The following is a 55,669-nucleotide window of genomic DNA, read 5'->3' on the forward strand; positions in this document are numbered from 1 at the left end:
TCCCGCCGCACGCCGTGGCGGCCCGCAAGGCGGTCGACGAGGCGGGCCTCGCGGTCGCGGTCGGCCCCTTCGGCACCGGCGCCGAGGGCGAGGCGGACCAGGTCCTGGCCGCCGTGTCCAAGCTGCTCCGGGAGAGCCTGGACGCCGGCGCGACCCGGATCTCGGTCCAGGTCAGCGTCCTCGCCGACACCGAGGCCGAGGCCGGGTCCGGGACCGGGCCCGACAACGGGGCCGGGACCGGGGGCGCGAGCACGGTCGGGGAGGGCGGTACGCCGTGACCGAGCAGACCGAGCACCCGCTCGCCGCGGCGATCAAGCCGCTGCTGGACGCGGTCGGCGCGACGCCCGTCCCGCTGGACGAGGCGAAGGCCGAGGACGTCGTCCTGGACTGGGAGGGCGAACGGGCGCTGGCCGTCCGGCTGCCGCACCTCAACAGCGCGCTGGACCGGCTGCTGGCCGAGATGACCCGACAGTTCGACGGCCGCCCGCTGACCGAGCTGGACCGCTGGGAGAAGCAGCGCGTGGTGGCGCTGCTGGAGGAGCGCGGCGCCTTCACCGTCCGCCACGGCGTCGAGACGGTCGCCACGGCTCTCGGCGTCAGCCGTTTCACCGTGTACAACTACCTCAACCGCCAGGACGGCGCGAAGCCGAACTGACCCCTCCCGCAGGGGGCGCGCCCCGCCGGCCCGGCCAGTCTGACCCGGGCCCCGGCGGGGCGCACTTGTCTCATCACACACGAAACACCCCGCGACCAGGGCCGTCGCGAAACGTAATCACCAACCGTTCAACAAAGTGTTGACGGCCCGATCCCACCGATCTAGCTTGTGCGGGTGGCACCACTCTCCAGGAGGTCCACCCGTGACCAACCACCCCCACGCCCTTGACGCCCTGGCGGCGACCGACTCCGCCGAGCTGAGGGAGATCCTGCTGGACGTCTGCACCAGCCCCGGCTGGGCCGACGCCGTCGCGGCGGCCCGACCGTGGAAGGACCGCCGGGCCCTGCTCGAAGCCAACGCCGAGGCGATGGCCGGGCTCTCCCTCTCCGACCTGCACGAAGCGATGGCCGGCCACGCCCGGATCGGCGCGCCCAAGCCGGGCGACGCCACCTCCGAACGCGAGCAGGCCGGCGTCGACGGCGCCGACGAGGCCCTGCTCGACGAACTGCGCCGGGCCAACGCCGCCTACGAGGCCAAGTTCGGCCATGTGTTCCTGATCTGCGCGACCGGCCGCACCGCGGCCACCATGCTCGACGCCCTGCGCGAGCGCCGGCCCAACGACCCCGCCACCGAGGCGGAGATCGTCCGGGGCGAACTGCGGAAGATCAACGACATCCGCATCAACCGGCTGCTCGACGACAACTGACGGTCGGTCCGGCCCGTCCGGCACCGCCTCGGGTATCACTGACGCAGCGCACCGCTCCCCCGCACCACCTCTGCCATCAGTAAGGTCACCCACCCATGACTGGCATCTCCACCCACGTGCTCGACACCAGCCTCGGCCGCCCGGCCGAGGGCGTCCCGGTCGAGCTCGCACTGCACACCGAGGGTGGCTGGAAGGTGCTCGGCACCTCCGCCACGGACTCCGACGGCCGGGCCAAGGACCTGCCGGCCGCGGAGGCGGGCTCGGTCGTCCGGCTGCTCTTCGACACCGCCGCGTACTACGCCCGGACGTCCGAGGAACCGCCGTTCTTCCCCGAGGTCGCGATCGTCTTCACGGTCGCGCCCGCGCAGCACCACTACCACGTGCCGTTGCTGCTGAACCCGTTCGGATACTCGGTCTACCGCGGAAGCTAGACCGATCGATTGATATGGGAGCCATGTCATGGCCCACGTGCTCGGTCAGAACCAGTACGGCAAGGCGGAGAACCGGATCGTCCGCGTCTACCGCGACTCGACCCGCCACGAGATCAAGGACCTGAACGTCTCGGTCGCCCTCTCCGGTGAGTTCGAGGACGTCCACCTCACCGGGTCGAACGCCAACTGCCTGCCCACCGACACCACCAAGAACACCGTCTTCGCCTTCGCCAAGGAGTACGGGATCGACTCGGCCGAGGCGTTCGGCATCCTCCTGGCCCGGCACTTCGTCGACGACACCGAGCGCGGCGTCGTGCACCGGGCCCGGATCCGGATCGAGGAGTACTCCTGGGACCGGATCCGCACCCCCGACAGCAGCGCCCGCTTCATCGGCTCCGAGGAGGTCGGGCACTCCTTCGTCCGCACCGGCCAGGAGGTCCGCACCAGCGAGATCGTCTACGACGGGGACTCCGTCCAGGTGATCTCCGGACTGAAGGACCTGGTCGTGCTGAACTCCACCAACTCGGAGTTCTGGGGCTACATCAAGGACCAGTACACCACTCTCCAGGAGGCGTACGACCGGATCCTCGCGACCCAGGTCACCGCCCGCTGGAAGTACGGCTTCACCGGCCGTGACGACGAGGCCCAGCCGAACTGGAACCGCAGCTACACCCACATCAAGCGGCACCTGCTGGAAGCCTTCGCCGAGACCTACTCCTACTCGCTGCAGCAGACCCTGCACGCGATGGGCACCCGCGTCCTCAACAACCGCGCCGAGGTCGACGAGGTCCGGCTCGAACTCCCCAACAAGCACCACTTCCTGGTCGACCTGGAGCCGTTCGGGCTCAAGAACGAGAACGAGGTCTACTACGCCGCCGACCGGATGTACGGCCTCATCGAGGGCACCGTGCACCGCGAGGGCGTGGTCCCGGTGATCCCGGTCGTCTGACCCGCCGGCGCACCCCCGGGCGCTCCGCCCGGCACATCGCACCCCGCACGCGCCGGGAGCACCCGCGCCACCCCGCACCACCTGCTTCTCCACCCCCACCCATCGGAGACCGTGCCCACCCTCACGGCGCCCGGCCCGGGGAGCTGGAGAACCCGCCCCGAGGGACTTCTGCACCGCCGTCCCGGCCCTCGGGACACCTCCAGCGTCACGGGCGCGCCGAGAGCCGAGGCACAAGAGGGGCTCGACATGGCACCCAGCAACACCGGCAGCACCGACGGCGGTTCCACCCCCACCAGAACGTCCGGTCCGGACGGCGCCCCGGCACGCCTCGCCGACACGCCGTCCGGACCGGAGGTCCACCCCGTGGACCAGCTGCTGCCCCCGGTGAGGCTCCTCACCAGCGGGCTCCAGCACGTCGCCGCGATGTACGCGGGAGTCGTCGCTCCCCCGCTCATCGTCGGCGCCGGCGTGGGCCTGAGCCCCGCCGAACTCGCCCTCCTGATATCGGCCAGCCTCTTCACCGCCGGACTGGCCACCCTGCTCCAGACCATCGGCGTCTGGCGGATCGGCGCCCGGCTGCCGTTCGTGAACGGCGTCTCGTTCGCCGGCGTCGCCCCCATGATCGCCATCGCGAAGGAGCACGGGCCGAAGGACGCCCTCCCGGTGATCTTCGGCGCGGTGATCGTCGCGGGCGTCCTGTGCCTGCTCGCGGCACCGTACTTCTGCAAGCTGATCAGGTTCTTCCCCCCGGTCGTCCAGGGCACCGTGATCACCCTCATCGGGGTGTCCCTGCTGCCGGTGGCCGTCAACTGGGCCCGCGGCGGTTCGCCGGACGCCCCCGGTTACGGCTCCACCAAGGCCATCGGGCTGGCCGCGCTCACCCTCGGCGCGGTGGTCCTCGGCAACCGGCTGCTGCGCGGCTTCTGGCAGCAGCTCGCCCTGCTCGTCGGCCTCGCCGTCGGCACCCTGCTCGCCTTCCCGCTCGGGCTGGCCGACTTCGGCGCCGTCCACGAGGCCCGGATCTTCGCCCTGCCCTCGCCCTTCCACTTCGGCGCGCCGGTCTTCGACGCCGCCGCGATCGCCTCGCTCTGCATCGTCATGGTGGTCTCCATGACCGAGTCCACCGCCGACATGCTCGCCCTGGGACGGATCGTCGACCGCGAGGCCGACGAGAAGACCCTCGCCGCCGGACTGCGGGCCGACGGGCTCGCCACCGCCGTCAGCCCGGTCTTCAACGGCTTCGCCGCCAGCGCCTTCGCCCAGAACATCGGGCTGGTCGCGCTGACCGGGATCCGCAGCCGGTTCGTGGTCGCCACCGGCGGCGGACTGCTCGTCCTGCTCGGGCTCTTCCCGGTGCTCGGCGCGGTCGTCTCGCTCGTCCCGCAACCCGTCCTGGGCGGCGCCGGGATCGTGCTCTTCGGCACAGTCGCCGCCAGCGGCATCCGCACCCTCGCGGACGCCGGCCTGGACTCGGGCGCCAACACCGTCCTGGTGTCGGTCTCGCTCGGCGTCGGGATCATCCCGATCGCCGCGCCGACCTTCTACGACGCCTTCCCGGAGGCCGCCCGCACCCTGCTCCACTCCGGCATCTCGGCCGGCTGCGTCGCGGCCGTCCTGCTCAACCTGCTGTTCCACCACCTCGGCGCCGCCCGCCGAACCGCCACCGAGGGGTCGTCCGACCCGTCGGTGCCGACGGCGACCCCGTCACCGTCCTGACCCACCGGGCGGGCATGCGCCCCGTGCCCGCCCGGCCCTCCCCCTTGGAGTCACCATGGCAGTCCAGCCCCCGCCCGCCGATCAGCGGATCGTCATCGAGAACGCCGCGATCGCCACCGTCGACGCCCACGACACCGAGTACGCCCGCGGCCACGTGGTCGTCCTCGGCAACCGGATCGAGTCGGTCGGCAACGGCCCCGCCCCGGGCTGGCTGGACAACGTGGTACGCCGGATCAACGCCGAGGGCCACCTCGTCACCCCCGGCCTGGTCAACACCCACCACCACTTCTACCAGTGGATCACCCGCGGCCTCGCCCAGGACAACATCCTCTTCGACTGGCTGGTCGCCCTCTACCCGACCTGGGCCCGGATCGACGACCGGCTCGTGCACGCCGCCGCCCAGGGCTCCGCCGCCGCACTCCTCAAGTCCGGCTGCACCACCGCCGCCGACCACCACTACGTGTTCCCCAAGGACGGCGGCGACATCCTCGGCGCCGAGATCGAGGCCGTCCAGGAGCTGGGCCTGCGGTTCACCGCCCTGCGCGGCTCGATGGACCGCAGCCAGAAGGACGGCGGCCTGCCGCCGGACCACGCCGTCGAGGACCTGGACGCGATCCTCGCCGCCTCCGAGGAGGCCGTCGACCGCTACCACGACGCCTCCGCCGACTCCATGCTGCGGGTCGCGCTCGCGCCCTGCTCGCCGTTCTCGGTCTCCACCCGGCTGCTGCGCGAGTCCGCCGAACTCGCCCGCCGCAAGGGCGTCCGGCTGCACACCCACGGCTCCGAGACGGCCGAGGAGGAGGCGTTCTGCAAGGAGCTGTTCGGGATGGGCCCGACCGACTACTTCGAGTCGGTCGGCTGGCTCGGCGAGGACGTCTGGATGGCGCACTGCGTCCACATGAACGACTCCGACATCGCCAAGTTCGCCGAGACCGGGACCGGCGTCGCCCACTGCCCCTCCTCCAACGCCCGCCTGGCCGCCGGGATCGCGCGGGTCCCCGACATGCTGGCGGCCGGCGTCCCGGTCGGCCTCGGCGTCGACGGCACCGCCTCCAACGAATCCGGCGAACTCGGCACCGAACTGCGCAACGCCCTGCTGATCAACCGGCTGCACGGCACCCCGACCGCGCTCACCGCCCGGCAGGCGCTGCGCCTGGGCACCATGGGCGGCGCCCGGGTGCTCGGCCGGCAGAACGAGATCGGCTCGATCGAGGCCGGCAAGCTCGCCGACCTCGCGCTGTGGAAGGTCGACGGCATCATGCACTCCTCGATCGCCGACCCGGTCGCCGCGCTCGCCCTCGGCGCGCTGCCGCCGCTGGCCGTGCTCTTCGTCAACGGCAACGCCGTCGTCGAGAAGGGGCAGCTGACCACGGTGAACGAGGACCGGATCGCGCTCGCCTGCGCCCGGGCCGCCAAGGAGCTCGCCGCTCGACCGGTCTGACCGGTCCGACCGGTCATCACTTACCGCCTCACCGCTCCACCCGGACTCCGGGCCGCACCAGGGACGGTGCGTCACCCGGACTCCGCCGCCCGGACGGCCCCGGACCCTCCCGGTCCGCCCGCCCGGACGGCGGACCGCGGCCCCGGACCCACGGCGAGGGTCCGGGGCCGCGGCGTGCCCGCCGCACCGGTGCCGGCTCCCACCCCCGTGGGGCGCCCGCACCGGTTCCCGGCGGTCCCGACCGGGCTCAGCCGACGCGGACGGCCGCGCCCGGGGCGGCACCCGGGACCGCCGTTCCCCGCACCACCGCCGACAGGGCCGGCCCGGCGAGCGCGAACACCCCCGCCAGCACCACCCAGCCGACCGCCCCGTGGTCCACCGCCGTCAGCGTGACCACCAGCGGACCGATCACGTGCGCCGCCGCCTGCCCGCTCATGAAGACCCCCTGGTACTCCCCGTGCGCCCGCGGATCCGCCAGGTCCAGGCTGAGCGTCCAACCGCCCGCCGAGGTCAGCAGTTCGCCCAGGGTGTGCACCAGTGCCCCCGCCAGCAGCGCGCCGGCCGCCGCCCACGCCGGGCCGTACTGCGCCGCCGCGTACACCAGGCACCCGCCCGCCAGCAGCAGCGCCCCCCGCGCGCACGCCCGCGCCGCCGACGCCACATCGGTCACGCCCCGGCTCGCCCGTACCTGGAACAGCACCACCAGCAGGCAGTTGACCACGTTGACGGCCGCGACCACGGCCGCCGGAGCCCCGGTGCCGAGTACGATCCACAGCGGCAACCCCACGGTCAGCACCGCGAGTTGGAGCTCCAGAACCGCGTGCAGCGCCGTGACCAGCAGGTACCGGCGGTCGCGCAGCGCCGTCCGGGGCCGCCGGGCGTCACCGGCGGCGGCCGAGGCGTTCGCCGTGGTCGCGGTCGGCGCGGTGGCCGCCACCGGCAGGCCCGCCAGCAGCACGGTCACCCCCAGGAAGCTCACCGCGTCCAGCACCAGCATGGTCACGTACCCGGTGTGGCTGTCGGCCTGCAGCGCGACCGCCGCGCCGCCGGAGCCGACCACCAGGCCCGCGTTCATCACCGACCGCAGCAGCGCCCGCGCCCGCACCTGCCCCTCGGCGGGCAGCGCCCGGGCGATCAGCGCGCTGCGCACCGCCGCCGCCCCGCGCGACAGCGCCGTCGCGGCGCAGGCCAGCACCACGAAGGCGGCGAAGGAGTGCACGAAGGCGTAGCCGAGCACGGCCGCCGCCTCCAGCGGCCCGACCACCAGCAGCAGCCGCTTGGTCCCGACCCGGTCCGCCAACCGCCCCATCGGCACCCCGGCGAACACCCCGCAGACACCGGCGACGGTGAGGCCGAGCGCCACCGAGGCGGGTGTCAGTCCGATGGAGCGGGTGAAGAACAGCACGTTGACCGTGACGAACAGCCCGTCCCCGACGGAGTTCACCAGCCCCATCAGGACGAGTCGGCGCAGCAGCGGGTCGGTGGGCAGGAGTCGTCGACCGGAGGCGCGCGGGCGCGCCCCCGTACGGGGGGAGGAGGTCATGGCCCAAGCACAGCGGGGTTCCCGGACGGGCGGAATTCTTTTACCGTTACGGTCAATGTTCGAGTTCCGCCTCGGGGTCCAGGACCTCGCCGCCACCTGGTTCGCCTACTCCCCGTTGCAGGAGGCGGTGCTCGGCCTGCGCGCCCGCCGCTGGCCGTCGTACTACCCGGAGCAGCAGCCGTGGATCGCCGGCTGGCAGGACCGCTGGGAGACCCTGGACACCGCGCTGCTGGACGCGCTGATCACGCCGAACGCCTTCGTGCCGGACTTCCTGACCCCCCGTCCGCCGGTACCCCGGCCCGACTTCCGGGACGAGTTGGCGGAGCTGGCCCGGACACCGCCGGAGGAGGTCAGGACGGATGTGCTGGCCGCCTACTCGGGCGACGGGAGTCCGCTGCCGCCGCTGCTCGCCGCGCTGGTCGACCACCCGGCGGCGCTGCGGGACCGGGTGGCGGAGGCGCTGTCGGCGTACTGGACGCGCTGTCTGGCGCCCGCGTGGTGGCCGCGGGCGCGGGAGGTCCTGGAGGCGGACCTCTCCTACCGGGGCCGGATGCTCTCGGAGCGTGGTTCGGCGGGGCTGTTCGCGGACCTCGACGGCCGGATCTCGTGGCGGGCCGGGGTGCTGCGGCTGAACGACAGCAATCCGGCGGTGCAGGCGCTGGGCACCTCGGTGGACGTGGCCGGGCGGGGCCTGGTGCTGATCCCGACGCTGGCCGGGCGGGGCGCGCAGACCGACATCACCCAGGACGGCCCGCCCCTGATCGCCTATCCGGCCCGCGGGCGGGCGACCATGGCGGAGGGCCTGACCGGTGCGGCCGGGCCGGGGCGGGCGCCGGCCGCGCTGGTCGGACTGGTCGGGGCGGCGCGGGCGCGGCTGCTGGTCCTGCTGGCCTCGCCCGCCAGTACCACCGAACTCGCCCACCGGCTGGGGGTGACGCCCGGCGCGGTCAGCCGCCATCTGGGGGCGCTGACCGCGGCCGGTCTGCTGGACCGCACCCGGCACGGCCGCCGGGTGCTCTACCGGCGCAGCGCCCTCGGTGACGCGCTGACCTGCCGCGACGGGTGACGGGCGGGGCGCCGCGCGCCGACGGGGCCCGCGCGGCGCCGTGCCGCGTGTCGCGTGCCGCCCTGCCGCGTGTTACCGCGCCGCGTGCCGCCCTGCCGCGTGTCGCCGTACGGAACGGCGCACCCGGCGGGCCGACTGCGCCGACCTGGCGGGGAGGGTCGGCGCGGCCCGGCCGGTAGCGTGGGCCTCAGCCGAGCAGGGGCAGCGCGGGCAGGGTCAGGAAGTCCACGAACTCCTCGGCCAGCGCGACCTGTTCGAAGAGCTGGGCGGCCTCGCGCCAGCGCCCGGCGGCGTAGGCGTCGTCGCCGAGTTCGGCCCGCAGCGCGGTCAGCTCCTCGGCGACCAGGCGGCGGACCAGGTCGGCGGTGGCCTTCTCCCCGGTGTCGGCGAGGACGACGTCGTTGCGGATCCACTGCCAGATCTGCGAGCGGGAGATCTCGGCGGTGGCGGCGTCCTCCATCATGTGGAAGATGGCGACCGCGCCGAGGCCGCGCAGCCACGCCTCGATGTAGCGGACGCCGACCTGGACGGCGTTGTGCAGCCCGTGCCGGGTGCAGCTGCCGCCGGCGCCGGCGATGTCGAGCAGCTGCTCGGCGGTGACCGGCTCGGCCGGGCCGGGGTTGTCCTTCTGGTGCGGGCGTCCGCCGAGGACGGCGTCGAAGGAGGCGCGGGCGACCGGGACCAGGTCCGGGTGCGCGACCCAGGAGCCGTCGAAGCCGCCGCCGGCCTCGCGGTCCTTGTCGGCCTTGACCTTCTCCAGCGCGGCCGCGTTGACCTCGGGGTCCTTGCGGCTGGGGATGAACGCGGCCATGCCGCCGATCGCGTGCGCGCCGCGCCGGTGGCAGGTCCGCACCAGCAGCCGGGTGTACGCGGCCATGAACGGCGAGGCCATGGTGACGGTGTTGCGGTCCGGCAGGATGTAGTGCTCGCCGGCGTCGCGGAAGTTCTTGACGATGGAGAACAGGTAGTCCCAGCGGCCCGCGTTGAGACCGGCGGCGTGGTCCCGCAGCTCGTAGAGGATCTCGTCCATCTCGAAGGCGGCGGTGATGGTCTCGATCAGCACGGTGGCGCGGACCGTGCCGTGCGGGATGCCGAGTTCGGCCTGCGCGTGGGTGAACACGTCGTTCCAGAGCCGGGCTTCCAGGTGGCTCTCGGTCTTCGGCAGGTAGAAGTACGGCCCGGAGTTCGGGTCGTCCGCGCCGCGGGCGAGCAGCCGGGCGGCGTTGTGGAAGAAGTAGAGGCCGAAGTCGAGGAAGGCGCCGGCCACGGGCTCGCCGTCGACCAGCAGGTGGTTCTCGTCGAGGTGCCAGCCGCGGGGGCGGACCACGACGGTGGCGAGTTCGGCGGCCGGCCGGAGCGTGTAGCTCTTGCCGGCGGAGGTGCTGAAGTCGATCCGGCCCTCGAAGGCGTCGATCAGGTTGATCTGACCGCTGACCACGTTGTCCCAGGTCGGGGAGGTGGCGTCCTCGAAGTCGGCGAGCCAGACCTTCGCGCCGGAGTTGAGCGCGTTGACCACCATCTTGCGGTCGGTGGGGCCGGTGATCTCGACCCGGCGGTCCTGGAGCGCCTTCGGCGCCTCGGCGACCCGCCAGTCGGCGGCGCGGACGTCGGCCGTCGCGGGGAGGAAGTCCAGGGCGCCGGTGCGGGCGATCCCGGCGCGGCGCTCCCGGCGGCGGGCGAGCAACTCGCGGCGCCGGCCCTCGAAGGCGCGGTGCAGGCCGACGACGAAGGCGACCGCCTCCGGGGTGAGCACCTCCTCGGCCCGGTGGACGCGCGGACCCGCGACCGTGACGACCGGAGCGGTGGGGGAAGCTCCGGGTCCCTGATCTGCAGCCATGAGCAGGACACTCCTAAGTGGAGGGCTTGATTCTGTAAGGTGGAGACTAGTTTCCGCGATACAGAATTTCAACGGTTTGTTGAGATGATCGCTGGGACTGTACTCCTCCTCCGACCGCGAAGGGAACGCCGGTGGCCCCGACCTCCGAGAGCAGTGAGAACTCCGAGAGCAGCGAGAGCGGTGAGAACACGGGGAGCACCGGGAGCGGCGCGGGCGGCGGCGCCGGGGGCGGTGTCCCGAAGGCGGCGCAGGAGCGCACCGGCGGCGTGCAGTCCGTCGAACGGGCCTTCCAACTGTTGGAGGCGCTCGCCGACTCGGGCGGCGTGGCGACGCTCAGCGAGCTCTCCACCTCCTCCGGACTGCCGATGCCCACCATCCATCGCCTGGTTCGTACCCTCGTGCAGCAGGGCTATGTCCGCCAGGACACCGCCCGCCGCTACACCCTCGGCCCGCGACTGATCCGGCTCGGCGAGACCGCCGGACGGCTGCTCGGCAGCTGGGCCCGCCCCTACCTGGCCGAACTCATGGAGGCCACCGGCGAGACCGCCAACCTGGCGGTGCTGGAGGGCGGCGAGGTGGTCTACGTCGGGCAGGTGCAGTCGCGGCGCTCGATGCGGATGTTCACCGAGGTCGGCCGCCGGGTGCAGCCGCACTGCACCGGCGTCGGCAAGGCCCTGCTGGCGCAGCTGCCGGAGGAGGAGGCGCGCGCCGTCCTCGGCCCCAACCCGCTGCCCGCGCACACCCCGCACACCGTGACCGACCCGCAGGAGCTGATGGCGCAGCTCGCCGAGGCGCGCGAGCGCGGCTACGTGGTCGACGACCAGGAGCAGGAGATCGGCGTGCGCTGCATCGCCCTGGCCGTCCCCGGCGCGCCGACCCCGACGGCGCTGTCCGTCTCCGGCCCGGAGGCCCGGATCAGGGCGCTGGAGGAGCAGGCCGGCGCGGCGTCGCTGGTGCCGGTGATGCACGGGATCGCGACCCGGCTGGGCCGGGTGCTGGCTCCCTGACGATCCGTCGGCGCGGCGACGCGCCCGGACGTTCACCCGTTCGAGCCACCCGTGGAGCCGTCCGAGGGCGGGTTGCCCGGCCCCGGCGGACCGGTCGGCGACGCTGGTCCGGACGCGGCCCGCGACGGCGCGGGTGTGCCGGACACGAAGGGCAGGGTGAGCGGCGATGACCCGCAGCGGTTCCGTTCGAGGACTTCTCGGCAGGTCGTTGGTGGCGGGGTGCGCGGTGGCGGTACTGGCCGCCGGGCAGGCCGGGGCGGTCTGCCCGGACGACAAGGCGCCCGCGCCCGGGACGAGTGCCCCGGCGCCGGGGGCCGGCGACCCCGGCGCCGCGGAGCCGGGCACGAACGCCGACCCGGCCGCGGCGGCCAAGCACTCGGACTCCGACCTCTACGTCGTCCGGATCGACCCGGACCCGGCCGCGCCCGGCGGCAGCACCGTCCTGCACGCCTTCATCGGCAACCTCGGGCCCGACCGGACCGCCTCACCGTTCACCGTCGTGGTCACCCTGCCCGAAGGGGTGACGGCCGAGGGGCCGTTCTTCCCGGAGAACTGCTACGAGTTCCAGAACGGCCACCGGGTGCGCTGTACCTTCCCGGCCGGTCTGCCGAAGTTCCGCAGCGCGACGGCGCTGATCCCGCTGCGGCTCTCCGGCGACGTCCCGCTCGGCGAGCTGACGGGCGGCTACGTCGCGGTGCGCGGCGACGACGACCGGAACGAGGCGAACAACCGGCAGCCGTTCGCGATCGAGGTCGTCGAGACCACCGGTCCGAGGCCGATCGTCTGACCGTCGGCCCCGGACCGGTGGCTGCTTCTAGCGGTACACCCGGACGTAGTCCGCCGCGAAGGTGATCGGCGTGGTGCCCGAGGGCGCGGGGTGGTAGTTCCCCGCGCTCAGGGACAGGTTGAGGATCGGGTACGCCGTCCAGCCGGCGCCGACGCCCTTGCCGTCCGAGAACACCTTGGTGCCGTTGATGTACCAGTCGACCGAGGTGGCACCGTAGTGGGTGCCGACGGTGACCCAGCCGTCCTTCGCGATCGCCTTGGCGTCGGTGACGTACAGGTGGCCCGGGTTGATGTGGTTGGTCAGCTCCAGCAGGTTCGGGTTGTCGCTGTGGTACTCGAAGGAGTCGATCTCCCCGTGGGTACCGCTGGTGCTGTTCCACGTCCACAGCGCCGGCCAGGCGCCGGTGCCGGCCGGGAGCTTGACCCGGGTCTCGATGTAGTCGCCGGTCTTCACCTTGAAGCCCTCACCGGAGTACTCGGTGGTGAGCAGCCCGGTGTCCCATGCCTGCTTGCCGTTCTCCAGCGTGTGCGCGCTCGGCCTGGCGGTGAAGGTGGCGACGCCGCCGGAGACGGCGACGTTGTTCTTGTTCAGCCAGTCGAGCTTGTTGTCGTTCGGGTTGTGGTCGCCGTAGTGGTAGGAGCTGCTCCGGTCGGCGGTCCAGCGGGAGCCGAGGGCGAGGCTGTCGAAGTCGTCCGACCAGGTGAGCTTCTTGCCCGCGACCGGGGCACCCGTGCTGGGGGTGGTCGGGGTCGGCGTGGGGGTCGGCGTGGGAGTGGGGGTCGGTGTGGTGGCGGAGACGACGAGCTGGCGGGAGGGCAGGTTGTGCCAGCCGCCGCCACTGTCCTGCCAGAAGCCGAACTGGGTGTAGGTGCCGGCCGCCAGCGTTCGGGTACCGGTGGTGATCGACAGGCCGCCGGGGCAGACCTGGACGTTGCTCCTGCTGCCGGGGAAGTCGAGGTTGCGCCCGGCCGCGTCCCGGACGCCGACGCCGACCGTCCTCGCGGTGAAGCAGGACGAGGAGTGCAGCGTGAGCGAGGCCGCCGCGGCCTTGCCGGCGACCATGGTGGCCGGGCCGAGCTTGTCCTGGGTGACGGTCGGCAGGGCGGCGGCCTGGGCACCGGTCACGGCGGGGAGGCCGAGCAGTCCGGCACCGGTGACGGCGAGCGCCCCGGCGGCGGCGAGGGCGGCGGTGCGACCCCGGTGGGAGGGACGGGCGTGGCGGGCGGCCGGACGCCGGGCGCGGAGGCCCGGGTTCCGGGCAGGCCGAGGGGGCTGCGGGGAGGCAGTGGGCATGGCAGTGGTCCTCTGCGACGCCTGCGAGGTGAGCTGTCGGGTTCGGGCTGAGGTTGCCCGGCCGTCCGGAGAGCGGCTTCACCCCTAGCCGCGGCACACACGCGCACGGATGCGCGCACGGCCGGGCACTGACCTGGGTCCCCCGCTCCCGTCCGCTGTGGTGCTCGACTGCCGGCCGGCGGGTGGACGGGACTCGGCGTCCCGGCGGCGGGGCTCCGCTGTGGCGGAAGCACCTGCAGGCTAGGCAGGCCGTCCGCGCACGGACAACCTTCCCGGGGCGGTTGTCACGCAGCTCACACCGCCGCCCCGCGCCCCCGGGCGGCGGGTCCGGGTGGCCGGGGTGGCGGGTCCGGCGGGGAAATCGCGCCACGGAGGCGGGGGCGTCGGATAGGTTGGAGATCCATCCGCGCCCGGACCCGTCCGGGTCGCAGCGAGCACCACGACAGCACGTCCAGAGACGAGGAGACCCGCCCCACCATGACCGCGTCCCTGCCCGCCTTCGCCGGCCGTACCTTCCTGTTCCGGGTCGACAACGGCGCGGCCTTCCGCAACGCGTACTCGGCCGACGGCAAGCGGCTGCGCTGGGAGGGCCTCGGCGAGTCGGCGGGCCAGTGGGAGGACGTCTCCCTGCACGTCGCCGAGGTCGGCCCGCAGCTCTACTTCGTCAGCTGGACCGAGGTCAGCGGCATCACCGTGAGCCACGTCATGGACCTGACCCGGATGACGGTCCGCGCGTTCTGGACGTACGAGGGCGAGGGCGGCCGGGTCGGCGAGCTGCACACCGGCACCCTGGAGCAGGTGGCCTGATCGCACGGAAGCCCGCCCGGGTCCGCGAAGCCCGGCCGGTCGCCCATGGGGCCCGGCCGGGCTTCCGTGCGATCAGGCCGAGGGGCTCGCGGCCGGGACCGTCAGCCGCTGGGAGATCCACTCCAGTGAGGAGGGGAGCAGCTTGCTCCAGGTCTCGAAGTTGTGGCCGCCGGTCTCCAGCATGCTGTAGGAGACCTTCATCGGGCTGCGCGTGGCGGCCACGAACGCCTCGGTCTCGCGCCGGTAGTTGCCGTCGCCCTCCCGGGTGCCGGCCAGCAGCACCGAGACCGCGGGCTGCGGCAGGTTCTTGAGACGCCACATCAGGTCGGCCTCGTTGCGGCGCTGTTCGCTGCCGCCGAACAGGTCGCCGGTGCTCGGGTCGTCGGCCGCCTGGTAGTAGCCGGAGAGCGAGACGGCGGTCGGGAACACCTCGGGGTGGCGCATCGCCAGCTTGAGGGCGCAGTACCCGCCGGTGGAGTTGCCCATGAACGCCCAGGCCCGGGGGTCGGCGGAGACCCGGTAGGTCGCCTGGATCGCCGAGGGCACGTCCTTGGTGAAGTACGTCTCGGACTGCGCGGCGCCCGGGATGTCCTCGCACTCGGTGTCCCGGGGCAGCGCGGGCGAGGGGGTCACCAGCACCAGCACCGTGGGCTGCATCCGCCCCTCCTGGAGCAGCTTCAGCGCCGCGCCCGGGTAGTTGAGCCGGGTGACGAGGTTCTTGGCGATGCCCGGGAAGCCGGTGCTGACGACCAGGACCGGGAACTGCTTCTGCTCGTTCCCGGGCTGGAAGTACTGCGGCGGCAGGTAGACGTACCCCTCGGTGGAGAGGCGGGTGGTGGCGCCGTCGATCCGGACCTCGCGGATCTCGCCGGACTTGTCGCGGTCGCGGCCGAGCGCCCCGCCGCCCTGCACCTCGGCGTGGCCGATGGTCTCGACCCGCAGCCGGCCGGAGGCGTCCACCTTGTTGTGGATGACCACCGGACCGCTGTCCCCGGTGCCCAGCAGGTCGTCCCAGCTGCTGTAGAACGCGAAGTAGTTGTTGGCGACCAGGCCGAGCGCGGCGAGCACGGACAGCTGGGTGGCGAGCAGGGCGCCGATCCGGCCGAGCACGGCCTTCCAGTTCCGCTTCGACAGTCTCGGCCACAGCCAGACCGTCCCGGCCATCGCCGCCACGGCGATCAGAACGGTCAGTGCCAGCACCTTGTGGCTCGTCAGACCCATGTCGTATTTGCTCCCACGCCTCGTACTCCCCCGCCCCCGGGGGAAGGACACCCGGGAGGGCCGCCCCGGTTCCCCCGTCCGCGGCGGGGTGCCGTCGCCGAGGCGCGACCACCCAGCCTAGCCGCCGCGCGGGGCCCGCCGCCCCCGCCGACCAGCGGTGACGCCATCCGCCTGGAGGAGGAGAGGCGGGCGGCCGGAGTGTGCTGCGGGCGACGGCGCGCGGTGCCCGTCCCCGCGCCGCGGCACCGGTGACGGAAGGGGTGACCGGGGCTCAGTCAGTTGACGCGGGTCCACAGGCCGAGGCCGGCGGTGAGTTCACGCACGCAGCGGACACCGAGTTCGCGCGGCGAACCGGGGCCGGTGGCCGGCGCGCCGGAGCGCGCCCACTGCTCCAGCGCGACCCTGATCGCGGCGGTGGCGGCAGCGGCGGCGAGCCGGATCTCCAGCACGTCGGTGCCGGGCGGGCAGCGGTCGGCGATCGCGGCCCGCAGACGCTCCTCGGAGTCGGCGTGCACCCGCTGCCAGACCGTGGCCAGTCGGGGATCGCGCAGCAGGTCGCGGGTCCAGCGCAGGGCCTCGACGGCGGTCGCGTCGGACGGACTCAGGGACTCGGCCGCCGAACGCTCCAGCGCCTCCCGGACCGGCAGGTCGGACGCGCTCTCGGCGAACAGCCGCACCCAGCGTTCGCCCCCGGCCGCGAGCAGCGGGGCGACGGCGTCCTCCTTCTCCGAGAAGTAGCGGTAGAAGGTGCGCAGCGAGATGCCGGAGGCGGTGGCGATCTCCTCGGCGGTGGTCGCCTCGGCACCGCGGGCGGCGAACAGCTCGGCCGCGGCCTGGGCGATCTCCAGCCGGGTGCTCTCGCGGCGGCGCTGGTTCAGGGTCGGACGTCCGGTCACGGGCTCAGCGTACGCGGACGAAGGGTTCTATGGCGCTTCACGTCGATTCGGCATGTCAAGCCTTTTTGGCACGACGTGCCATTAAGGCGTACCGTGTCGATGAGGTCGAGAGACCACGAACGGAACGGAGTACCACCATGGAGCGCTTCAACGGACGGAACGTCCTGATCACCGGCGGCGGCTCGGGCATCGGCCGGGCCACCGCGCACCGGATCCTCGCCGAGGGCGGCCGGGTCGTCGCCGTCGACGTCAACGAGGACGGCCTGAAGTCCACCCTCGACCGCGCCACCGACGACGGCACCGCCGACCGCCTCACCACGACGGTGCTGGACGTGTCGGACGAGACCGCCGTACGGACCGTCGTGGCGGAGGCGGTCGCCGCGCTCGGTGGCCTGGACGTCCTGGTCAACGCGGCCGGCATCCTGCGCTCCTCCCACACCCACGAGACCGGCCTCGACTTCTGGAACCGGATCGTCGCGGTCAACCTGACCGGCACCTTCCTGATGACCCGGGAGGCGCTGCCCGCGCTGCTCGCGGGCGGGAAGGGCGTGGTGGTGAACTTCAGCTCCACCTCCGCCACCTTCGCCCACCCCTACATGGCCGCCTACGCCGCGACCAAGGGCGGCATCCAGTCGTTCACCCACGCCATCGCCGCCGAGTACGCGAAGCGGGGCCTGCGGGCGGTGTGCGTCGCGCCGGGCAGCATCGACAGCGGCATGACCAACAACCCCGGTCTGCCGGCGGACGCGGACCTCGGCCTGCTCGCCAAGCTCTCCCCGGCGCTCGGCCAGGGCTTCGCCGGACCGGAGACCGTCGCCGGGGTGATCGCGATGCTCGCCTCGGACGACGGCGCCTTCGTCACCGGGACGGAACTGCGGATCGACGGCGGCACCCACATGTGACGCCGACGGGGCGCCGCGGCCCGGGGCCCGTCGGGGGGCGCGCGGTCGGTGGGCGCCGCGCGGTCGCCCGGCGCCGGGCGGAACGGCTGGCCGGCCCGGGTTTCGGCTCGGCCCGACTCAGCCCGGCGCACCGCGAACGCCGCCGCGAACGCGGCGTGCCGGGCGGCGGGCGTCCTCGGCCACCGACGCCGACGCCGACGCCGACGGGCCCGGCCTCACCCCCGCCACTCCACCCCGAACGCCCGGGCCGGGTTGGTGGTGAGGATGCCGTGCGCGGCCTCGGAGCCGAAGGCCCGGGCAAGCCGGGGGGCGAGGGCGGTGAGGAGGTGCGTGGGGCCGGGCCCGGAGCGGGCGGTGCGGGTGGTGGTGTCGCCGCCGAGGAGCACCTGGTCGCCGTGTCCGGCCTCGACCAGGGCCGCCACCGTGTCGAACAGGTGGTGGTCGGTCGCGTGGTGGGCCCGGGAGGGGCCGTCCAGTGCCACGAAGGCGCCGCGGGCGGCGAGTTCACGGTGCAACCGGAGGTCCGGGAACCGGTTGAGGTGCCCGAGCACCACCCGCCCGGGCGGGACGCCGTGCCGTTCGCAGAGCAGATCGAGGACCTCGGGTGCGGCGGTGCCGAGTTCGTGGTGCACGGCGATCGGCGCGCCGGTGGCGTGGTGCGCCTCGGCGGCGGCCGCCATCACCCGGCGGGTGTGCGGACCGAGGCCGTGGTAGTCGCCCGCCACCTTGACCAGTCCGGCGCGAACGCCCTCGGGAGCGCCCCGCAGCCCGGTGGTGAGCTCGGCGGTGAAGAAGCCGGCCAGGCCCTCGTACCGCCGCTCCAGCTCCGCCGGATCGTAGTGGACCGCCTGGTGGAGCCCGGTGGCCGCGACCAGGTGCACCCCGGTCGCGCGGGAGAGGCCGGGCAGCGCGTCGGCCCGCCGTCCCATCCCGGCCGGCGTCCACTGGACGAACGCCCGGCCGCCGACGGCCGCGAAGCCCCGCAGCACCTCCTCCGCGGCGGCGGGATCGTCCAGTTCCTCGCCCGGCAGCACGGGGCTGCGCAGGAAGAGGTGGTCGTGGGCGTCGCAGACGCCGAGTTCGGCCGGATCGAGGTCGCCGAGGACGGTGCGGACGGCGGGGCCGGTGCGGACGGCGGGGCCGGTGCCGCCGGGGTGCGTGGGCGCGTTCATGCCGTGGCTCCCCCGTCCTCGGCGCCCTCCTCGGCGACTTCCGCGTCGGCCTCGGCGAGGACGGCGGCGAGGACGCGCAGTCCGGCCAGCGCCTTGGGCACGCCGACATAGGGCGCGAGGTGGACCAGGACCTCGGTGACCTCCGCCCTGGTCAGGCCGATCCGCAGGCTGTTGCGCACATGGTCGGCGAGTTGCGGCTCCACGCCGCCGAGAGCGGTGAGTGCCGCCAGGTTGGCCACCTGGCGGTCCCGCAGGGAGAGTCCGGGCCGCTGGTAGGTGCCGCCGAAGAGCGCGGTGACGATCCAGTCCGCGAAGCCGGGGGCGAGCTCGTCGAGCGGGCCCAGGGTGCCGGACCGGGTCCGGTCGCCCGCCAGTTCGGCGAGCAGGGCGTGACCGGCGGCCCGGTCGAACGGGGAGGGGACAAGACCCGCGACCAGGGTCGGGTCCGCGGGCGGAGTCGGGGTGGTGGTGGCCGGGTTCACGGGGAGGGCAGTCCTTTCACCAGTGGCGGCCGACGGGGAGCCGGTCGAGTTCGGGGCGGGAGAGGTGGCGCACGCGGTACCGGGTGCCGGGCGCCCCGGCCGGGGCGTCGGCGCGCCAGAGGGCGATCCGCAGCAGTTCCCAGCGGGCCGGGTCGAGGGCGACGGCGGCGGTGTGCAGGTCGGGGTGGTCGGGCAGGTCGGCCAGAGCCCGTTCGACGGCCTCGCCCGGGTCGGCGCCCTCCGGCAGCCGTTCCGTCAGCCGGGTGGCGGCGACGGGGCCGGTCGCCACCGGACCGTCGACGGCTCCCGGGCCCCGGCGGAGGCCCGCGCCGATCCAGTGCCGGACGGCGGGGCGGCCGAAGTCCGCGCAGAGGGTGCGGAATCCGGGGCCGAGGAGGAAACCGTTCATGGCCTCGGTGGTGCGCCAGAGGTAGAACGGCGCGTACTGGTTGACGGGCGAACCGTCGCGGCCGCGTTCGCGCACCAGGTACGCCTTGAGGCCCAGGCCGGGGCAACCGTCCAGCAACCGGCCCTTGGTGGCGATCCGCCGGTGGACGGTGCGCATGTCGTGGTCGGCGGGCAGGGTGATCTCGTACTGCATCGCGTGCACGGCGGACTCCCGGTCGGGACGGTGACGGTGTGGGGCGGCGGCGGCGGTGACGGCGCGCCGTGCGGCGGCCGCTGGACGGCCGCTCAGTCGCGCCGGTGGGCGGCGAACAGGGCGAGGGCGCCGCGGGCGGCCCGCTCGAACGGTTCGGCGCTGTCGGCCGCGCGGGCGAGCACATAGCCGCCCTGCACCACGGCGACCACGGCGGCGGCGAGATCGGCGGGCTCGGCCCCGGGCCGCAGTTCGCCGTTCGCCTGCCCCTCGGCGATCACCGCGGCGAGCCGCCCGCGCAGCCAGTCGAAGGTCTCCTCGACGGGCGCGCGCAGCAGGGGGTCGGCGACCACGTCCGGATCCTGGGCCATCCGGCCGATCCGGCAGCCGCGCAGGGCCTCGCGCTCGCGCCCCAGGTAGGCGGCGACCCGCTCGTAGGCGGTGCCGGGGCCGGCCAGGTCGGCCTCCGCGACGGCCCGCATCTGCTCGGCGCTGCGGCGCAGGGCCGCGGCGGCGAGGTCGGTCTTGCCGTCGAAGTGGTGGTACATGCTGCCCTGACCGACACCCGCCCGCTGCTGGATCGCCTTGGGGCTGGTGCCGACGTAGCCGCGCTCCCAGAGGAGGTCCTGGGTGCTTTCGATGAGCCGTTCCCGGGTTGCCATGTCCGCCACTGTACCTATGGGTACACACTGCTGTACATACCAGTAGGTACAGAATCTCCGGACGAGGCCGCCGAAGCACCGCGGAACGAGCGTGGACCGTGGGCCGCCCCCCGGCGGTCCACGGCCCTGTGTGATCGTCGTCCCCAGGAAATCCGCACGGCACTCGCCCGCCGGCCGTGGCGCGCGTCACCTCGCCGCCCACCGCCGGTCACCATGCGTCACCAGCAGGGGCGGGGCGGGCCGCCGGCGGAGGCCGGCCGCCGGACGCGAGGAACGAATCACCACCGTCCCGGCGGCGCCGACCTGGCAGGATGTCGCCATGACCTACCTCGCCGCGGACGACCGCTACGCCTCGATGACCTACCGCCGGGCCGGGCGCAGCGGCGTGCTGCTCCCGGCCGTCTCCCTGGGCCTGTGGCACAACTTCGGTGACGCCCAACCGCTGGACGTCCAGCGGGCGGTGCTGCGCCGGGCCTTCGACCGGGGCATCACCCACTTCGACCTGGCCAACAACTACGGCCCGCCGTACGGCAGTGCCGAGCGCAACTTCGGCCACCTGTTCGCGCAGGACTTCCGCCCGTACCGGGACGAGCTGTTCATCGCCTCCAAGGCCGGTTACGACATGTGGCCCGGCCCGTACGGCGACGGCGGCAGCCGCAAGTACCTGCTGGCCAGCCTGGACCAGTCGCTGGGCCGGATGGGCCTCGACCACGTCGACGTCTTCTACTCGCACCGTTACGACGCGGACACCCCGCTCGAAGAGACCATGGGCGCGCTGGACACCGCCGTCCGGTCCGGCCGGGCCCTGTACGCGGGCATCTCCAACTACCCGGCGGAGCAGCACCGGAAGGCCGTGGCGATCCTGCGCGACCTGGGCACGCCGGTGCTGATGAACCAGTGCTCCTACTCGATCCTCAACCGCTACGTCGAGGACGAGGGGGTGCTGGACGCCGTCGGCGACACCGGCACCAGTCTGATCGCCTTCTCGCCGCTCGCCCAGGGCCTGCTGACCGACCGCTACCTCAGCGGCGAGGTACCGAGCGGGTCGCGGATGTCTGTGGGCCGGTTCCTCCGCGAGGAGGCCCTCACCGCGGCGAAGCTGGAGCAGCTGCGGGCGCTGAACAAGGTCGCCGAGCGGCGCGGGCAGACGCTGGCGCAGCTGGCGCTGAGCTGGGTCCTGCGGGACGAGCGGGTGGTGTCGGTGATCATCGGGGCCAGCAGTGTGCGGCAGCTGGACCAGAACCTCGACGCGCTGGCAGGCGGCCCGCTGACGGGCGAGGAGCTCGCGGAGATCGACGCGATCGGCCGCTGAGGCGCGCGCCGGACCCCCGGAGCGCCCCCGGGACGGAACGCGCGGTGCCCCGCCGGTCGGTGCGTGACCGGCGGGGCACCGCACTCGTTGGACCGCGCGTACGGGACCGTCCGTACGCGTCCTTCGAGACCTCGGGAGTCCGCCGTGCGGATGTACCTCCTCCGGACCGTCGCCCGCTTCGCCCGGCAGCTGGCGCTGACCTCGCCGCTGCCGTTCCCCCTTCTTCCCGGCGCCCTACCGGCGGCGGACTCCCAGCGCCGGTAGCACCGTCTCGGCGACCCGGTGGGCCTCCTCCAGCAGCGGATTGCCGGAGAGGATGAAGGTGTCCACCCCGAGCGACTCGAACTCCTGGAGCCGCTCGACCACCTGGGCCGTCGATCCGACCACGGCGGTGCCGGGGCCGGGGCGGAACAGACTCATCCCCGGCCACAGGTTGGGATGGACCTCCAGCTCGCGGGCCCGGGCCGGCACCTTGCCACCGTGCTGCCGGAACTGCCGCTGCCAGCCGACGCCGTCCTCGCCGCGCACCCCGCCCAGCTGGCGGGCGTAGGTGGCCTCGCTGGTCACGTCGAGCAGCCGGTCGGCGGCGGCCCACGCCTCGTCCTCGGTGTCACGGACGATCAGGTGCAGTCGCAGACCGATCCGCAGGGTGCGCCCGTGCGCGGCGGCGCGCTCCCGGACCAGGTCGAGCTTCTCCTTGAGCTGCCGAGGCGGTTCGCCCCAGGTGAGGTAGACGTCCACGTGCTCGGCGGCCATCTCGATCCCGGCCGCCGAACTGCCGCCGAACCAGAGCGGGATGCCGCCCGGCTGGACCGGGGTGAGCTCGCGCAGGCTCGCCCCGGCGTTCCGGAGATCGTAGAACTCCCCCTTGTGGTCGAAGACTTCGCCGGAGGTCAGCCGCTTCACGATCGACCAGTACTCGGCGCTGAGCCGGTAGCGGTCGTCGTGCTCGACGTGCAGGCCGTACTCGCGCAGCTGCTCGGTGGAGCCGTTGACCACGTTGAAGCGCAGCCGCCCGCCGTGCAGGTGGTCGAAGCTGAGCGCCATCTTGGCCAGCAGGGTGGGCGAGATCAGCCCCGGGTGGACGGCGAGCAGCGGCTTGAACGCCGGGGTGGTGGCGGCGGCGAGCGCGTTGCCGAGGTCCCACACGTCGTGCAGGTCGGTCGCCAGCAGCGCGCCGGTGTAGCCCAACCGCTCCACACTGCCCGCCAGTTGCTGGAGGTAGCGGAGGTCGGCCGGGCGGCGTCCGGCCGGCTCCCAGGGGTAGTGGCCCTCGCGCGGGATGATGTACCAGAGGAATTCGGAGGCCATCGGTCAGACCGCCCCGGTGCCGGCCGTGACGGTGGCGGCGGTCGCGGCCGCCGCCACCGGGGCCTCCAGCGCGGGCAGATGGGCGTCGGCGACGACCACCCGGCGGTCGACGAAGCCGACCCGGTGGAAGATGTCGGCCGCCTCCTGCTGCTCGGCGACGAACGCGGCGGTCGCCGGCTCCAGCCGCCACGGCAGGCCGGCCAGGGCGGTCCGCCAGTCCTCGGCGCCGCCACCGAGGTCCGCCGCGGCGATCGCGGCGGCCTCCGGCAGATGGGCGGCCACCCAGGCGTCCGCGCGGCGCAGGGCGGTGACGATCGCCGCGACCACCTCGGGCCGGTCGACGGCGAAGCCGCGCCGGGTGAAGAAGACCGAGCGGTCGGTGATGACGTCGCCGGTGCGGACCAGCTCGCGGAACCCGCCGCCGCGACGGGCGGCCGCCAGCTCGGCGCCCTGGGCGATCCAGCCGGCGATCGCGCCCTCGCGCAGCCGCAGCGCCTGGTCCTCCCCCGCCGCCGGGCGGACGGCCGTGACGTCGGTCGCGTAGGAGAGGCCCTCCGCGTGCAGCGCCTTGGCGAGCAGATGGGTCTGCCAGGAGCCGATGGCCAGGACGACGGTGCCGCCCTTCAGGTCGGCGACCGAGCGCACCGGCCCGTCGGCGCTCACCAGCAGCGCGCCGTGGTCGGGGCGGGGCGCCGAGACCGCCGCGTAGACCAGGTCGTGGCCGGCGGCCTGGGCGGTCACCGGCGGGGTGGAGCCCGTGCCGCCGAAGTCGATCACGCCCTGTGCCAGCAGCTCGCCGGTACGCGTCCCGTCGGTGTAGTGGTGGAACTCCCCGGTCTCCCCGAGCGGAGCCAACTCCTCGTTCAGGTAGTCGAGTCGGGAGAGGTAGTAGAGGGACGGATTGCTGGCGTGGACGCCGAGGGCGATGGCCATGGGATCAACTCCTGTGGTGCGGGCGGGGCGGGGCCGGAGGGCGGGTTCAGGGCAGGCGGGCGGGCGGCGGACGGCGGACGGCGGACGGCGGACGGCGGACGGTGTCAGTGGACGCCGAGGTCGGCGAGCAGGCGGCGGCGCAGGTCGGCGAAGTCGGGGTCGGCCGGGTCGCGCGGGCGGGCGACGCCCACCCGTTCGTCCCGCACCAGCTTGCCGTCCCGGAGCACGGCGACCCGGTCGGCGAGCCGCACCGCCTCGTCCACGTCATGGGTGACCAGCAGCACGGCCGGCCGGTGACGGCGGACCAGATCGCCCACGAGGTCCTGCATCCGCAGCCGGGTGAGCGCGTCCAGGGCGGCGAACGGTTCGTCGAGCAGGAGCAGTTGGGGCGCCCGGACCAGGGCCCGGGCGAGCGCGGCGCGCTGCGCCTCGCCGCCGGAGAGGGTGGCCGGCCAGGCGTCGGCGTGCCGGTCGAGGCCGACCTCGGCCAGTGCCCTCAACCCGGTCTCCCGGGTGGCGGCACCGCGCGGCAGGCCGACCGTGACGTTGGCGAGCACCCGCTTCGAGGGGACCAGTCGCGGTTCCTGGAAGACCACCGTCCGCACCGGCGGCACCAGGACCGTTCCGCCGTCGGCCCGGTCCAGCGCGCCGAGGATGCGCAGCAGGGTGGTCTTGCCGGTGCCGCTGGCGCCGAGCAGGGCGACGAACTCGCCGCGCGCGATGGAGAGATCGACGCCGTCGAGCACGGCCCGGGTGCCGAACACCCGGCGCAGACCGCGCAGATGGACGGCCGGAGTGGTCCCGGCCCGGACATCGGCCTCGGCACCGGCCTCGGCACCGACCTCGGTCGGAGCCGACGCCGGGAGCGAGGTGGGGGCGGGGGCGGGAACGACAGCGGGGGTGGTGGTCATCGGGTGCCTCCCTGGGCGGCCCTGCGCCAGGGCATCAGGACCCGCTCCAGCAGGCGGACGGTGCCGTCGGCGGCGAGTCCCAGGACCCCGTAGATCAGGATGCAGACGGCGAGGATGTCGGTACGGGAGTAGTTCTGTGCCTGGGCCATCAAGTAGCCGATGCCCTCGGTGGAGTTGATCTCCTCGGCGGCGATCAGGGCGATCACGCTGAGCGTCATCGAGAGCCGGAGTCCGGAGAGGAGGGCGGGCAGCGCGCCGGGCAGGACGACGGTGCGCACGATCGCCCAGCGGCCGAGGCCGAAGCTGCGCATGGCCTCGATCAGCTTGGGGTCGGTGTTGCGGACCCCGCCGGAGGTCGACACGTACATGGGGAAGCTGGTGGCGACGCCGATCAGCGCGACCTTGGCCGTCTCGGTGATGCCGAACCAGACCATGAACAGCGGGACGAGGGCCAGGAACGGGACGGTCCGCAGGACCTGCACCGCCGAGTCGAGGAGTTCCTCGCCGAGCCGGAAGAAGCCGGTCACGACGCCGAGCACCAGTCCGGCACCGGCGCCGATCAGCAGGCCGAGGCCGGCCCGGGTGAGCGAGACGCCGAGGGCGTCGGTGAGTTGGCCGTTGCCCCAGAGTTCGCCGACCGCCTCGGCGACCTGGGCGGGCGAGGCGAGTACGTCCTGGGTGAGCGCGCCGGTGGCGGAGGCGAGGGCCCAGCCCCCGAGGAGGGCCAGCGGGCCGAGGGTGCGCAGGGTCAGCGCGAGGGCGCGGGGGCGGGAGGCCCGGCGGCGGGTGCGCGGTTCGACCAGCCCCGCGGCCCGGGCGGCGGCGGTCCCCGGATCGGCGCCGCCGGAGACCGGCACATCGGTGGCGGCGCTCACTTGGCGCCACCGCCGAGCGCCCCGAGGTCGATCAGGTAGGGCTTGACGTCGACCGGCTCCTTGGTGACCTTCTGCTCCGCGAAGAACGCGGCGACGGTTCCGAAGCGGGCGATGTCGGCCTCGGCGATGGCGTCGGCGGCGGCGCCCTGGCGGGTCACCTCGGTCGCGACGTCCTTCTCGGCGGCGGTGACGGCGGTCGGTCCGGAGTCGGTGAAGACATTGAGGTACGCGGCGGGATCGGCCTTCTCCTTGAGACCGTTCTCGCGCAGGTAGGTGTAGAAGGTCTTCACCACCTCGGGGTGCTGGTCGGCGAAGCCGTTGCGGACGGCCCAGACGGCGTAGTTGTCGGAGCCGACCTCCTTGCCGTTGACCAGGAAGTGCGCGCCGGAGTTGGCGATCGACGGGGTGGAGAAGGTGTTCCAGGTGGCCCAGGCGTCCACCTGCCCGGAGTTGAAGACGCCCGCCGTCTGGTCGGCGCGCAGGTAGACCCGCTCGACCTTGTCCGCCGGAACGCCGTTCTTCGCCAGCGCCTTGAGCAGCAGGTACTCGCTGGTACCGCCCTGGCTCACGGCGACCTTGCGGCCGACGAGGTCCTGCACGCTCTTGACCGGCGAGCCGTTCTTCACCAGGATCCCCTCGCCGACGCCGTCGGGGGCGGTCTGGGCGAACAGCTTGAAGCCGGGCTTCTGGGCGAGCGCGGCGACGGCGGAGGTGATCGAGCCCTGGGCGATGTCGAGCTGGTCGGCGGAGAGGGCCTGGGCGGCGGGGGCGAACGGGCCGGCGCTGCCGGTCCAGGCGACCTTGGCGTGGACGGCCGCGAGGGCGCGGTCGAGCGAGCCGTCCTTCTTCCCCAGGGCGAGGAAGCCGTTGTTCCCGGGGTCGGGCAGTCGCAGCCGCACCTCGGCCCGGCCGGAGCCGTCCCCTCCGGCGGCCGCCGCTCCCCCGTCGGCGGAGGAGCCGCAGGCGGTCAGCAGGGTGGTGGCGAGCAGGGCGGTGGCGGCGAGCAGGGGGCGGGTCGGATTCACGGGAACGGCTCCTGAGATCGGGGCGCGGGGCGGCGGGGAGAAGCGGCGGGAAGGGGCGGGTAAGGGGCGAAGGGTGGCGGGGGTCGGCGGACGGGGAGCCCGGGGGTGCACGGAAAGTCTCGGCCGCTACCCGTCAGTCACCGTGCGTCCGCCCCGCGGCGCGGCGGGCGGCGAGCAGGTCGCGGGCGGCGCGGAGCGGCTCCGGATCGGCCCAGGCCCGGACGTCGACCGGCCCGGCCAGGAATCCGTGCCGGTCGAGGAACCGCTCCTGCCGCTCCAGCAGGGCCAGGCGGTCCTCGGAGAGATCGAGGTGCAGGGTGCGGTGCCCGCCCGCCGCGTACGCCCCGGCGACCCCCTCCGCCCCCGCTCCGGTCTCGGCGCCCAGGATCCGTGCGACCTCGGCCGGCTGCCCGGCGGCCCAGTCGGCGGCCTCCAGCAGCACGGCGAGGAACCGGGTCACCAGCTCCGGGTGCCCGTCGAGCAGTTCCTGCCGAACGGTGATCGGCCGGGGCGTGCCGTTGTTGACCCGCGCCCGGCGGTCCGGGACGGCGTCCAGGTCGACGGCGACCTCCGCCCCGATCCGTCGGGCCGCCTCCACGGCGAGCGCGCCCTTCACGTAGACCGCGTCCACGACGCCGTCGCGCAGGGCCGCCAGCTCCGCCTCCCACTGCCCCTCGCCCGGCGCGGCCGGGACGTCCACCAGCTCGACGTCCGCCGGCGTGAGATCCGCCAGCGAGAGTGCTCCGTGCAGACCGGCCAGCGCCATCGCGCGCCAGAAGTCGATCGCGATCCCATGGTGTGGGACACCGAGCCGCAGTCCGCGCAACTGCCCCGGCCCGGTGACCCCGCTCCCGGACCGGACCAGGACCACCTGGCGCTCCTCGATCCAGGTGAGCCCGACCAGCCTGGTCCGCTCTCCGCGCGAACGGGCCCAGAGTGCCGGCACATTGCCGCCCTCGCGGAACAGCCCGGTCAGGGCGTGGGTGTAGTGGTGGTCGGCGGCGACCTCCGGGGGCGCGTCCTGGAGCGAGCGGACGGCTATGCCGTCGGCGGCGAACTCCCGGCCCAGCCAGCCCCGGTCGGCCGCGATGCCGGTCGCGGTGGGCACCGGGCAGCGGGTGAACCAGAGGGTGTCGGGCACCCCCGGGGCGACGGCGGCACCCGGGGAACCGGCGGCCGGGGACGCGGCGACCGAAGGTGCGGCGGCGGGAGGTGTGGTGGCGGGGGCCGGCGAGGGCCCTTCGGTGGAACTGCGGGCGGCACTGGGCACGATGGCTGGTCCTCTGCTGCGAGGGCGGGACGCGGGTGCGCCCCCGACGGCGGGGCGGCGGGCGCGGTGCGAGTCACCAGGGGTGATGGAGGAGATCGGGGGGGTGGAGCGGAGTCGTCCGGGGACCGGCGCGGGCCGGGGAGCGTCAGCGACAACACGCGCGGGAGGAGGGGCACCGGTGGGTCGTCACGGCACTGCTCCTTCCCGCGGTCCGGGCGCCGCCGGACGGGGCTGTCCGGTGCGCTGCGCCGAGCGTTCCACGGCGGGCGAGCCAGGAGCAAGGGTTTGCCACATCATGGGATCGCTTGTTCATGAACGGCATCCTTTTGCAACGCCGTTGACACATTCCCGCAGCACGCGCTGCCATAGTCTGGGAGCGACTCCGGTGAAACGGCCGGAGCCACGGACAGAACGAGAGATGCCATGGCCGAGGCCGTCACCGCCGCCCAGAGCCCGCCGGCCGGTGCCCAGGCCGTTCAGCGGGCCCTCGGGCTGCTGCACTGCTTCCACGACAACGGCCCCGACCTGAGCGCCTCGGACCTGGCCCGCCGGATGGGCCTGTCCGTGTCCACGGCGCACCGGCTGGCCCGCACCCTGGTCAGCGCCGCCTTCCTGGAGCAGGACGAACACACGGCCCGCTACCGGCTCGGCCCGGCGGTCGCCGAGCTCGGTCAACTCAGCTTCCACCGGCGGGGGCTGCACCTGGCAGCACCCGAACTCGACCTGCTGTCCCGCCGCACCGGCGCCGCCGCCGATCTCGCGATCCGCAGCGGTCCCCACGCGGTGATACTGGTCGGCGCCTCCGTCCGGCCGGACACCGGGCTGGGACTGCGCCGGCCGCTCCACTCGACCGCGCTCGGCAAGGTCCTGCTGGCGTGGCCCCGCCCCGGCGACGCGGGCGTGGCGACGCTCGGCCCGCTGGCGCCGTTCACCGACCGGACCATCACCGCGCCGGAACGCCTCGCGGAGGAGTTGGCGAAGGTCCGGACCGCCGGTCACGCGCTCAACGACGGCGAGTCGGAGACCGGGGTGCGGACGGTCGCCGTACCGGTGCTGGACGGCGCCGGCCAGGCCCGGTTCGCCCTCGCCGTCCGCTCCACTCCCGCACACCTCACCGACGAGCGGCTGGACTGGTTCCTCGACCACGCCCGGGCCTGCGCGGGCGCGCTCGCGGTCCTGCTGCTGCCGCCCGACCAGCGGATCTGAGACAGTTCCCGACGCGTGGTCAGAATGCGCGAAGGGACCGGGCGTTCGGAGGGAACGCCCGGCCCCGATCGATCGGCACTGCCGAGGTGCGGTGCCGCGAAGCACGGTGCGGCCAGGGATCGTCCGGCGCGCTCAGGCCGCCGGCGTGTACTTGTAGCCGACCCGACGGACCGTCACGATGCTGTCCCGGTAGGCGACTCCGAGCTTCCGGCGCAGTCGGGCCACGTGCACGTCCACCGTGCGGCCGTCGCCGACGTGGCCGTAGCCCCAGACGGCGGAGACCAGGTGGTCGCGGGTGTGCACCCGCTGCGGGTGCTCGGTCAGATGGGCGAGCAACTCGAACTCCAGATAGGTGAGATCGAGCAACTGGCCGTCCACATAGGCGTTCCGGCGCTCGGTGTCGACCGTGATCCCCCGGCCGGGCCGCACCGGACGCGCGCCGGCTCCGGCGGCACCGGCTCCGGCGTGGGCGGCTCCGGCGTCGGTGGCTCCGGCGATCCCGAGACCGCCGATGCTTCCGGCACCGGGCGCACCGAGGACCGACGCCCCGCCGGCGACGGCCGCACCGGCCTGCGGAGCCGGGATCGAAGCGGTCGGGAAGCCCTGCGGCCCGGCGCCCGTCACCGCGCCGCCGCCCTCTGCCGGTACCAGCACCAGATAGCCGACCATCGGCTGACCCGCCGCGGCGCCGAACTGCGCCCCGTACTGGGCCAGCAGGGCCTGCGGCAGCGAGCCCTGGGGCAGTGCCGCGACCACCGCCGCGCCCTCCGGCAGCGCCGCGAGCAGCGCCTGCGGCGGCAGCGCCGGAACGACCTGGGACACGGCCGGGGCGACCGGCGCGGTGGTGACCCGGGCAGGCCCGGACGGGCCGAAGCCGGGCTGCCCGAACCCGGACTGGGCGGACCCCGGCGGCGGGGAGCCCGGCTGGCCGGCGGCGGCCGGGCGCTGCGGTGCGGGCACCCCGTGGCGGCGATCGACGGGCGACGGGACGGAACGGACCGCGCGCAGGTGCGGGGTCGCGGAGGGGAGGGGAAGAGTGGCCGTGGAGGTGGAGGACATGATGTCGCTCATTTCGCGCGTGACGGACGGGGTGGAGTCGTCTGCGCGTCTACCGGGCGTGCTGCCGTGGACCGACCCGAGGTCAGCGGAGGGAGTGCCGGGACGCGCTGGGCGAGCCCGGACACGTCTGGTCGAACAGGTGCGGCTGCCGGGACGGCCAGAACGGTTCGAGGTCGAGGTGACGACCCCGTCTCCCGTTCGGGGCACGGTCCGCGCGGCCGTCCGACCGGGTGCGCCCCGTGCCGCGCCGCATCGCCCCGGCGGCCGCGACCGCCCCCGCCGCACGGACGGCGACGGTGACGGTACCGGCGGTGACCGGGGGAAGGGTGGGGACGACGAGGTTCACTGGTGCTCTCCGCGAGGCGGGCGGGGCCGACGGCGGCCGACCGGACGGCTGTCCGGTACTGCCGGGTCGACGGTGCGATGGACCGTCAGCCTCCGCCGGGCCCGGCCGGTGACTCCGGGACGGGCGCACCGGCCGGGAGACTTCCCGGGCGGCGAACGGCGGTGACGGTGAGGTGGCTGGCGACGTGGGGCCGGGTCAGCGACAACAGGCGCTGCAGATCAGCGCGTGGTCGATGTACCGCCGGACGGTCAGCGCCGGGGTGGCCGGCATGGCGAGATCGGCTCGGTCGGACCGGGTCGCGGCGCATCGCTGCTCGGCGTCCATGCTTCGGTCCTCCCCCCTCGGTCTGCCGGTACGTCCCCCGTACCGCGCTGCGGCGCGGGTGCCGGACGCACACCGGGTGCGCGGCACGTTCGAGGCACCCCGGCGGTGGGCCGGGCGGCCTTCGACACCAGAGCCTTCCACGCCGGGCCGGTCAAGGCAACCTGCCCGGCCGGGATCGTCCGGCATGTGAACACCCTGATGAGACGTCGATTGTCGCGGCGGGCGGGAGGCCCGGGTCGGACGGCCCGGGCGGGAGGACCGGGCCGCTCAGGCCCCGGTGGCCGTCCCCCGGCGCGACGCCGCGTGCTCGACCAGGGCCACCAGCAGTTCCTTGCCGTCCTCGCGGCGGCGGGCGTCGCACAGCACCACCGGGATGTCCGGGTCCAGGTCGAGCGCGTCCCGGACCTCCTCCGGCGAGAACAGCTCACTGCCCTCGAAGCAGTTCACCGCGACCAGGAACGGGATCCGCCGCTGCTCGAAGAAGTCCACCGAGGGGAAGCAGTCCGCCAGCCGCCGGGTGTCGGCCAGCACCACCGCGCCGAGCGCGCCGCGGGCCAGCTCGTCCCAGACGAACCAGAACCGGTCCTGACCGGGCGTGCCGAACAGGTAGAGCGCCAGCCCGGGCCGCAGGTCGATCCGGCCGAAGTCCATCGCCACCGTGGTGGTGCGCTTGGCCTCGACGCCCGCGGTGTCGTCCACCGGGCGGCCCAGCTCGCTGAGTTCCTCCTCGGTGCGCAGCGGCCGGATCTCGCTGACCGAGCCGACCAGGGTGGTCTTGCCCGCGCCGAAGCCACCGGCGACCAGGATCTTCACCGCGACCGCCGGGCCGCCCCGCCAGCGCGGGTCGTTGGCCCGCTCGGCGTCCCCGTCGTGCGCGGGGCCCGGGGCGGGGGCGGCGGGGGCGGCGGCGGGGGCCTGGAGGTCAGAGCGCACGGAGTCCATTGATCACGTCTCGCAGCAGGCGCTCGTCCGGCAGCTCGGCGAGCGGAACGGGTCGGGTGACGCTGATCAGCTCGGCGTCGTAGAGATCGCCGAGCAGGACGCGTACGACGCTGACCGGCAGGTCGGTGAAGGAGCCGAGCTCGGCCACCGAGATCGGCTCCCGGCGGCACCAGGCCAGGATGGTCTGGTGCTCGGGGTCCAGCACGTGGGCGGGGACGGCCGCCGCGACCGGCGCCGGGTCCTTGGCGACGATCAGCGAGATCAGGTCGAAGAGACCGTCCTCGACCGGCCGGGCCCGGCCCCGGGTCATCGAGTAGAGGCGCACCACCGGTCCGGCCTCGTCGTCGAACCAGCGGTCGTCGACCGGGGTCCGCGCCCGGAACAGGTCGAGCCCGGGCCCGTCTCCGTCCGGACCGTCCGGACCCCGGTCGGTGGTTTCCCCGCCGACCGCGCCGGCCGGCTCCGGATCGGCTGTCACCGGCCTCGGTTCCTCGTCCGCCATCGGACCGCTCATCTCCCGGGCGGGGCCACGTCGGCGCGCGGTTCGGCGGCCAGGTGCTCGCCGACCCGCTTGACCAGCAGGGCCATCTCGTAGGCGATCTGGCCGATGTCGGCCTCGGCCTCGCTCAGTACCGCCAGGCAGCTGCCGTCGCCGGCCGCGGTGATGAACAGGAAGGCTTCGTCCAGCTCGACCATGGTCTGGCGCACGCCGCCGACCTTGAAGTGCCCGCCGGCGCCCTTCGCCAGGCTGTGGAAGCCCGCCGCGACGGCGGCCAGGTGTTCGGCGTCCTCTCTGGCGAGGTCGCGGGAGGCGCCGGTGGCCAGGCCGTCACCGGAGAGGATCACCGCGTGGCGCAGGGCGGCCACTCGGCCCACCAGGTCGTCCAGGAGCCAGTTGAGGTCTCCGGACGACTGCGTCGAAGTGGTCATGAGTCAGTTCCTTCTGCTGGAGCGGGTCGTGCCGATGGTGCGGTTCGTGCGGACGGAGCGGGTCGTACGGGTCCCGCCGGACGGGCGGGTCGTACGGATGGTGCGGTGCCTTCGGGCGGCCCGTCGGACAACGGACCGGCGGGTGCGTCCGGTTCCACCGGGAGGCGCGGGGGCCGGACGAACCTGGTCGGCGGCGGCACCGGCGCCCGTCGGACCAGCGGCGCGGGTTCGCCCCCGGAGGGGCCGGTCAGCGCCGCCGGAGCGGGGGCCGGGGCCAGGGCTCGGCGTACCACCGGCCCCGGCGCGGGCGTCGGCGGATTCGGCGTCCGGGAGGCCGTCGGGGCGGCGGTCCGGGTGGCGCTCGGGGCGGTCGTCGACGCGGCCGCCGGCCGGGCGGAGGTGCTGCCCCGGCCCCGGGTGAAGCCGCGCTGGAACGAGGCGAAGGTGGCCCGCGCCTCCTCCGGCGAGCGCTCGCGCACCGGTTCGCCGTCGACCCCCGGTGCGTCGGAGCCGCCCGGGCCGTCGGCCCGTCCGGCGGCGGCCTCCGCCGCGCGCTCGCGCAGCTGCGGCGCCAGGTTCGCCTGCCGTACCCGCCGGGGCAGCCCGCCCGGCGCACCCGTCCTCGCGGTGCCCGGATCCGTCTCCGCGGCCGCGCCCGGGAGGTCGGCCTCGTCCGGGCTCGGGCTCGGGTTCGGCCCGGTGGCCCCGGCGCCCTCCGCCGTGGCCGCCAGTTCCTCCGCGCGCCGGTGCCGGCCGGTACCGGGCCCGGTCGCGTCGCCGGCGGCGGCCGCGACCAGCACGGGCCCGCCGTTGCCGCGCGAACGGCGCGGCAGACCGCCGGGCGTGCGGGCCGGTTCGGGCGCCGAGGGGCGAGGCCCGCCGGCGATCCGGTGCCGGCCGCCCGTTCCGTTCACACCCTTCAGCGCACCGCCCGCGGAGTTCGTGCCGTTGCCGCCGCCCGCGCCCCGCGCGTGCGGGGAGTCGTCGCCGGGGCCGTCCTCGTCCAGGGCGGGCACCGCGACCAGGTCGCGCTGTCCGCGCCGCCCGACCGCGGCCCGCCGACCGCCGACCGGACCGGGAGCGGTACCCGGCCCCGGGCCGGCCCCCGCCCCGGCTCCGGCGCCCGGACCCGAGGCCGCGGGCGGCTCCGGCAGCCCGTCCGGCGCCTCCGCCAGCAGTTCGCGCGGGATCAGCACCACCGCCGTGGTCCCCCCGTACGGGGAGGGCCGCAGATGCACCCGGATGCCGTGCCGGCGGGCCAGCCGGCTGACCACGAACAGGCCCAGCCGGTCGGTGTCGGCGAGGTCGAACTCCTGCTCCACCGCCAGACGTTCGTTGATCTCGGCGAGCGCCTGCTCGCTCAGCCCGAGCCCCCGGTCGTCGATCTCCAGCGCGAACCCGTGCGCCACCACCTCGCCCTGGACCGTGACCTGGGTGTTCGGCGGGGAGAACACCGCCGCGTTCTCGACCAGTTCGGCGATCAGGTGGGTGACGTCCGCGACCGCGCTGCCGAGCAGGCCGGTGCCGGGGAACGGCCGGACGATCACCCGGGCGTAGTCCTCGACCTCGCCGACCGCCGCCCGGACCACGTCCACCATCCGCACCGGCTTGCGCCAGGCCCGGCCGGGCGAGCCGCCGGCCAGGATGATCAGACCCTCCGCGTGCCGGCGCATACGCGTGGTGAGGTGGTCGACCTTGAAGAGGTCCTCCAGCTCCACCGGGTCCTCGGTGCGCCGTTCCATGGTGTCGAGCAGGGTCAGCTGGCGGTGCAGCAGGACCTGGCTCCGGCGGGCCAGGTTGACGAAGACGGCCGAGACGCCGCGCCGCAGTTCGGCCTGCTCGACGGCGGCCTCGACGGCGGCCCGCTGCACGGCGTTGATCGCGCGGCCGACCTGGCCGATCTCGGCCTGGCCGAACTCCAGCTCGGGAGCCTCGGCGGCGACGTCCACCGACTCGCCCTTGCGCAGGCGCAGCATGACCGAGGGCAGCCGGGTGCCGGCCAGTTCGTTGGCGGCGTTGCGCAGGCCGATGAGTTCGCGGACCAGGCCCCGGCCGATCCGGTAGGAGATGAGGACCGAGAGCACCACCGCGACCAGGCCGATCACACCGGCGATGCCGCCGCGCCAGAGCAGTCCGATCGCATAGGAGTGGTCGCGGTCGTCGATGGTGCCGGTCAGCCGGGCGTTGATCGCCGCGAGGTCGCCGAGGGCGCGGTCGGCGGTCTCCCGCCAGGCGTCGCCGTTGATCGCCTGCACCACCCGCTCGGGACCGCCGGCGCCGACGAAGTCCGCCTCCGCGCGGGCCAGCGCGGCCCAGGCTTCGCCGCCGCGCAGGGCGATGTAGTCGGCCTGGTCGACCGGGTCCAGTTCGGCGATGTACACGGTGAACAGCGCCTGCTGGTTGTGCAGGGCGTCGAGCGCGACCTGGTACTGCTCGGAGGTCGGCCGGCCGGTCCCGCTGCGCAGCCCCTCCATCGCCGCGTCCTCCTGGGCGAGGTACTCGCGGGCCCGCATCAGCTCGATCAGGATGGTCCCCTGACGCGGGAGCTGGCCGCTCTGCCGGGCGACGAAGGCGGACCGGAAGCCGAAGACGGGTTTGATCAGGTCGGTGTACTGGCCGAGGGCGAACTCCCAGTTCAGCGCGGCGCGGCCGATCTGGGCGCGGAGCGGGGAGAGCTGGTCGGCCGCGGCGAGGATCTGCAGGTAGCGGCCGCGCTGGGCCTCGTCGAGCCGGCTGCCCTCGGTGTCCTTCTTCAGCTGCAGGACGGCGAGGTCGTGGTCGGTGGCGGCGCGGGCCTGCTCGAAGGCGTCGCGGGCGGCGCGGGACGCCGGGTCGGCGAGCCTGCGGACGGCGGCCCGGCGCTCATTCTGGAGGTCGTGCGCGTACAGGTCGACCGGGGCGCCGAACTCCTTGTAGGTCCTGCTGACGTCCAGCCGGCTCCAGACGTCGCCGGTGGTGGCGAGCGTCGCGTACGCCCAGAGGGCGGTGAGGGCGACGATGGGCACCAGGAGCAGCGCGATGATCTTCGCGCGGATCGAGCTGCTGCGCAGACGCATGGAGTCCTCGGTCGGGAAGTGCCAGGCGCGGACGGGGTGCGGGGAGGCGTGGCGGGGCGGCGGGGAGACCCGGGAGCGGGAGCGTGGGACGTGGAGACCGTGCGACGCGGAGGCGGGTCGACACGGACGAGTTGACACGGACGAGTTGACACGGACAGGGTTGGTACGGACCAAGGGCCGGCCAGGGGCGGCTCTCGGCCGCGACCGGGTACCCCGGCCGCAGGTCTGCGAGACTCTACTACGCCCTGACCACTCGTTCGAGGGTCGAACCCACCCTCTTCCCGCACCGGCCCGGATCGTGTCCGGATCGCCGCCGCGATCACCGCTTCCGCACAGTCGTACGAGGCCCTCGACGGCTCCACGACACTTTCCGCACACCCCGGTGCCGATCTCGTCGCGTCACGGTCACAACCCTGGGCAGTCGGCGAGGGATCCGATAGTTTCGCTGCACCTGCAGGACTGATCGGGGGGATCGTGCGCGAGTTCACCACCCCCGCCCCGGCCGGACCGGCGGCCACCGGCGGGCTGGCCGACTCGCTCTACGACACCGCGGAACGCTCCCCCGCCCTGGTCCAGCTCACCCGCCGCGCCGGCCGCTCCCGGCGCGCCGCCGGGGACGCGTGGCAGGACGTCACCGCCGCCGGCTTCCGCGACGAGGTGCTCGCCCTCGCCAAGGGTCTGCTCACCCGGGGCGTGCGCTACGGCGACCGGGTCGCGCTGATGTCCCGCACCCGCTACGAATGGACCCTGTTCGACTACGCGCTCTGGTCGATCGGCGCGATCTCCGTCCCCGTCTACCCCACCGCCGCGCCCGAGCAGGTCCGCTGGATCCTCGCCGAGACCCAGGCGGTGGCCTGCCTGGTCGAGGACGAGGACCACGCGATGACCGTCGGCGCGGTCTGCGACGCGTTACCCGACCTGACCGGCATCTGGCAGCTGGACCGGGACTGCGTCGCGGCGATCGTCGAGGACGGGCACGGGGTGCCCGACTCCCTCGTCCACCGGCAGCGGCTCGGCGTCACCGCCGACACCGTCGCGACCGTCGTCTACACCTCCGGGACCACCGGGCGCCCCAAGGGCTGCCTGATCACCCACGGCGCGCTGGCCGCCGCCGCCGACGCGCTGCTCGACGGCTGGGGCGAGGCACTGCGGGACACCGGCGGACAGCAGCCGTGCACCGTCCTGTTCCTGCCACTGGCACACGTCTACGGGCGGATGGTGCAGATCGCCTCGATCCGCGGCGGCTTCCGGGTCGGCCATGTCTCCGAGGTGTCCACGGACGCGCTGCTGCCCGCACTCGCCGCGCTCCGCCCGACCTTCCTGCTCGTCGTCCCCTACGTCCTGGACAAGGTGTTCCAGCAGACCCGGCGCACCGCCGAGGAGGCCGGCCGCGGCGAACTCCTCGAACAGGCCCGGCAGGTGGCCGTCGACTGGGCGGCGGCCCGGGAACAGCGCGCCTTCGGGCACGGCCCCGGCCCCGGCACCGCGCTGCGGCTGCGCCACCTGGCCTACGAACGCGCGGTCTACCAGCGGCTGCGCACCGTGTTCGGGGGCCGGGTGCGGGCGCTGATGTGCGGCGGATCGACCCTGGACCGCGAACTCGGGCTCTTCTTCGCCGGGATCGGCTTCCACCTGTTCGAGGGCTACGGGCTCACCGAGACCTCGGCGGCCGTCACCGGCAACCCGCCCGGGCGGTCGAAGATCGGCACGGTCGGGCGGCCGGTGCCCGGCGCGACGGTGGCGATCGCCGACGACGGCGAGGTGTGGGTCCGCGGCCCCGGCGTCTTCGGCGGCTACCTCAACCATCCGCGCTGCACCGCCGAATCGCTCTTCGAGGGCTGGTTCGGCACCGGCGACCTCGGCAGCCTGGACGAGGACGGCTACCTGACCATCACCGGCCGCAAGAAGGACGTCATCGTCACCAGCAGCGGCAAGAACCTCGCGCCCGCCGCCCTGGAGGTCCGGGTGGAGTCCCACCCGCTGGTGTCGCAGTGCCTGGTGGTGGGCGACGACCGGCCGTACGTGGCCGCGCTGATCACCCTCGACCCGGCGGCGCTGGCGCACTGGCTGAAACGGCGCGGGCGCGGGCAGTCGGACCCGTGGACCGTCCTGGCCGACGAGGATCTGCACGCGGAGGTCCAACGGGCGGTGGCGGCGGCCAACACCGCCGTGTCCCGGGCCGAGTCGATCCGCGCCTTCCGGCTGCTGCCCAGGGAGTTCGGGGTGGAGCAGGGGCTCATGACGCCCTCGCTGAAGCTGCGGCGGGCGGCGATCGTCGAGTACTACGCGGCCGACATCGAGGAACTGTACGCCCCCTGACGTCTCGTCTTGTCCCGTTTTACGCAAGCGAATTGGGAGTCCGTCGAGTACGACCGGTCCCTTGACGATCGCAGTGGTCCAGTCCATTGTTTTGCTCCGGTCCGAGTGCGGCACGCCGAACGCTCCCGCCCCCTCCGGGAGCACCCCCACGTCCTTCTCCACCCGCCCGCCCCACGGGCGCGTCCCCCACGCTGGAGTCCCCACGTGTCCATCACCTCGCGCATGTCCACGCGCCTTTCCACGCTCGGGTCCGGGCGCCTGCCCACCCGTCCGTCCACCGGGCTGCCCACCCGGCTGCCCGCGCTGACCGCGTCGGCCGTGCTGCTGGTGGCCGGCCTGGCCGCCGTGCCCGCGCACGCCGCCGAGGCTTCGGCCTCCGCGCCCGCGGCTGCGGCGCCCGCCGCAAACCTGGCGACCAACCCCGGGTTCGAGATCCCCGCCTCCTCACTCGCCGACTGGGGCAGCGTGCCCGGCTGGCGCTGCTCCGGCGGGCCCGCCGAGGCGGCCCTCACCACCGCCGCCCCGCACTCCGGCACCTCCGCCCTGGCCGTCACCCCGGCCGGCGACGAGTCCACCGGCGAATGCGTGCAGACCGTCTCGGTCCAGCCCGGCACCACCTACACCGCCTCCGCCTGGGTCCGCGGCAAGTTCGTCTTCCTCGGCGCCACCGCCGGCACCGACCGCCCGACCGCCCCCGCCTGGACCGAGTCCACCAACGGCGGCTGGCAGAAGCTGACCACCCGCTTCACCGCCGCCCCCGGCGCCACCACGGTCCGGCTCGCCGTCCACGGCTGGTACCAGCAGGGCCCCTTCGCGGTCGACGACGTCCGGGTCGACGGGCCCGCGCCCGCCCCGGCGACCGCCGCCGCCTCGGTGCCGACCAGCGACAAGGTCGTCTTCTTCACGGTCGACGACGGCTGGCAGACCACCCCGGAGGCGGAGCAGGTCATCACCGCCAACAAGCTGCCGATCACCGCCTTCCCGCTGCCGATGGCCGCCGCCAACAACCCCGACTACTTCCGGCGGGTGACCACCGCACCCGGCTCCTCGATCCAGGACCACAGCGTCTCCCACACCGACCTCACCACCCTCTCGCCCGCCGAGCAGCAGGTCGAGATCTGCGACGCCCGCGACTCGCTGACCCGGCTCTTCGGCACCACGCCGACCGTGTTCCGCCCGCCGTACTTCGCCTGGAACGCCGACACCCTCCAGGCCGCCGCCAACTGCGGCATGCGCACCGTGCTCACCGCCGACGCCGACTTCAGCTGGGGCGCCTCCAACATCTGGCACGAAGGGACCCTGTCGCCCGGCGATGTCGTCCTGATGCACTGGACCGACACCCTGGCCGACGACCTCCGCCGCGCCCTGGCCGCCGCCGAGGTGGCCGGCCTCAAGCCCGCCGGACTGGCCTCCTACCTGCGCTGACCCGCAGGCAGCACCCGCCGGAACCACCTGCGGGCACCATCCGCGCGGCGCACCGCCGACCCCGCCCCGGGGCCGGCGGTGCGCTGTTCCCCGACGCGTTGACAGCAGAGCCGCGCGATGCCGGGACGGGCCGCGTGCAGCGTGCCGCCGGCCGCAGAGACGTGGGCCGGTCGGCTTGCCGAGCCCTCCCCTTCGGACTTCCGACAGTCCGGAGAGAGCTGCCCGGTCGTACGCCCATGTCCTCCTTGTCGTTCGATCAAGCTGTCGTCGAGGAGTTCCGCGCCCGGGGCGGAAGGGACGGCGGCCCCTTCGAGGGTGGGGACCTGTTGTTGCTGACCACCGTCGGCGAACGGTCCGGGCGGGAGAGCACCTCCCGCCCGGATTCGTGCGGGCGGACGGGCCGCTGATCGTCGCCTCGGCGGCCGGGGCGACCGAACATCCGCAGCGGTACCGCAATCTGCTGACCCACCCGCTGGTGCGGAGGGAACTCGGCACGGAGGTCCTCGATGCGACCGCCGTCCCCGCCGAGGGCGAACGGCGCGAGCGGCTGTTCGGGGCCGTGGTGCAAACGGCCCCCGGGTCGGGGGACCACCAGCGGCACACCGCCCGGCGGCTGCCCGTGGTCGTTCTGGAACGTCCCGGGACCGGGGCACCGGCGCGCGAAGCGGCGAGCCTCGCGGACAAACTGCTGGAGGTGCACGACTGGCTGCGCGCCCAACTGCGGCAACTGCGGACCGAGACCGAGACCCACCTCACCGGCGGTGGCGGGGTGGGGACAGGGATGGGGGTGGGGGTGCCGGGGACGGCAAGGGTGCCGGGGAGCTCCGGCGCTCGGACTGCGGATCCAGCCAGCACTGCCTGGCGCTCCGCCAGGACCTGACCGTGCACCACACCAGCGAGGACCGGGGCGCCTTCCCCGCGCCGGCCCGCAACCGCCCGGAGCTGCGGGGCGTGCTGGAACAGCCGACCGAGGAGCACCGCACGGTGGCGCGACGCAGGGACGAGCCGGTCGCGTTGCCGTCCGGCCTCGGTTCCGCCGAGCCGGAGGCTTCCGGGCCGCGCCGGCGCGGACGGCGGACGAATCGGAGGCTTATCTCGCCCACGAGGAGCGGGAGCTGCTGCCCGCCCTGGCCGGGACCCCGTTCCCCCGGACCGGGCACTGACGCGGCGGGCCCGTCGGCCCCTCCTGGATGGGGGGACCGGCGGGCCCGCCTGTGGCGCGGCCGGGCTCGGGGCCCGACTCGGGGTGGGGACCGAAGCGGAGTGGGGACCGAAGCGGAGTGGGGACCGAACCGGAGTGGGGCGTCGGCTCGGAGGTGGGGGCGGGGGCCGAGCCGAAGTGGGGGCCGGCTCGGAGGTGGGGGCCGACTCAGGGATGGGGGACGGGGGCCCGAGCGGGAGTGCGGGTGCGGTCGCGGTCGGGGTGGGGGCCGTCGGCGTGAGGTCGGGCCCGTGTGGGGTCGTCGGGTCCGCGTGGGGGCCGGGGTCCGACCGCGACCGCGGGGCGGGTCGCGGCGCGGGTCAGACCTGCGCGGTGAACACCGGCAGGAAGCCGCCGGAGTGGCCGGCCGCCTTCGGGTGGTAGCTCTCCTCCACCGGCAGGGTCGTGCTGTTCAACCAGGTGGTGCTGGAGCCGCAGATCTCGTGCTCCCGGAAGATCGACCGGACGTCGCCGAAGGCGAAGCCGGCGTTGGCGGCGCGCTTGGCGATGACGTCGTCCAGCGTGTCGGCGGCGCCGTTGATCGCGGCCCGCTTGGTGTCGCCGATGCCGAAGATGCAGCTGCCGCCGACCTTGTAGAGGTGCGGATAGCCGAGCACGACCACCCGGGCGTTCGGGGCCTTGGCGTGGATCGCCGAGTAGACCTGGTCGAGCTTGCCGGGCAGCGTGGTGGTGGCGTAGTTCTTCGCGGTGGCGACCGCGTTGAGACAGGCGCTCTCCGAGTCCAGCACACAGGTCTGCATCGTGCTGGCGAAGCCCGCGTCGTTGCCGCCGACGCTGATGCTGACCAGCGTGGTGGCCGAGTTCAGGGTGGAGAGCTGGTTGTTGAGCACGTCTCCGGTCCGGGCGCCGGAACAGGCCAGGAACGAGAAGGAGGACGGCGCGTGCGCGTTCTTCCACAGGTACGCGTACGCGTTGGTGCTGCGCTTGCAGCTGCCGCTCTCGCTCGTGTAACTGCCGGCTCCGAGGCCCGAGGCGTAGGAGTCGCCGAGCGCGACGTAGTTGACCCCGGCGGCGTGGGCCGAACCGGCTGTGACGAGGGTGGTCAGGGAGAGGAGCGCCGCGGTGACGGCGACGGACATGGCACGGGCAGGGCGTAGCATGACACCTCCTGGGAGTGACGTGCGTCACATAATTTGATACCAGGCGGTAGCTAACTCTGGAAGTTGTCATGCCAAGGCAATTGACGAACAGTCTGACAACGGCGCGGTGAACTGCCCCTTCTGACACGGTAGATGCCTCTGTACGCCGGTTTCGGCGGGTCGCCCGATCGAGGGACGGCACTCAGCCGGACGTGCGACCGTCGACGCCGAGGCGCTCCGGCCCTCGACCCCGGCTCCCGGTCGTACGCCGCCCGCCCGCTCAGGCCGTCGGCGGTTCCCCCGGACCGGCACCCGTCGGGCCGCCCGGGTTCGCCCCGGGGAACAGCTCGCACCCCGCCGCCGGCAACTCCTCGATCGTCTCGTTGGCGGCCGAGGGCACGCCCAGTCTCCGGACGGCGGTCGCCACCGCCGCCCGGGCCTGACGCAGCCCGGGCAGACCCCAGCCGAGCAGTTCGACGGCGAGGCCCGGCGCGACCAGCAACCGCCGGTAGTGCCGCCCCGAGGCCGGGTCCGGCGCGCTCGGACCGACGGCCCGCAGCGCGGCGGCCATCCGGACCCGAGCGCACTCGTGGCCACCGTTGGCCGAACCGACCCGGTCGTAGAGGTAGCCGAGGTAGTGCGGCGTGCCGATCAGCGCCTGTGCCTCCTCCGCCGCCTCCCGGGCCAGCGCCGAGCCGGGGTCACCGGCGTCCTCCGGCTCCAGCGAGCCCCCGGGCAGCGAGACGACGCCGTCCTTGGGGTTGACCAGGGTCAGCACCCGGCCGTCGGGCGTGAACAGCCACCCCCAGGACTGCTTCACCGGAAGTCCGGCGGGCACCCGCTCGCCCGGCCGCCACGGCCAGCCCGCGGTGGGACGCCGACGCACCCGGCCGAGCAGCTCGGCGATCTCCGCGCTGTACTCGATCCGGCTCATGCGTCCCCCTCTCGGTGTCGGGCTCGCCGGACCGACGGTGCGCGGGGACTGTTCGCGGTGCGCGGTTCGGGGCGGAGCGGCGGGCGCGGCGGCGTGGGGTACCGGCCGTTCCCGCTGTTGATCTTCCCCGAAATCTTCCCCGAACAGGCGGTCGATGAACAGTCCCCAGCGCCGCTTGGTGGACACCCGGCGCCGAACGCCCAGGTCAGCCGCGATCAGGCCAGGGGCTCACCCCCGCCCCCGGTCGGCCCCTCCCAGGGCGGCCGACCGCCCGGCGGACGGTCCCGCGGCGGCCCGTCACAGGCCCGGTCGGCGGGCCCGGCACCGGGTGGCCGCGCGGGTGGCCCCGGGCGACCGCCCCCCGGCGGCCCACCCTCGCCCGACGGCGGCGGAGCCGGCAGGGGGAAGCCCGGCAGCGGGACGACCGCCGGCGGGAACGGCAGGCCCCGACCGACATCGTCGGCGAGCTCGTCCAGCACCTCGCGGACGGTCATCGGCCGCAACCTCCCGCCCCGCAGGGCCCACCCCCGCACCGTCTGGCCGCCGGGGGCCGCCGGGTCCCCGTGCAGCACCATCGCACCGGAGCCGCCGACGGCCAGGCCAGCCGCCAGCGTGACGCAGAACGCCTCGGCGTCCCGCCCGCCGGGCCCGGGACGACCCCGCTCCACCCGGAGGTCGGCCGCCGAGGCCAGCTCCTCGCCGTCCTCGGCGCCGTGGCAGCGCAGGGTCAGCAGATGGAGTCCGTCACCGGCCCCCGCGCCCACCGCGAGCTGGACCTCGACGGCGTGCCGCATCACCGCCACCAGCCGCCGCTCCCCCGGCGGCCCCTCGCCCGCCGCCGTCAGCAGGGCCGCCATCGCGACGGAGATCCGGACCCGCGCCCGGTGGTCGTCGGCCAGCTCCGGCAGCAGCACCGCCAGTCGCTGCCCCGCGTAGACGAACGGCTCCCCGGCCAGCTCGGGATCGGCCGCGTAGGCGACCCGGGCGGCCGCCTCACCCGGCGCGAAGCCGAGCGCCTCGCAGTACTCCGCGTAGTCCGCCGGATCGAGCACCCGGAGGTGCACCTCCAGCCCCTGCCCCCGCAGCGCGCGCAGCTGGACCGCCACCCGACGCAGATAGGCGCGGAAGGTGAGCCCGCCGAACATCCCGTACCGCGCCAGGTCCGCGAAGTCGGCGGCGCCGACGGCCAGCGCGAGCGCCACCGGCTGCGGGGGCGGCGCCCCGCGCGGGCGGAGCCGCCGGTCCCGCACCCCCGGACCGGCGGGCCCGCCCGGACCGCCCGAACCACGCGGCCCGCCCGACCGGGGAACGCCCGCCCCGCCTCCCGGCGGCCGCCCGTCGGGAACCCTCCCGGCCGGTCCGCCCGGCCCCGGCCGGCGCCGCTCCGCCCCGGGGCCCCACAGCCGCCCCACGGGCGCGCGCCACCCCGAGCTGCGGCCGCCCGCGCCCGGACTCCGACCTCCGCTCCGACCCCGCTCCCGCTCCCGCTCCCGCACCGGCTCCCCCGCCCGCCGCTGCTCCGACCCCTGGAACCCGCTCCGCGTCCGCTCGCGCACGGTCGCCTCCCTCCGTCGCCGGCACTCCCGCGCCGGCCCCACGCCGCCCCACGAGCCCCTCGGCTCCCGGCGAACGCGAACATACACACCGTCACCGACAATCGACCCGCGGTGACCTCTCCGGGGCCCGGCGGACCCCCCGGAACCACCGGCCGCACCCGTTCCGGACCGGGTTGTCGGTGGCGCCCGTTATGGTCGGGAACCATGCGACTGCTGCATACCTCCGACTGGCATCTCGGGCGCTCGTTCCACCGGGAGAGCCTGCACGACGCCCAGCGCGCCTTCCTGGACCACCTCGTGGCGGTGGTCCGGGACGAGCGCGTCGACGCCGTGCTGGTCGCCGGCGACGTGTACGACCGCGCGCTGCCCGGCCTGGAGGCGGTGGCGCTGTTCGACGACGTGCTGCACCGGCTGGCCGACCTCGGCGTGCCGACGGTGTTCATCAGCGGAAACCACGACTCGGCCCGCCGCCTCGGCGTCGGCGCGGGCCTGATCGGCCGGGCCGGCATCCACCTGCGGACGGACCCGGGCGGGTGCGCCGAGCCGGTGCTGCTGGCCGACGCGCACGGACCGGTCGCCGTCTACGGGCTGCCCTACCTGGAGCCCACCCTGGTCCGGGAGCGGTTCGGACTCGCCCGCGGCGGGCACGCCGCCGTGCTCGGCGCGGCGATGGACCGGGTCCGGGCCGACCTCGCGGCCCGCCCGGCCGGCACCCGCGCCGTCGTCCTGGCGCACGCCTTCGTCACCGGCGGCGAACCCAGCGACAGCGAGCGCGACATCGCGGTGGGCGGGGTCGCGGCCGTCCCCGCCTCGGTCTTCGACGGCGTGCAGTACGCCGCGCTCGGCCACCTGCACGGCTGCCAGACCCTCGCCCCGCACCTGCGCTACAGCGGCTCCCCGCTCGCCTACTCCTTCTCCGAGCACGAGCAGCGCAAGAGCATGTGGCTGGTCGACCTCGCGGCCGACGGCGCGGTCACCGCCGAGCGGGTGGCCTGCCCGGCCCCCCGGCGCCTGGCCCGGCTGCGCGGCCGGCTGGACGAACTGCTCACCGACGAGCGGTACACCGCCGACGAGCAGTCCTGGGTGCAGGTCACCCTCACCGACCCGAGCCGCCCCACCGAGCCGATGGAGCGGCTGCGCCGCCGCTTCCCGCACACCCTCCAGCTGCTGTTCGACCCGGAGGACGGCACCGCCACCGTCTCGCCCTCCTACGCGGCCCGGGTCGGCGGACGGACGGACCTGGAGATCGCCGAGGGCTTCCTGCGGCACGTCCGCCCCGGAGCCGACCCCGACCAGGACGAGCTGGGCTGGCTGCGGGACGGCTTCGAGCGCGTCCGGGAGACCGCCGACCGGAAGGCGGAGCTGCCCCGATGAGACTCCACCGGCTGACCGTGACCGCCTTCGGCCCCTTCGCCGACGCCGAGACGGTCGACTTCGACGCGCTGGCGGCCGGCGGCCTCTTCCTGCTGCGCGGCGCCACCGGCGCGGGCAAGAGCAGCGTGCTGGACGCCGTCTGCTACGCCCTCTACGGCGAGGTGCCCGGCACCCGCCGGGCCAACCGGCTGCGCAGCGACCACGCCGAGCCCGGCCGGCTGACCGAGGTCCGACTGGAGCTGACCCTCGGCGGCCGCCGGCTGGAGATCGTCCGGATCCCCGAACAGCCCCGGCCGAAGAAGGTCGGCTCGGGCATGACGGTCGAGCGGGCCCAGACCCTGCTGCGCGAGTGGTCGGCCGACGGTGCGGGCACCGGCGGGAGCGAGCCCGGCTGGCGGGCGGTCAGCAAGTCGCACCAGGAGGCCGGCGAGGAGATCCACCGGCTGATCGGGATGAGCCGGGACCAGTTCTGCCAGGTGGTGCTGCTGCCGCAGGGCGACTTCGCGCGCTTCCTGCGCTCCGACTCGGAGGAGCGCGGCAAGCTGCTGCGCCGGCTGTTCGACACCGAGCGGTTCCAGTCCGTCGAGACCTGGCTCGCCGAGCAGCGCCGGTCCCACGAGGCCGCCGTCCAGACCGGGCGCCGCCGGCTGCGGGATCTGGCCAGCAAGGCCGAACAGGCGGCCGGACCGGGCGCCGAGCCGGTCGAGGGCCCGATGCCGGCCGAGGACGGGGCGGCGCCGAGCGCGACGGCGGACGCCGAGCTCACCACCGGCGTGCTGGGCTGGGCGGCGGTGCTGCGCGGCGGCGCGGCCGAGCGGCTGGCCGTCGCCGAGGCGGCGCTGGCCGGCGCGGAGGAGGCGCACCGGGCGGCCCAGCTGGCCCGGGAGGCCGCCGAGCAGCGGGCCGACCGGCAGCAGCGGTACCGGCAGGCGGCGCGGGAGGCGGCCCGGCTGGCCGAGGACGAGCCCGCCCGCGCGGCGGACCGGGGGCGGCTGACGGCGGCCCGGGCGGCGGTCGGCGTCGAGTCGGTGCTGCACCTGCGGGAGCGGGCGGCGGCCGGGTACCGGCGGGCCCGCGAGGAGGAGCACCGGCACCGGGCGGTCCTCGCCGAGACCGCGACCGGCGGGACCGGCGGGACCGGCCGGACCGGCGGGGCGGGCCTCGAACACCTCGGCGACGGCGGCGACGGCCCGGGCGGCGGCGGCCGAACGCTGGCCCACGCCGAGGCCGAGGAGCTGGCCGAGGCCGAGCGGCGGCTGCGCGCGGAGATCGTCCGGCTGGAGGCGGCCGGGGAGGACGAACGGCAGTGCGTCGAGCTGGCCCGCGCCCGGACGGCGCTGACCGCGGACCTGCGGCGCGCCGAGGACCTCGCCGAGGAGGCGGGCGAGTGGCTGGCCGACTTCGACGGCCGGTTCGCCGCCCTGCAGCAGGAGGAGTCCGCCGCCCGGGAGGCCGCCGCGGCGGTCGAGCGGCTGGACGCCCGTCGCGCGGAGCTGACCACCCGGCTCTCCGCCGCCCGGGACCGGGACGCGCTGGACGCCGAGGTCGGCCGGGCCGGGCCGCGCGTCGTCGACCTTCGCGGCAAGGCCCTGGACGCGCGCCGGCACGGCCTCGACCTCCGTGAGCGCCGGCTCGCCGGGATGGCCGCCGAACTGGCCTCGGGGCTGAGCGCCGGCGAGCCCTGCCGGGTCTGCGGCTCGGCGGAGCACCCGGCCCCGGCCCGCCCGGTCGGCGAGCCGGTCCGGGCCGAGGACGAGGAGCGGGCCCGGCGGGCCGAGGCCGCCGCCGAGCGGGCCGCCGACGCGGCCGAGCGGGAGCTGGCCGGCCTCCGGGAGCGTCGGGCGGAGGCCGCCGGCGCGGCCGGTGAGGAAGCCGCCACCGCCCTGGCCGAGGCGCTCGACGGGCTGGCGGCCGAGCACCGGGAGGCGGTCCGTGCCGCGGAGCGGCTCGGTGCGGTCGGCCGGGCGGTCGAACGGCTCACCGCGGAGCAGAGCGCCCGCCGGACGACGCTCTCCGAGGCCCGGGAGCGGAGCGTCGAACTCGCCGCCCAGACCCGCGCCCTGCACGCCGAGCAGGAGAAGCGGACCGCCCGGGTGGCGGCGGCCCGCGGCGACGCGCCGTCGGTGGCGGCCCGGGCGGCCGCACTCGACCGCCTCGCCTCGGCCGTGGCCGCGCTGGCCGGCGCCGCCCGGGCCGCCACCGAGGCGGCGCACCAGCTCAAGCAGGCGGACGACGAACTGGCCGCCGCCGCGGTGGCGGCCGGCTTCGCGAGCGCCCAGGACGCCGTGGCCGTCCTGCTGCCGCGGGCCGAGCGGGACGAGTTGGAGCAGCGGATCGACCGGCACCGGACCGAGCTGGCCGCGGTGGAGCGGCGGCTCGCCGAGCCCGAGCTGGCCGCGGCCGCCGCCCTGCCGCCGGCCGATCTGCCGGGCGCCCGGAGCGGGCTCGGCGCCGCCACCGACCGGCTGCGGGCGGCGCACGCCGCCCGGGACGCGGCCCACCTGCGCTGCGAGGCCCTCGCCGCCATCGGGCGGCAGCTGGCCGAGCTGGCCCGCTCGCTGGCCCCGGAGCTGGCCAGGTTCGCGCGGATCAGCCGGCTGGCCGCGCTCGCGGCCGGCACCTCGACCGACAACCGGCTCCGGATGCGTCTGGAGTCGTACGTCCTGGCGGCGCGGCTGGAGCAGGTGGCGGCCGCGGCGAGCGACCGGCTGGTCCGGATGTCCGGCGGCCGGTACACGCTCGTCCACAGCGACGACCGCGGCGGCGGCAACAAGCGCTCGGGGCTGGCGCTGCGGGTGGTGGACGCCTGGACGGGCACCGAGCGCGACACCGCGACCCTCTCCGGCGGCGAGAGCTTCTTCGCCTCGCTCGCCCTGGCCCTCGGCCTGGCGGACGTGGTCACCGACGAGGCCGGGGGCATGCCGCTGGACACCCTGTTCATCGACGAAGGGTTCGGCAGTCTCGACGAGCACACCCTGGAGGAGGTGATGGACGTCCTCGACGGTCTGCGCGAGCGGGACCGCGCGGTCGGCATCGTCAGCCACGTCGCCGATCTGCGCAGCCGGATCCCGGCCCAGCTCCTGGTCCGCAAGGGCCGGCACGGCTCCACCCTGGCGCCGGCGGGACGGGAGGACGCCTGACCCGGGGAGCGCACGCCCGATCCGGGCGGAGGACCGATCCGCGCGGTGGGCTCAGCCCGAGCAGGCGATCCGCTGGGCCTGCTGCCAGGCGCAGACGGGGCAGAGGGTGCTGCCCGGGTGGTCGGCGGGCAGCTCGGTCGGCTCGCCGCACAGCACGCAGTCCGCGCGCGGGCCGGCGGGATCGGGATCGGGGCGCAGGGCCGCCTCCGGGTCGCTCGGGGCGAGCTCGCAGACCGGCGCGGCCGCCGGGGTGCTCCGGGTGTCCTCGGTACGCTCGGCCGTCCGGTCGCCGAGGTCGGCCGTGTCCCCGCTGTGGGCGCCGCTGTGCTGCCCGGCTGTTTCACTCATGCCGCCTCTCTACTCCCCGGACCGGGGCGGACGCAAGGCGACCCCGGGCGGAACGGGCCCCGGGCGAGGCGGTGCCGGACGGAACGACCCCGGGCGAGGCGGTCCCGGGCGCGGGCGTTCCCGGGGCTGTCGCTACGGTGGCCGTATGTCCGACTCGCCCGGTCACGAGGTGCCCCGCACCGTCTCCTCCGTCCCGTCACCGGACCCACCGGTCCCCTCCGACCGGACCGGCGCCGCCACGGCCGCCCCAGCCGCCGGATCCGCCGGGTCCGCCGGGTCCGCCCTGGAGCGGAGGTTGCTCGCCGCCCGGGCCGCGGGACCCAACTACCGGGAGGTGGGCGCCACGGCGGACGTCCGGCTGCCGGAGGGCTACAAGCATCTGCGGCGGCGGGTGCATCTCGGGCACGGCCCGGAGGTCCTGGAGCGGGCCGGCCGCTTCGTCCTGGGCTGGGGCTGCCAGCTGGGCACCGGCTTCGCCGTCTTCCCGTTCGCGCCCGCCGAGCCCGGCGCGACCGTCCTCCTGCGGCTCCGCCTGCCGGGCAGCCACCGGCCCCGACTGGTGATCCCGTGCCGGGTGGTGTGGACGGTGGACGAGCCGGACCGGATCGGCTTCGCCTACGGGACCCTGCCGGGGCACCCGGAGCGCGGTGAGGAAGCGTTCGTGGTGTCGATGGACGCGGCGGGCGAGGTGTGGTTCGAGGTCGTCGCCTTCGCCCGGCTCGCGGCCTGGTACGCACGGCTCGGCCGCCCGGTCGCCGTCCTCTGCCAGTACCTGGCGATCGAGCGGTACCTCGCGTCGGTGGTCGACGCCGCAGCCGGCCCCGGCTCCGGGACACCGCTGCCGGACTAGAACCCGGCCCCGGCGAGGGCGCTCCGGGGCCGGGGCCGGGCGGCGTGCTCAGCCCAGGAAGGAGAGCCGGAGCGTGCGGCGCGGGTTGTCGCCGTTGGTGTCGATCAGCACCACCGACTGCCAGATGCCCAGCGCGAGTTGTCCGTCGATCACCGGCAGGGTGGCGTGCGGGGCCACCAGACCGGGGACGACGTGGTCGCGACCGTGGCCGGGGCTGCCGTGGCGGTGGCGCCACCGGTCGTCGGCCGGCAGGAGGTCGCGCAGGGTGGCGAGGAAGTCCTCGTCGCTGCCGGAGCCGGTCTCCAGGACGGCGATGCCGGCCGTCGCGTGCGGGACAAAGACGTTGAGCAGGCCGTCCCGTCCGACGGCGTGCTCGTCGAGGAACCGGACGCAGCGGTCGGTGATGTCGAGCGCGACCTCATGGCTTCCGGTGGTGATGTCGAAGATCTCGGTCCGGAAATTGCCGGAGGTGGAAGGGGAAGTGGAGTGGGAGGTGGTTCGGGAGTGGGTGTGGTCCGCCATGGCGCCATCCTGACCCACGACCGGGGGCGGACCGGCCAGCCTCGCCGACTCCCGGTGCCGGCGGGGTCGGCCGACATAGGCTGAGAGGTTCAGACCATTGACGACATCCGATGACCGGCACTGACCGTGGATGATCGGCGGTTGATCGATCAGAGCCTCGAACGGGCCTCGGGGCCGCACACTCCGGAAGGCGGGAACGCCGAAAGCCCGACGGTCGCCAGGATCCGTCGGGCCGGTGCCGAGGTCGTGCGTACGCGGGTGCGGGCGGAACGGCGGTACGGGAGTCCCGGGAGCGGGGTCCCGCTCAGCCGCGACTGCCGAAGAGCCCCCGCCGGAGTCGGCGCAGCGGCGCCAGCAGCTTGACCCGCGCGTGGCGGCGCGGCGGCGCGGTCGGGGCGCCGACGCCACGCGGCGTCAGTTCCCTTATCAACCCGAGCGCCTCGGCGGTGTCCACCGCCGGGAGTGCGGGCGCGCCGAGCACAGCCAGGTGTCGCTCGATCCGGCGGCCGGTCGCGCCGACGCCGCACTGGATCGCGGGCACCCGAGGCCGGGTCCGCACTTGCATGTCTTCCATCAGTTTTCCCACCCCTACGAGGCGCCAGGGCCGTGAGGCGAAGACTATCCGTGACAGACGGCCTTCGCGCAACCGTCCTGGTGTTCTGCAACCGTACCGTGCTGCGTCAACTGACACCGCACCAGGGCCCACCCGACCGATCACGACTACGCATCAATGATGGTGCACGACCGGCGGAACGTCATCAGGGTCTTCGGGTCGCACACCCGGCGCTCGCGGTGACGGTGTACGCCCGGCGCACGGGGTCACCACCCCCTCACCCGTCGTGGCCGACCGGCGGCCACCACGCGGACCTCGGACCGTCACCCGTAGGACACTCCCCGCCACACCCGCGCAAAGGTACGACTATCCCTTTAGGAAGTGAACACAACCGGGGGATTGACGCGGAACCGGGCTCCAAGCAATATCTCTATCGATCACGTGGGCGCGGACATCACTGACCTCCGTGTTCGACTGATGAAGATTCCGGCTCCCCCGTACCTACTGCCAGGCCGCCTCGACGCTGCGGTGGCCAGGTTTCGGGCGGCGCTCGGACCGGCGGCCGGCCGTAGAGGGTCGGCCGGGCCGCCACCAGGCTGCCGGTGCCACCCCGTACGGGGTCCGGCACCGGCGGTTCCTGTCGGGCCGCCCTCCGCCGTGACCGTCCCGGCGCTCGACCCGGCCGCCTCCAGCCGAGCCCCGGGCCCCGCCCACCGAGTCCCGAACCCCGAGGCCCGCCCACCGAGCCGCGCCGGGACCGTGCACGCCGCCCACCAGCGGCGCCGCCGCACCCGTCCTCCGCCGTCGGCCACGGCGCTCGCTAGACTCGGCCAGCGTGCCAGTCCTCCTCAGCATCGTGCTCCCGGTCCACGGGGTGGAGCGCTTCCTGCCCCGCTGCCTCGACTCCCTCCTCGCGGACACCCCGTCCTCCGAGTCCCGCTTCGAGGTGATCGCGGTCGACGACCGCTCCCCCGACCGCAGCGGCGCGATCCTGGACGAGTACGCGGCCGGCGATCCGCGCCTGCGCGTCCTCCACCTCGCCGAGAACCAGGGCCTCGGCGGCGCCCGCACCGCCGCCCTGCCCGAGGTGCGGGGCGCGTACGTCTGGTTCGTCGACAGCGACGACTGGGTGCCCGAGGGCACGGTGACGGCCCTCCTCGACGAGCTCACCGCCGAACTGGAGCGCGGGCGGCGCGGCGAGGCGCCCGCCGACGTCCTGCTGACCGACTTCGTGCACGTCTACCCGGACGGCGGGACCGAGCCCAACCCCTGGCGGCACGTGCTGACCGGATCCCCGCTCGTCGGGGGGGCCACGCTGGCCGAGCACCCGGCCGTGTTCAGGACGGTGATGTCGGTCTGGAACAAGGTGTTCCGCCGGGAGTTCCTGCTCGGGCTCGACGTCTCCTTCGGCCGCGGCTTCTACGAGGACATCTCCGTCACCTACCCCGCGCTGCTGGCCGCCGAGCGGCTGCGCTACCTCGACCGCCCCTGCTACTTCTACCGGCGCGGCCGGGCCGGGGCGATCACCAGTACCGCGTCCGCCAAGCACGCCGACGCCTTCGCCCAGTACGACGCGATCTTCGCCTTCCTGGACCGGGCCGACCGCACCGACGGATCCTCCCCGACCGCCCACTCCGGCGGATCCGACCACCCCGGCCGCCCCGTCCCCGGGTCGCTGCGGACCCTGGTCTTCGAGCGGACCGTGCAGCAGGCGCTCACCGTCTACGACACCCCGGGGCTGGTCCCGGTCGGACTGCGGCCCGAGTTCTTCCGCCGGATCGCCGAGCACTTCACCCGGCACCGCCCGGCGGGCTACCGCTTCCCCGGGGGCGTGCGCGGCGTGCAGTACCGGCTCGCGGCGCGAGGCGCCCGGCGCGCGTACGCGGAACTGCGCCGCACCGGCCGACTTCCGCGCGAACTCAAGCGCGGGGCGCGGGCGGTGGCACCGGCCCTGAAGAAGGGGGTGCGCAGCAGCGCCCGGTTCACCGCGTACAACACCTTCCGCCGGATGCCGTTGAACCCGAACCTGGCGGTGTACGCCGCGTACTGGCACCGGGGCTACGCGTGCAGCCCGGCCGCGATCTACGAGAAGGCGAAGGAGCTCGCGCCCGGGATCCGCGGGGTCTGGGTGGTGGAGAACCGCGCCCGGGCGGCGACGCTGCCGGAGGGTGTGCCGTACGTGATCGTCAACACCCCGGCGTACCTGAGGGCGATGGCCACCGCCACGTACTTCGTGAACAACGTCAACTTCCCCCGGACCATGGCGAAGCGGCCCGGTACCGTGCACGTCCAGACCCAGCACGGCACGCCGCTGAAGGCGATGGGCATGGACCTCCGGGACCACCCGGTGGCCGCCGACGGGATGGACTTCGACCGGCTCCAGGAGGCGATCGACCGCTGGGACTTCCTGGTCTCCTCCAACCCGCACACCAGCGAGCACTTCGCCCGTGCCTTCCCCGGCCGCTACGAGATGCTGGACACCGGTTACCCGCGCAACGACCGGCTGGCCACCGCGACGCCGGCCGGGACGGCGGCGATGCGCGAACGGTTCGGGCTGGCGCCGGGCCGCACCGCCGTGCTGTACGCGCCCACCCACCGGGAGGCGCGCGGCGGCTATGTGCCGCTGCTGGACGTCCGGGAGCTGGCCCGGCGGCTGGGGCCGGAGTTCACGCTGCTGGTCCGCACCCACTACTTCCACACCGGCGGCCCGGGCGACCTGACGGCGGACGAGGACGCGGCGGAGATCCTGGACGTGTCGGCGCACCCGACGGTGGAGGACCTCTTCCTGGCGGCCGACGTCCTGGTGACGGACTACTCGTCGATGATGTTCGACTACGCGGTGCTGGACCGGCCGATCGTCGTCTTCGCGCCGGACTGGGAGGAGTACAAGCGCGACCGGGGCGTCTACTTCGACCTGTTCGAGCAGCCCCCGGGCGCGCTGACCACGGATCCGGAGGAGTTGGTGGCGGCGCTGCTGGCCGGTGACCCGGAGCCGACCGCGCGGGCCGACTTCCGCAAGCGGTTCTGCCCCTGGGACGACGGCGGGGCGGCGGAACGCGTGGTCCGCCGGGTGTTCCCCACCACCGGCTGAGACCACGACGGCGCGCCGGACAGGGCGGGCACGACCGACAGTCCGGATACGACGGGCGGTCCGGGCACGACGGACAGGGCGCTACGCCGACGGGGCGCGACGGCGGGGGCGACACCGGGCCCGTGAACGCGAGGACGGGGCCCCGGAGACGATCCGGGACCCCGTCCGGGCCGTTCGGCCCCGGCCTCGTCAGCCCTGGCGCGCGGCCAGGAACTCGTCGAAGGTCAGCTCGCCGTCGTGGTTGGTGTCCATCTGCTTGATGATGGCCTCGGCCACGGCGACCGAGGTGGTGAGGTCACCGAGCTCGCGCGCGACGAGGGCGTACTCGACGGCGGTGATCCGGCCGTTGCCGTTCCGGTCGAACTTGTCGAACGCCGCGCGGATGTCGTCGACGTCTGCCATGGGGGCCTCCTGGGACCGAATCAACTGCTGATGTGCATTTCCGACGGCGGTACCCTACCCGCCCGTGGTGAGCGCCACTGCGAGCGGGAGTGGACGGGCTCGGGGGTGGGTGTCGTAGTCTGCGGGTCTGATCCCGGCCCGACCGGGGAAACGAACGCCGCTCTTCGTACACCGGGCCCGGGCACCTCCCGGGCGTGCTCGTCCAGGGAGGGACCATGCTCGATCTCGTCACCAGGCTGGTGCTGAAACCGCTCGCCCGGGGGATCTGGCGGCCCACCATCGAGGGCATGGAGAACGTGCCGCGCAAGGGCGGCGTCATCCTCGCCAGCAACCACCTCTCCTTCATCGACAGCGTGGTCATCCCGCTCACCGCGCCGCGCCGGGTCCACTTCCTGGCCAAGGCCGAGTACTTCACCGGCAGCGGCCTCAAGGGCGCGCTGTCCCGGGGCTTCTTCCAGGGCATCGGCGCGGTGCCGGTCGAGCGCGGCACCTACCGCTCCGCCCAGGCTTCGCTGGAGTCGGCGCTGGAGATCCTGGAGGACGGCAAGGCGTTCGGCATCTACCCCGAGGGCACCCGCTCGCTGGACGGCCGCCTCTACCGCGGCAAGACCGGCGTGGCCTGGCTGGCGCTGACCGCCGGTGTCCCGGTGGTGCCGGTGGCGCTGGAGGGACCGGAGGGGATCCTCCCGGTCGGCAAGCGGCTGCCGCGCCTCAAGAAGGTGACGGTCCGTTTCGGCGAGCCGCTGCACTTCGACGAGCTGCACGGCCAGGCGCGTTCGCTCAAGGCCCGTCGCCAGGTCACGGACGAGGTGATGACGGCGATCCAGCAGCTCTCCGGCCAGGAGTTCGTGGGGGCGTACAACGAGGTCCCCAAGGCCGCCTGAGACCGGCGGCCCCGCACCTCCGGTCCCGTTGCCCCCCACCGCCCCGGCCCGGGATCAGGGCGCGACGGCCACGGCCGGGGACTCCCGCCGGAGCAGCGCCGCGTAGCGGCCGTCCGCCGCCAGCAGCTCTTCGTGGGTGCCGAGTTCGGCGACCTCGCCGCGCTCCAGGACGACGATCTGGTCGGCCCCGCGCACGGTGGAGAGCCGGTGCGCGATGGTGATGGTGGTGCGGCCCTCCGCGAGGGTGTCGATGGCCTCCTGGACGGCGCGCTCGGTGCTGTTGTCCAGGGCGCTGGTGG

The 55,669-nt window shown here is 74.7% G+C and carries 51 protein-coding genes and 1 riboswitch (2 of these 52 running past the window's edge); of the genes, 22 read left to right on the forward strand and 29 right to left on the reverse strand.

Going from position 1 to position 55,669, the window contains the following annotated elements; genetic code table 11:
• The 7 genes from ACIQ9P_RS18190 to ACIQ9P_RS18220 form a co-directional block, all read left to right on the forward strand.
• A protein-coding gene (locus ACIQ9P_RS18190; protein WP_402357011.1) for a thiamine-binding protein crosses the window boundary here: on the forward strand, positions 1–278 show its 3' portion. 40 nt of this gene lie to the left of the window's left edge; 278 of the gene's 318 nt are visible here — the last part of the coding sequence; its start codon lies beyond the left edge, outside the window; it ends in the stop codon at positions 276–278.
• Positions 275–655, forward strand: a complete 381-nt coding sequence (locus ACIQ9P_RS18195) for a helix-turn-helix domain-containing protein (protein ID WP_402356389.1) — start codon at positions 275–277, stop codon at positions 653–655. The genes ACIQ9P_RS18190 and ACIQ9P_RS18195 overlap by 4 nt, the downstream gene beginning before the upstream one ends.
• A gap of 202 nt (positions 656–857) precedes the next feature.
• Positions 858–1,361 carry a 2-oxo-4-hydroxy-4-carboxy-5-ureidoimidazoline decarboxylase gene (gene uraD, locus ACIQ9P_RS18200; RefSeq protein ID WP_402356392.1) on the forward strand — a complete coding sequence of 168 codons (504 nt, stop codon included), beginning with the start codon at positions 858–860 and terminating at the stop codon, positions 1,359–1,361.
• Between the two features lie 95 nt (positions 1,362–1,456).
• Positions 1,457–1,792 (forward strand): hydroxyisourate hydrolase, encoded by a 336-nt coding sequence (uraH, locus tag ACIQ9P_RS18205; protein WP_402356395.1) that lies wholly within the window; start codon positions 1,457–1,459, stop codon positions 1,790–1,792.
• 28 nt (positions 1,793–1,820) lie between these two features.
• A complete protein-coding gene (gene pucL, locus ACIQ9P_RS18210; protein ID WP_402356398.1) occupies positions 1,821–2,741 on the forward strand; it encodes a factor-independent urate hydroxylase in 921 nt (306 codons plus the stop codon).
• A gap of 246 nt (positions 2,742–2,987) precedes the next feature.
• The gene (locus tag ACIQ9P_RS18215; protein WP_402356401.1) at positions 2,988–4,457 is read left to right on the forward strand and encodes a nucleobase:cation symporter-2 family protein; all 1,470 of its coding nucleotides are present in this window, start codon (positions 2,988–2,990) and stop codon (positions 4,455–4,457) included.
• A gap of 55 nt (positions 4,458–4,512) precedes the next feature.
• A complete protein-coding gene (locus ACIQ9P_RS18220) occupies positions 4,513–5,898 on the forward strand; it encodes an 8-oxoguanine deaminase (RefSeq protein WP_402356404.1) in 1,386 nt (461 codons plus the stop codon).
• Between the two features lie 247 nt (positions 5,899–6,145).
• Here the strand turns inward: ACIQ9P_RS18220 and ACIQ9P_RS18225 are convergent, their stop codons facing one another.
• Positions 6,146–7,441: an MFS transporter gene (locus tag ACIQ9P_RS18225; protein WP_402356407.1), complete on the reverse strand. Its 1,296-nt coding sequence runs from the start codon at positions 7,439–7,441 to the stop codon at positions 6,146–6,148.
• A 55-nt stretch (positions 7,442–7,496) separates the two neighbouring features.
• Here ACIQ9P_RS18225 and ACIQ9P_RS18230 point away from each other — a divergent pair, with 55 nt between their 5' ends.
• A complete protein-coding gene (locus tag ACIQ9P_RS18230; RefSeq protein WP_402356410.1) occupies positions 7,497–8,507 on the forward strand; it encodes an ArsR/SmtB family transcription factor in 1,011 nt (336 codons plus the stop codon).
• Positions 8,508–8,694: 187 nt separating this feature from the next.
• On the opposite strand, the gene aceB is transcribed toward ACIQ9P_RS18230, so the two are convergent.
• Positions 8,695–10,344: a malate synthase A gene (gene aceB / locus ACIQ9P_RS18235; RefSeq protein WP_402356413.1), complete on the reverse strand. Its 1,650-nt coding sequence runs from the start codon at positions 10,342–10,344 to the stop codon at positions 8,695–8,697.
• Positions 10,345–10,610: 266 nt separating this feature from the next.
• On the opposite strand from aceB, the gene ACIQ9P_RS18240 reads away from it, so the two are divergent.
• Both ACIQ9P_RS18240 and ACIQ9P_RS18245 read left to right on the forward strand, forming a co-directional pair.
• Positions 10,611–11,351, forward strand: coding sequence for an IclR family transcriptional regulator (locus ACIQ9P_RS18240; RefSeq protein WP_402357014.1), 741 nt, complete (start codon positions 10,611–10,613; stop codon positions 11,349–11,351).
• A 166-nt stretch (positions 11,352–11,517) separates the two neighbouring features.
• A complete protein-coding gene (locus ACIQ9P_RS18245) occupies positions 11,518–12,138 on the forward strand; it encodes a hypothetical protein (protein WP_402356416.1) in 621 nt (206 codons plus the stop codon).
• A 27-nt stretch (positions 12,139–12,165) separates the two neighbouring features.
• Here ACIQ9P_RS18245 and ACIQ9P_RS18250 read toward each other — a convergent pair whose 3' ends face one another.
• A complete protein-coding gene (locus tag ACIQ9P_RS18250; RefSeq protein ID WP_402356419.1) occupies positions 12,166–13,431 on the reverse strand; it encodes a family 16 glycosylhydrolase in 1,266 nt (421 codons plus the stop codon).
• A gap of 3 nt (positions 13,432–13,434) precedes the next feature.
• Positions 13,435–13,604: riboswitch (cyclic di-AMP (ydaO/yuaA leader) on the reverse strand.
• A 304-nt stretch (positions 13,605–13,908) separates the two neighbouring features.
• Here ACIQ9P_RS18250 and ACIQ9P_RS18255 point away from each other — a divergent pair.
• Positions 13,909–14,238: a MoaF-related domain-containing protein gene (locus tag ACIQ9P_RS18255; protein ID WP_052709344.1), complete on the forward strand. Its 330-nt coding sequence runs from the start codon at positions 13,909–13,911 to the stop codon at positions 14,236–14,238.
• 72 nt (positions 14,239–14,310) lie between these two features.
• Here the strand turns inward: ACIQ9P_RS18255 and ACIQ9P_RS18260 are convergent, their stop codons facing one another.
• Together ACIQ9P_RS18260 and ACIQ9P_RS18265 are read right to left on the reverse strand one after the other, a co-directional pair.
• Positions 14,311–15,459 carry an alpha/beta hydrolase gene (locus tag ACIQ9P_RS18260; RefSeq protein ID WP_402356423.1) on the reverse strand — a complete coding sequence of 383 codons (1,149 nt, stop codon included), beginning with the start codon at positions 15,457–15,459 and terminating at the stop codon, positions 14,311–14,313.
• Between the two features lie 275 nt (positions 15,460–15,734).
• Positions 15,735–16,355: a TetR/AcrR family transcriptional regulator gene (locus ACIQ9P_RS18265; protein ID WP_402356426.1), complete on the reverse strand. Its 621-nt coding sequence runs from the start codon at positions 16,353–16,355 to the stop codon at positions 15,735–15,737.
• 137 nt (positions 16,356–16,492) lie between these two features.
• On the opposite strand from ACIQ9P_RS18265, the gene ACIQ9P_RS18270 reads away from it, so the two are divergent.
• A complete protein-coding gene (locus ACIQ9P_RS18270; protein WP_402356429.1) occupies positions 16,493–17,257 on the forward strand; it encodes an SDR family NAD(P)-dependent oxidoreductase in 765 nt (254 codons plus the stop codon).
• A 215-nt stretch (positions 17,258–17,472) separates the two neighbouring features.
• Here the strand turns inward: ACIQ9P_RS18270 and ACIQ9P_RS18275 are convergent, their stop codons facing one another.
• The 4 genes from ACIQ9P_RS18275 to ACIQ9P_RS18290 all read right to left on the reverse strand — a co-directional run bounded on the left by ACIQ9P_RS18275 (position 17,473) and on the right by ACIQ9P_RS18290 (position 20,171).
• Positions 17,473–18,429 (reverse strand): phosphotriesterase, encoded by a 957-nt coding sequence (locus ACIQ9P_RS18275; protein WP_402356432.1) that lies wholly within the window; start codon positions 18,427–18,429, stop codon positions 17,473–17,475.
• Positions 18,426–18,911 carry a carboxymuconolactone decarboxylase family protein gene (locus tag ACIQ9P_RS18280; RefSeq protein ID WP_402356435.1) on the reverse strand — a complete coding sequence of 162 codons (486 nt, stop codon included), beginning with the start codon at positions 18,909–18,911 and terminating at the stop codon, positions 18,426–18,428. Before ACIQ9P_RS18280 ends, ACIQ9P_RS18275 begins: the two co-directional genes overlap by 4 nt.
• A gap of 16 nt (positions 18,912–18,927) precedes the next feature.
• Positions 18,928–19,521: a DUF4865 family protein gene (locus ACIQ9P_RS18285; RefSeq protein ID WP_402356438.1), complete on the reverse strand. Its 594-nt coding sequence runs from the start codon at positions 19,519–19,521 to the stop codon at positions 18,928–18,930.
• Positions 19,522–19,604: 83 nt separating this feature from the next.
• On the reverse strand, positions 19,605–20,171 hold the full coding sequence (locus ACIQ9P_RS18290) for a TetR/AcrR family transcriptional regulator (protein ID WP_402356441.1): 567 nt from the start codon (positions 20,169–20,171) through the stop codon (positions 19,605–19,607).
• A 319-nt stretch (positions 20,172–20,490) separates the two neighbouring features.
• Here ACIQ9P_RS18290 and mgrA point away from each other — a divergent pair, with 319 nt between their 5' ends.
• Entirely contained in the window at positions 20,491–21,483 is a 993-nt protein-coding gene (gene mgrA, locus ACIQ9P_RS18295) for an L-glyceraldehyde 3-phosphate reductase (protein WP_402356444.1), read from the forward strand.
• Between the two features lie 234 nt (positions 21,484–21,717).
• On the opposite strand, the gene ACIQ9P_RS18300 is transcribed toward mgrA, so the two are convergent.
• From ACIQ9P_RS18300 to ACIQ9P_RS18325, 6 genes are all read right to left on the reverse strand, one after another.
• The gene (locus ACIQ9P_RS18300; protein WP_402356447.1) at positions 21,718–22,794 is read right to left on the reverse strand and encodes an LLM class flavin-dependent oxidoreductase; all 1,077 of its coding nucleotides are present in this window, start codon (positions 22,792–22,794) and stop codon (positions 21,718–21,720) included.
• Between the two features lie 3 nt (positions 22,795–22,797).
• Positions 22,798–23,727: an ABC transporter substrate-binding protein gene (locus ACIQ9P_RS18305; protein WP_402356450.1), complete on the reverse strand. Its 930-nt coding sequence runs from the start codon at positions 23,725–23,727 to the stop codon at positions 22,798–22,800.
• 104 nt (positions 23,728–23,831) lie between these two features.
• Positions 23,832–24,638 carry an ABC transporter ATP-binding protein gene (locus ACIQ9P_RS18310; RefSeq protein WP_402356453.1) on the reverse strand — a complete coding sequence of 269 codons (807 nt, stop codon included), beginning with the start codon at positions 24,636–24,638 and terminating at the stop codon, positions 23,832–23,834.
• Positions 24,635–25,495 (reverse strand): ABC transporter permease, encoded by an 861-nt coding sequence (locus ACIQ9P_RS18315; RefSeq protein WP_402357017.1) that lies wholly within the window; start codon positions 25,493–25,495, stop codon positions 24,635–24,637. Before ACIQ9P_RS18315 ends, ACIQ9P_RS18310 begins: the two co-directional genes overlap by 4 nt.
• A gap of 14 nt (positions 25,496–25,509) precedes the next feature.
• On the reverse strand, positions 25,510–26,538 hold the full coding sequence (locus ACIQ9P_RS18320; protein ID WP_402356456.1) for an NrtA/SsuA/CpmA family ABC transporter substrate-binding protein: 1,029 nt from the start codon (positions 26,536–26,538) through the stop codon (positions 25,510–25,512).
• A gap of 133 nt (positions 26,539–26,671) precedes the next feature.
• Complete coding sequence (locus ACIQ9P_RS18325) at positions 26,672–27,679, reverse strand: ABC transporter substrate-binding protein (RefSeq protein ID WP_402357020.1); 1,008 nt, start codon at positions 27,677–27,679, stop codon at positions 26,672–26,674.
• A gap of 552 nt (positions 27,680–28,231) precedes the next feature.
• Between ACIQ9P_RS18325 and ACIQ9P_RS18330 the strand changes: the two genes are divergently transcribed.
• Positions 28,232–29,014, forward strand: coding sequence for an IclR family transcriptional regulator (locus ACIQ9P_RS18330; protein ID WP_402356459.1), 783 nt, complete (start codon positions 28,232–28,234; stop codon positions 29,012–29,014).
• A gap of 132 nt (positions 29,015–29,146) precedes the next feature.
• On the opposite strand, the gene ACIQ9P_RS18335 is transcribed toward ACIQ9P_RS18330, so the two are convergent.
• From ACIQ9P_RS18335 to ACIQ9P_RS18360, 6 genes are all read right to left on the reverse strand, one after another.
• Positions 29,147–30,073, reverse strand: a complete 927-nt coding sequence (locus ACIQ9P_RS18335) for a winged helix-turn-helix domain-containing protein (protein ID WP_402356462.1) — start codon at positions 30,071–30,073, stop codon at positions 29,147–29,149.
• Positions 30,074–30,614: 541 nt separating this feature from the next.
• Positions 30,615–30,743, reverse strand: a complete 129-nt coding sequence (locus ACIQ9P_RS18340) for a hypothetical protein (protein ID WP_402356465.1) — start codon at positions 30,741–30,743, stop codon at positions 30,615–30,617.
• A gap of 267 nt (positions 30,744–31,010) precedes the next feature.
• Positions 31,011–31,556: a GTP-binding protein gene (locus ACIQ9P_RS18345; protein ID WP_402357023.1), complete on the reverse strand. Its 546-nt coding sequence runs from the start codon at positions 31,554–31,556 to the stop codon at positions 31,011–31,013.
• A gap of 109 nt (positions 31,557–31,665) precedes the next feature.
• Complete coding sequence (locus tag ACIQ9P_RS18350; RefSeq protein ID WP_402356468.1) at positions 31,666–32,163, reverse strand: DUF742 domain-containing protein; 498 nt, start codon at positions 32,161–32,163, stop codon at positions 31,666–31,668.
• A 32-nt stretch (positions 32,164–32,195) separates the two neighbouring features.
• Positions 32,196–32,615 (reverse strand): roadblock/LC7 domain-containing protein, encoded by a 420-nt coding sequence (locus tag ACIQ9P_RS18355; RefSeq protein ID WP_030392000.1) that lies wholly within the window; start codon positions 32,613–32,615, stop codon positions 32,196–32,198.
• Entirely contained in the window at positions 32,612–35,671 is a 3,060-nt protein-coding gene (locus tag ACIQ9P_RS18360) for a nitrate- and nitrite sensing domain-containing protein (protein ID WP_402356471.1), read from the reverse strand. Before ACIQ9P_RS18360 ends, ACIQ9P_RS18355 begins: the two co-directional genes overlap by 4 nt.
• Before the next feature lie 474 nt (positions 35,672–36,145).
• Between ACIQ9P_RS18360 and ACIQ9P_RS18365 the strand changes: the two genes are divergently transcribed.
• The 3 genes from ACIQ9P_RS18365 to ACIQ9P_RS18375 all read left to right on the forward strand — a co-directional run bounded on the left by ACIQ9P_RS18365 (position 36,146) and on the right by ACIQ9P_RS18375 (position 40,295).
• Entirely contained in the window at positions 36,146–37,990 is a 1,845-nt protein-coding gene (locus ACIQ9P_RS18365; protein ID WP_402356474.1) for an AMP-dependent synthetase/ligase, read from the forward strand.
• Positions 37,991–38,212: 222 nt separating this feature from the next.
• Positions 38,213–39,415 (forward strand): polysaccharide deacetylase family protein, encoded by a 1,203-nt coding sequence (locus tag ACIQ9P_RS18370; protein WP_402356477.1) that lies wholly within the window; start codon positions 38,213–38,215, stop codon positions 39,413–39,415.
• 385 nt (positions 39,416–39,800) lie between these two features.
• Entirely contained in the window at positions 39,801–40,295 is a 495-nt protein-coding gene (locus tag ACIQ9P_RS18375) for a nitroreductase/quinone reductase family protein (protein WP_402356479.1), read from the forward strand.
• Between the two features lie 641 nt (positions 40,296–40,936).
• Here ACIQ9P_RS18375 and ACIQ9P_RS18380 read toward each other — a convergent pair.
• From ACIQ9P_RS18380 to ACIQ9P_RS18390, 3 genes are all read right to left on the reverse strand, one after another.
• Positions 40,937–41,737, reverse strand: coding sequence for an SGNH/GDSL hydrolase family protein (locus tag ACIQ9P_RS18380; RefSeq protein WP_402356482.1), 801 nt, complete (start codon positions 41,735–41,737; stop codon positions 40,937–40,939).
• A 259-nt stretch (positions 41,738–41,996) separates the two neighbouring features.
• Entirely contained in the window at positions 41,997–42,650 is a 654-nt protein-coding gene (locus tag ACIQ9P_RS18385) for a hypothetical protein (RefSeq protein ID WP_402356485.1), read from the reverse strand.
• 215 nt (positions 42,651–42,865) lie between these two features.
• Positions 42,866–43,900 (reverse strand): hypothetical protein, encoded by a 1,035-nt coding sequence (locus ACIQ9P_RS18390; protein ID WP_402356488.1) that lies wholly within the window; start codon positions 43,898–43,900, stop codon positions 42,866–42,868.
• 510 nt (positions 43,901–44,410) lie between these two features.
• Between ACIQ9P_RS18390 and ACIQ9P_RS18395 the strand changes: the two genes are divergently transcribed.
• Together ACIQ9P_RS18395 and ACIQ9P_RS18400 are read left to right on the forward strand one after the other, a co-directional pair.
• Positions 44,411–45,580, forward strand: coding sequence for an exonuclease SbcCD subunit D (locus tag ACIQ9P_RS18395; RefSeq protein WP_402356491.1), 1,170 nt, complete (start codon positions 44,411–44,413; stop codon positions 45,578–45,580).
• Positions 45,577–48,720: an AAA family ATPase gene (locus tag ACIQ9P_RS18400; protein ID WP_402356494.1), complete on the forward strand. Its 3,144-nt coding sequence runs from the start codon at positions 45,577–45,579 to the stop codon at positions 48,718–48,720. Before ACIQ9P_RS18395 ends, ACIQ9P_RS18400 begins: the two co-directional genes overlap by 4 nt.
• A gap of 51 nt (positions 48,721–48,771) precedes the next feature.
• Here the strand turns inward: ACIQ9P_RS18400 and ACIQ9P_RS18405 are convergent, their stop codons facing one another.
• Positions 48,772–49,068 (reverse strand): hypothetical protein, encoded by a 297-nt coding sequence (locus tag ACIQ9P_RS18405; protein ID WP_402357059.1) that lies wholly within the window; start codon positions 49,066–49,068, stop codon positions 48,772–48,774.
• Positions 49,069–49,213: 145 nt separating this feature from the next.
• Here ACIQ9P_RS18405 and ACIQ9P_RS18410 point away from each other — a divergent pair, with 145 nt between their 5' ends.
• Entirely contained in the window at positions 49,214–49,918 is a 705-nt protein-coding gene (locus tag ACIQ9P_RS18410) for a DUF1990 family protein (RefSeq protein WP_402356497.1), read from the forward strand.
• A gap of 48 nt (positions 49,919–49,966) precedes the next feature.
• On the opposite strand, the gene ACIQ9P_RS18415 is transcribed toward ACIQ9P_RS18410, so the two are convergent.
• Entirely contained in the window at positions 49,967–50,440 is a 474-nt protein-coding gene (locus tag ACIQ9P_RS18415; protein WP_402356500.1) for a YjbQ family protein, read from the reverse strand.
• Positions 50,441–50,744: 304 nt separating this feature from the next.
• Positions 50,745–51,014: a hypothetical protein gene (locus tag ACIQ9P_RS18420; protein ID WP_402356503.1), complete on the reverse strand. Its 270-nt coding sequence runs from the start codon at positions 51,012–51,014 to the stop codon at positions 50,745–50,747.
• An 814-nt stretch (positions 51,015–51,828) separates the two neighbouring features.
• Between ACIQ9P_RS18420 and ACIQ9P_RS18425 the strand changes: the two genes are divergently transcribed.
• Positions 51,829–54,084: a CDP-glycerol glycerophosphotransferase family protein gene (locus tag ACIQ9P_RS18425; protein ID WP_402356505.1), complete on the forward strand. Its 2,256-nt coding sequence runs from the start codon at positions 51,829–51,831 to the stop codon at positions 54,082–54,084.
• 189 nt (positions 54,085–54,273) lie between these two features.
• On the opposite strand, the gene ACIQ9P_RS18430 is transcribed toward ACIQ9P_RS18425, so the two are convergent.
• Positions 54,274–54,486: an EF-hand domain-containing protein gene (locus ACIQ9P_RS18430; RefSeq protein ID WP_402356508.1), complete on the reverse strand. Its 213-nt coding sequence runs from the start codon at positions 54,484–54,486 to the stop codon at positions 54,274–54,276.
• A 215-nt stretch (positions 54,487–54,701) separates the two neighbouring features.
• Here ACIQ9P_RS18430 and ACIQ9P_RS18435 point away from each other — a divergent pair, with 215 nt between their 5' ends.
• A complete protein-coding gene (locus ACIQ9P_RS18435) occupies positions 54,702–55,370 on the forward strand; it encodes a lysophospholipid acyltransferase family protein (protein ID WP_402356511.1) in 669 nt (222 codons plus the stop codon).
• Positions 55,371–55,424: 54 nt separating this feature from the next.
• Here ACIQ9P_RS18435 and ACIQ9P_RS18440 read toward each other — a convergent pair whose 3' ends face one another.
• Positions 55,425–55,669 carry the 3' portion of an ABC transporter ATP-binding protein gene (locus ACIQ9P_RS18440; protein WP_402356514.1) on the reverse strand. Its footprint extends 1,570 nt past the window's final position, so only the last 245 of its 1,815 coding nucleotides appear in the window; its start codon lies off the right edge, out of view; the stop codon is at positions 55,425–55,427.

Origin of the sequence: Kitasatospora sp. NPDC094019, from assembly GCF_044764505.1 — a bacterium.
GTDB lineage: Bacteria > Actinomycetota > Actinomycetes > Streptomycetales > Streptomycetaceae > Kitasatospora.

Bases quoted from the DNA above. Each gene is read 5' to 3' on its own strand.
- ACIQ9P_RS18370 (WP_402356477.1), top strand. From the start codon at position 38,213: ATGTCCACGCGCCTTTCCACGCTCGGGTCCGGGCGCCTGCCCACCCGT.
- ACIQ9P_RS18430 (WP_402356508.1), bottom strand. From the start codon at position 54,486: ATGGCAGACGTCGACGACATCCGCGCGGCGTTCGACAAGTTCGACCGG.
- ACIQ9P_RS18270 (WP_402356429.1), top strand. From the start codon at position 16,493: ATGGAGCGCTTCAACGGACGGAACGTCCTGATCACCGGCGGCGGCTCG.
- ACIQ9P_RS18340 (WP_402356465.1), bottom strand. From the start codon at position 30,743: ATGGACGCCGAGCAGCGATGCGCCGCGACCCGGTCCGACCGAGCCGAT.
- mgrA (WP_402356444.1), top strand. From the start codon at position 20,491: ATGACCTACCTCGCCGCGGACGACCGCTACGCCTCGATGACCTACCGC.
- aceB (WP_402356413.1), bottom strand. From the start codon at position 10,344: ATGGCTGCAGATCAGGGACCCGGAGCTTCCCCCACCGCTCCGGTCGTC.
- ACIQ9P_RS18230 (WP_402356410.1), top strand. From the start codon at position 7,497: ATGTTCGAGTTCCGCCTCGGGGTCCAGGACCTCGCCGCCACCTGGTTC.
- ACIQ9P_RS18330 (WP_402356459.1), top strand. From the start codon at position 28,232: ATGGCCGAGGCCGTCACCGCCGCCCAGAGCCCGCCGGCCGGTGCCCAG.
- ACIQ9P_RS18335 (WP_402356462.1), bottom strand. From the start codon at position 30,073: ATGTCCTCCACCTCCACGGCCACTCTTCCCCTCCCCTCCGCGACCCCG.
- ACIQ9P_RS18255 (WP_052709344.1), top strand. From the start codon at position 13,909: ATGACCGCGTCCCTGCCCGCCTTCGCCGGCCGTACCTTCCTGTTCCGG.
- uraH (WP_402356395.1), top strand. From the start codon at position 1,457: ATGACTGGCATCTCCACCCACGTGCTCGACACCAGCCTCGGCCGCCCG.
- ACIQ9P_RS18305 (WP_402356450.1), bottom strand. From the start codon at position 23,727: ATGGCCATCGCCCTCGGCGTCCACGCCAGCAATCCGTCCCTCTACTAC.
- ACIQ9P_RS18250 (WP_402356419.1), bottom strand. From the start codon at position 13,431: ATGCCCACTGCCTCCCCGCAGCCCCCTCGGCCTGCCCGGAACCCGGGC.
- ACIQ9P_RS18380 (WP_402356482.1), bottom strand. From the start codon at position 41,737: ATGCTACGCCCTGCCCGTGCCATGTCCGTCGCCGTCACCGCGGCGCTC.
- ACIQ9P_RS18215 (WP_402356401.1), top strand. From the start codon at position 2,988: ATGGCACCCAGCAACACCGGCAGCACCGACGGCGGTTCCACCCCCACC.
- ACIQ9P_RS18300 (WP_402356447.1), bottom strand. From the start codon at position 22,794: ATGGCCTCCGAATTCCTCTGGTACATCATCCCGCGCGAGGGCCACTAC.
- ACIQ9P_RS18355 (WP_030392000.1), bottom strand. From the start codon at position 32,615: ATGACCACTTCGACGCAGTCGTCCGGAGACCTCAACTGGCTCCTGGAC.
- ACIQ9P_RS18405 (WP_402357059.1), bottom strand. From the start codon at position 49,068: ATGAGTGAAACAGCCGGGCAGCACAGCGGCGCCCACAGCGGGGACACG.
- ACIQ9P_RS18420 (WP_402356503.1), bottom strand. From the start codon at position 51,014: ATGGAAGACATGCAAGTGCGGACCCGGCCTCGGGTGCCCGCGATCCAG.
- ACIQ9P_RS18260 (WP_402356423.1), bottom strand. From the start codon at position 15,459: ATGGGTCTGACGAGCCACAAGGTGCTGGCACTGACCGTTCTGATCGCC.
- ACIQ9P_RS18360 (WP_402356471.1), bottom strand. From the start codon at position 35,671: ATGCGTCTGCGCAGCAGCTCGATCCGCGCGAAGATCATCGCGCTGCTC.
- ACIQ9P_RS18385 (WP_402356485.1), bottom strand. From the start codon at position 42,650: ATGAGCCGGATCGAGTACAGCGCGGAGATCGCCGAGCTGCTCGGCCGG.
- ACIQ9P_RS18310 (WP_402356453.1), bottom strand. From the start codon at position 24,638: ATGACCACCACCCCCGCTGTCGTTCCCGCCCCCGCCCCCACCTCGCTC.
- ACIQ9P_RS18410 (WP_402356497.1), top strand. From the start codon at position 49,214: ATGTCCGACTCGCCCGGTCACGAGGTGCCCCGCACCGTCTCCTCCGTC.
- ACIQ9P_RS18435 (WP_402356511.1), top strand. From the start codon at position 54,702: ATGCTCGATCTCGTCACCAGGCTGGTGCTGAAACCGCTCGCCCGGGGG.
- ACIQ9P_RS18275 (WP_402356432.1), bottom strand. From the start codon at position 18,429: ATGAACGCGCCCACGCACCCCGGCGGCACCGGCCCCGCCGTCCGCACC.
- ACIQ9P_RS18415 (WP_402356500.1), bottom strand. From the start codon at position 50,440: ATGGCGGACCACACCCACTCCCGAACCACCTCCCACTCCACTTCCCCT.
- pucL (WP_402356398.1), top strand. From the start codon at position 1,821: ATGGCCCACGTGCTCGGTCAGAACCAGTACGGCAAGGCGGAGAACCGG.
- ACIQ9P_RS18400 (WP_402356494.1), top strand. From the start codon at position 45,577: ATGAGACTCCACCGGCTGACCGTGACCGCCTTCGGCCCCTTCGCCGAC.
- ACIQ9P_RS18245 (WP_402356416.1), top strand. From the start codon at position 11,518: ATGACCCGCAGCGGTTCCGTTCGAGGACTTCTCGGCAGGTCGTTGGTG.
- ACIQ9P_RS18395 (WP_402356491.1), top strand. From the start codon at position 44,411: ATGCGACTGCTGCATACCTCCGACTGGCATCTCGGGCGCTCGTTCCAC.
- ACIQ9P_RS18220 (WP_402356404.1), top strand. From the start codon at position 4,513: ATGGCAGTCCAGCCCCCGCCCGCCGATCAGCGGATCGTCATCGAGAAC.
- ACIQ9P_RS18290 (WP_402356441.1), bottom strand. From the start codon at position 20,171: ATGGCAACCCGGGAACGGCTCATCGAAAGCACCCAGGACCTCCTCTGG.
- ACIQ9P_RS18225 (WP_402356407.1), bottom strand. From the start codon at position 7,441: ATGACCTCCTCCCCCCGTACGGGGGCGCGCCCGCGCGCCTCCGGTCGA.